Genomic DNA, 56416 nt, shown 5'->3' on the forward strand with positions numbered 1-56416 from the left:
CCTGGACCGGCGCGGCGGGCGCAGGGGCAGGGGCAGGCGTGGGCGCCGGGGCGGCCGGCGCCGCGGCGGCCTGGGCCGCGCGGGCGGCTTCGGCCTGGGCGCGGGCGGCCTGTTCGTCGCGGGCGCGGCGCTCGGCTTCGGCCTGGGCCTGCTGGGCGCGGGCGGCCTCGATCACCCGTTGGCGGGCGGCGCGCTCCTCGGCCGACAGGCCGTCGTTCGGCTGGGCGGCGGCGCGCTGGCCCGGCTGCGGCGCGGCGGGCCGCGGCGCGGGTTCGAACACGCGGTTCTCGCGAGCGGACGGCGCGGCGAGATTGCCGCCAGGCGTCCCGTGCGGCCGGGCGCGCTTGGTCTCGACGACCACCGTCTTCGTTCGGCCGTGGCTGAAGCTCTGCTTCACCGTGCCCGAGCTGACCGACCCGCCGGTGCGGGGTTTCAGGGTCAGGGGCTTACGGCCGTTGTTGTTCTCGTCGCTCATTCGCTCGCTTTACTCGTCGACCGGGCGGATCCCGGCCTTGATCCCTTAAACGTCGCCTGTCTCAAACAAGGACGGGCGGAAAGCCTTATGGCTCCCGCTTCGCCTCGACAGGCTCCTCGCGCCAATCCTCAGGAAGGAGCGGACTGAATCCCGCCAAGCGTCGGACATCTTCGGCCCAATGCCCGGCGGCTCGCCCCGCAAGGAAGGCGGTGTGTATCACATTCTCGGCGCCTAAGGCCAAACTCAATTCGGCGCCGTTGAAGAGGCCGATCAGACCGGGCGGCCGAGCCTGTTTCCGAGCCAGGGCCCATAATTTCCGGCGTCCATCGGCGGCGCCGTCGGACGCTTCGATCAGCCACGCGGCCTTGCCGGAGGCGATCGCGGCGTGAACCTTCTCGAACCCCGAAGTAAGATCGCCGCCGCGCCGCGCAAGCCCCAGGGCCGACAAAAGCCGCGACTTCAGCAGGGCTTCCACCTGGTCGGCCAGATCCGCCGGGGCGCCGACCTTGGCCTTGGCGGAGCGGGCGAACAGGCCCTTCTTCGCCGCTGCGGTCACCGAGGCGCGGTCGGCCGCGACCCACATGCCGCGGCCCGGCAGCTTGCGCGCCAGGTCGGGGACCGCCTGGCCGTCGGGCCCCGTCACGAAGCGGATCAGCCGCGCCTCCTCCATCACCTCGCCGGACACGATGTCACGCCGTTCGCGCGACGCCTGGGCGAGGGTGGAATGGGGCCTAGCGGCGGATGTCTCCATGGCGGGTCACCTCACCCTGCCTTAAGCGTCTTGAGCTTCGCCGGCGGCTTCCGCCTCGGCGACATGCTCTTCGGAGGGCTCCGCGTCGGCGTCCGCGAACGCCTCCTCGCCAGCCTCTTCCTCGACGACCTCGGGCTCCGGCGGGGCTTCGACCCAGCCCATGACCACGCGGGCGCGCATGATCAGCAGCTCGGCGTCGGCCGGCTCCAGGTTGTAGGCCTCGAGGATGCCCGGCTCGCGCACGCGCTCGCCGTTCTTGTTCTCGAACCAGCCGCGCAGGTCGTCCGGCACCAGGCCGGCCAGGTCCTCGACCGTCTTCACGTCGCCCTGGCCCAGGGCCACGGCCATGGGAAGGGTGACGCCCTCGATCTCCAGCAGGCCATCCTCGACGCCCAGCTCCTTGCGCTTGGCGTCCAGCTCGGCGGCTTCCTTGTCCAGGTACTCCTGGGCGCGGGCCTGGATCTCGGCGCCGGTGTCCTCGTCGAAGCCTTCGATCGAGGCCACTTCCGAGACGTCGACGTAGGCCACGTCCTCGACGGTGGCGAAGCCTTCGGTGACCAGCAGCTGGGCGATGACCTCGTCCACGTCCAGGGCTTCCTGGAACAGGGCCGTGCGCTCGGCGAACTCGCGCTGGCGGCGCTCGCTCTCCTGGCTCTCGGTCATGATGTCGATCTGCCAGCCGGTGAGCTGGCTGGCGAGGCGCACGTTCTGGCCGCGACGGCCGATCGCCAGGGAAAGTTGCTCGTCAGGGACGACCACTTCGACGCGCTCGTCCTCTTCGTCCATCACCACCTTCGAGACTTCGGCCGGGGCCAGACCGTTCACGATGAAGGTCGCCTCGTCCGGGCTCCACTGGATGATGTCGATCTTCTCGCCCTGCAGCTCGGCCACCACCGCCTGCACGCGCGAGCCGCGCATGCCGACGCAGGCGCCCACGGGATCGATGGAGCTATCGTTGGAGATCACCGCCATCTTGGCGCGGCTGCCCGGGTCGCGGGCCACGGCGCGGATCTCGATGACCCCGTCGTAGACCTCCGGCACTTCCTGGGCGAACAGCTTGGCCATGAAGCCGCCGTGCGCACGGCTGAGCAGGATCTGCGGGCCCTTGGTCTCGCGGCGGACGTCGTAGATGTAGCAGCGGATCCGGTCGCCGATGTTGAAGTTCTCGCGCGGGATCGACTGGTCGCGGCGCATGATGCCCTCGCCGCGGCCCAGGTCGACGACGACGTTGCCGTACTCGACCCGCTTGACCGTGCCGTTGACGATCTCGCCCACGCGGTCCTTGTACTCTTCGAACTGGCGCTCGCGCTCGGCGTCGCGGACCTTCCCCATCACCACCTGGCGGGCCATCTGGGTCTGGACGCGGCCGAACTCGAAGGGCGGCAGCAGCTCCTCGTAGGTGTCGCCGACCTTGGCGTCCTTGTTGCGGCGCTTGGCGTCGGCCAGCCGCATGATGCCCGGGGGCTCCTCGACGGGCAGCTCGGCGCCCTCCTCGTCGAACCCGCCGCCGAAGACGGCGTCGTCGGCCACGACGGTGATCACGCGCTTGATCGTGGTCTCACCGGTCTTGGGATCGATGTGGACCCGGATGTCGTGCTCGGCGCCGTAGCGCGAGCGCGCGCCCTTCTGGATCGCTTCCTCGATCGCCTCGATGACGATCTCCTTGTCGATCGACTTCTCGCGGGCGACAGCCTCGGCGATCTGCAGGAGTTCAAGCCGGTTGGCCGAGATGCCGGTCAGGCTCATGGGATCTTCCCTCTACTCAGTCGTATGTTGTTCGCCGGTTTCGGCGGCGAGGCGGGCGGCGCGGCTTTCGGCGCCCCGCTTCATGAGTTCGTCGTTCAGCACCAGCTTGGCCTCGATGACCCAGGCGAAGGGGATCATGGCGGTCGCCTCCTCCCCCTCCAGGTCGATGCCGATCTGGTCGCCCTCCACGCCGGCCAGCACGCCGCGGAAGCGCTTGCGCCCCTCGGCGAGGCGGTCCAGCTCGAGCTTCACCTCGAAGCCCTCGTGGGCCTCGAAGTCGGCCAGGCGGGTCAGCGGCCGGTCGATCCCCGGCGAGGAGACCTCCAGCAGATATTCCCCGCTGATCGGGTCGGCGGCGTCCATGACCTCGGAGACGGCGCGCGACAGGCGGGCGCAGTCCTCGACGTTCATGTCCCCGTCCGAGGGCCGCTCCGCCATGATCTGCAGCTTGCGGCGCTCGTTCCCGCCCATGAGGCGCAGGCGCACGATGGCGTACCCGGCGGCCTCGGCCACAGGGTCGAGCAGCTCCAAAAGCTTCAGGTCTTCAGCGGTCTTCCCACGCAAGGGAACCCAGGCCTCCGGCAAAGAAAAAAGCGGTCGGGCCGGAGCCCGCCGCTCGTAGGCGCCATACAGCGCTAACGGACGATGTTGAGGCATATATAGCGACGGATCAGGGGCTTGTCAGCCCCGGATGAATCCACACTCGGCCTTTGGCTGGGCCAAAACCGGAATGACACATTGCGTGTGGCCCGCCGGGCGTAAGGGCTTCCCTCGCGCCGCCGGATGGGCCAGAGAGCGCGCCTTCCTCTTGTGTGTCTTCGAAAGACCCTCTCCATGGACCTCTCCAAGATCCCCGTCGGCAAGAACCCGCCGTACGACGTCAACGCCATCATCGAGATCCCCCAGGGCGGCGAGCCGGTGAAGTACGAGCTGGACAAGGACTCGGGCGCGATCTTCGTCGACCGCTTCCTGCACACCGCGATGTTCTATCCGGGCAACTACGGCTTCATCCCGCACACCCTGGCCGACGACGGCGACCCGATGGACATCATCGTGGTGGGCCCGACCCCGGTGGTGCCCGGCGCGGTGATCCGCTGCCGGCCGGTGGGCGCGCTGATCATGCGCGACGAGGCCGGCGGCGACGAGAAGATCCTGGCGGTGCCGGTGGACGCCCTGCATCCGTTCTATGCGGGCGTGGACAGCTGGCGCTCGCTGCCGGCGATCCTGACCGAGCAGATCGCCCACTTCTTCAAGCACTACAAGGACCTGGAGAAGGGCAAGAGCGTCGACATCATCCGCTGGGCCGACCCGGAAGAGGCCGGCGAGCTGATCCGCCAGTCGATCGAGGCCTACAACAAGACCGCCGGCTAGAGGCGGTCGAAGTCGAGGAAGACGGGCGCGCAATCGCCCAGGCGCTTTTCCTCGTAGCGGGTGGTGATGTGGTCGGCCGGCGGGACACGCCAGTCGTCCGCGCGCCCGGCGGTCCATGCGAACGCGGGGTTGGCGGTGATCCGCTCCAGGGCCGAATCCACATAGCTGGCCACGTCGCTGGCGAAGCGCAGGCGGCCGCCGGGCTTCAGCGTGCGCGCCAGCTCGGCGACCAGCTCGGGCTGCACCAGGCGGCGCTTCTGCTGGCGGGCCTTGGGCCAGGGATCAGGGAACAGGATGAAGACGCGGGCCAGGCTCGCGTCGGGCAGGCGGGCGATCAGCTCGCGCACGTCGCCGTCGTGCAGGCGCACATTGCTAAGCGCCTGCTCGTCGATATGCCGCACGGCGCTGGCCACCCCGTTGGTGAAGGGCTCGGCCCCCAGGATCAGGACGTCCGGCGCGCGGGCCGCCTGGGCGGCCATGTGCTCGCCGCCGCCGAAGCCGATCTCCAGCCAGGTCTCACGGGCGCCGGGCATGAGCGCGGCCGGCGACACCGGGCCGGCGGGGATGCGCAGCCCGGGCAGGCGCGCCTCCATCAGCGCGGCCTGCCGCGGCTTGATCGGCCGCGCCTTCAGCCGGCCGAAGGAGCGCAGCGGGGGGTGGGGGTCGGACATGTCGGTTCACTACACCGAAACGCAGACGGCGCCGCTCGCGCGGCGCCGTCGTCGTTTCACGGAATGCGGCGTGGCGGCCTACGCCAGCTTCTTCAGCTCTTCGGCCAGGTCGGTGCGCTCCCACGAGAAGCCGCCCTCGTTGTCGGGCTGGCGGCCGAAGTGGCCGTAGGCGGCGGTGCGGGCGTAGATCGGGCGGTTGAGCTGCAGGTGCTCGCGGATGGCCCGCGGCGTGGCGCCGCCGATCATCTCGGGCAGGACCAGCTCCAGCTTGGCCGGATCGACTTCGCCGGTGCCGTGCAGATCGACGTAGAAGCTGAGCGGATTGGCCACGCCGATGGCGTAGCTGATCTGGATCGTGCACTTCCGCGCCAGGCCCGAGGCCACGACGTTCTTGGCCAGATAGCGGCAGGCGTAGGCGGCCGAGCGGTCCACCTTGGTGGGGTCCTTGCCCGAGAACGCGCCGCCGCCGTGCGGCGAGGCGCCGCCGTAGGTGTCGACGATGATCTTGCGGCCGGTCAGGCCGGCGTCGCCGTCCGGGCCGCCGATCTCGAAGCGGCCGGTCGGGTTGATGTGCCACTTGGTCTTCTTGGTGATCAGGCCCGTCGGGATCACGCCCTCGACGTACGGCTTGATGACGCCTTCCAGGCGCTTCGGCGTGGCGATGTGCAGGCCGATCCGCTTCTTGTGCTGGGTGGAGACGACGATCTGCAGGATCTCGACCGGGCGGCCGTCCTCGTAGCGGACCGTCACCTGGCTCTTGGCGTCGGGCTCCAGCACCGGGCATTCGCCCGAGTGGCGGACCTCGGCCAGGCGCTTCAGGATGTCGTGGCTGTACTGCAGCGTCGCCGGCATCAGCGCCGGGGTCTCGTCGCAGGCGTAGCCGAACATGATGCCCTGGTCGCCGGCGCCTTCGTCCTTCTTGTCGGAGGCGTCGACGCCCTGGGCGATGTGGGCGGACTGTTCGTGCAGGTAGCAGGCGTACTTCGCCTTGTTCCAGTGGAAGCCCTTCTGCTCGTAGCCGATGTCCTTGATCGCGGCGCGGACCTTGGGCTCCAGCGACTTGACGATCTCCTTGGTCATGGCCTTGTTCTCGGCCTTAGACGCGCCCGGCTTGCCGGCGCGGACTTCGCCGGCCAGCACGATCCGGTTGGTGGTCACCAGGGTCTCGCACGCGACCCGAGCCTGCGGCTCGACGCTGAGGAACGCGTCGACGACGGTGTCCGAGATGCGGTCGGCGACCTTGTCGGGGTGGCCTTCGGACACGCTTTCGCTGGTGAAGATGTAGCTGGAACGGCTCAAGGGATAGCTCCGGGACGAATGGGTCGGCTTGCGGTCCGGCCTGCAAGTCGGGCGCCAGCCTATAAAGAAATCCTTATGTGATGCCAAGCCGCCGAACGCTACTCGGCCGCCGGACGGGGCCGGCGACGGCGGCCCGCCAGCCATGCGAGCGCCGAAACCGCCAGAAGCCCGAGGAACGACCAGTCGCCGAACCGGCTGTAGAACGTGGTCGGCGCCGGTGACGGCAGGCGCGCATCGATCACCCCGAACTGGTCCAGGACGAGCTTCTTTCCGGGCAGGATCCGGCCCTGGGCGTCGATCACCGCGGACACGCCCGTGGGCGTCGAGCGGATGATCGGCAGGCCCTGCTCGATGGCGCGGTAGCTGGCGATGTTGAGGTGCTGCCACGGCCCGCTGGTGCGGCCGAACCAGGCGTCGTTGGAGATGTTGAGGATCCAGGCGGGGCGCCGCCCCCCCGCCGCGAGGCCGGGGAACAGGGCCTCATAGCAGATCAGCGGCTGCACGGCGGGCATGCCCGGAACCACCAGCGGCCGCGGCGTCGGGCCGGCGGTGAAGTCGTCCGGCATGTGGACCAGGGCGCGGATCCCGAGCCGCCCCGCGAGGTCGCCCAGGGGCATGAACTCGCCGAACGGCACCAGCCGGTGCTTGTCGTAATAGCCGCCGACCCGCAGCGCGGACTGGTCGCGGCGGAAGGCCACCAGGGTGTTGAAGTAGCGGTAGCCACCCTTGCCGTCCGGCTCCGCGCGGTTGGCGCCCATCAGCAGGGTCTGGCCGGGCTGGATCGCGTCGCGCAGGCGCGGCGCATAGGGCGAGCCCGCCGCGATCACGTCGTCGATCACCGCCGGCAGGGCGCCCTCCGGCCAGATCACGATGTCGGGACGCTCCGCCGCCGGGCGCGCGGTCAGGCCTTCGTAGGCGGAGAAGACCAGCCCGAGGTTCTCCGGCTTCCACTTGTCCTTCTGGTCGATGTTGGCCTGGACCACGCGGATGATCGGGGCGTCCGCCGCGTAGCTTTCGCGCGCCGCCGCGGCCAGCCGGCCCGCGCCGCCGGCGTAGAGGGCGGTGAGCGCGATGCCGGCGGCCACCATCATCCCCGCCTGCGCCAGGCGGCGGACCGGCAGCAGCAGCACGGCCGGGGCCGCGGCGACGGCCAAGGTGATCCAGGTCAGGCCATAGGCCCCCACCAGGGCCGCGGCCTGGGACGGCGCGCCGCCCGCCCGCCAGCTCTCGCCCACTAGGTTCCAGGGGAAGCCGGTGAGGATGTGCCCGCGCAGCCATTCGGCGGCGGCGAACACGCCGGCGAAGACCAGCACCTTCCACGCGCTGCGCGGCCGGAGCGCCCGATAGGCCGCCGCGGCGGCGCCCCAGAACAGCGCCAGGCCGCCGCCCATCAGGACGACGGCGAAGGGGGCCATCCAGCCGTAGATCGCCGCGTCCACCAGGAACGGCTCGCCGATCCACCAGGTCGAGACCCCGAAGTAGCCGAGGCCGGCCAGCCAGCCGAGGAAGAAGGCCTGTCGCAAAGGCCGCGGACCCTGGGCCGTCTCGAGCCGGAGCAGGAGCAGGCTGAACCCCAGCAGGCCCGGCAGCAGGCCGAACGGCGGGTGGGCCAGCCCGGCGGCGAGCCCGGCGGCCAGGGCCGTCAGCGGCGCATACCAGCGCGGCCGCGTCACTCAGGCCTCGGCGGAGGTTTCGGCGGCGGACGTCCGGCGCACGCGCACGCGCTTCACGCGCCGGGGATCGGCGGCCAGCACTTCGAGCAGGAAGCCGTCGGGATGATAGATCCGCTCGCGCCTCTGCGGCACCCGGCCGGCCAGGGCGTTCACCAGCCCCGCCACGGTGTCGATCTCCTCGTCCAGGTCCTCGGGCGCCAGGTCGGTTCCGTCGCCGATGGCGTGCTCCAGCTCCTCGAGAGGGGCGCGACCGTCGACGATCCAGCCCTCGTCGTCGGCGACGATGGGCAGGTAGGCCTGGTCGCCTTCCTCGTCGTGCTCGTCGTCGATGGCGCCCACCAGGGTTTCCAGCAGGTCCTCCAGCGTGACGAGGCCGTCCACGCCGCCGAACTCGTCGATCACCAGGGCCATGTGGATGCGCTTGGCGCGCATGTTGGTCAGGAGCTGGGCCGCGGCCATCGACGGCGGCACGTACAGAACCTCGCGGACCAGATGGTGGCGACCGCTGAGGATGTGGTCGTCGGGCTTGGGCTGGCGGGTCTTGCGGGCCAGCAGCTTGAAGACGTCCTTCACGTGGACGACCCCCACCGGCTCGTCCAGCGTCTCCTTGTAGACCGGCATTCGCGAATGCTCGGCCTCCACGAAGCGGGCGACGATCTCGGCGAAGGTCGAGCTGCGCTCGACGCCGACGATGTCGGCGCGCGGCTTCATGACGTCCTCGACGCGCAGGTTCTGGAAGGCGCGCGCCTGGTTCACCAGTTCGCCGCCGCCTTCGCTCAGCGGTTCGGGGGACTCGTCGGCGGCGGCCTCGGCCGTTCGCCTGAAGAAATCGAGGAGGCCGAGGAGCCCGCGCCTGTGCCGGCGCGAGCTCTGTCGACTAGAAGGGTCGGGGTCGTTCATGCTCTCCCTCGCCGGCCGCATAGGGGTCTGGAACACCCAGCCCGGCCAGCACCGCACGCTCGAGGCCTTCCATGGCCTCGGCCTCATCATCGCCGATGTGATCGTATCCGAGAAGATGCAGAACGCCGTGGACGGTCAGGTGCTGCAAATGATGGCCGAGCGGCTTGCCCTGCTCGGCCGCTTCCCGGGCGCAGACGCCATAGGCCAGGGCCACGTCGCCCAGGTGGTCCTCGGGGTTCGGGGGCGCGGGGAAGGACAGAACGTTGGTGGCGCTGTCCTTGCCGCGGAACCGGTCGTTCAGCTCGCGCACCGAGGCGTCGTCGGTGAGCAGGATCGTGACGCCGCCGCCGGCGTCCTCGCGCGCCAGCGCCGCTTCCGCCGCGAGGCGGACCAGCTCTTCGGCTTCCGGCAGGGCGTCCGTCCAGGCGGCGACCTCGACCTCGATGTCGATCAAACGGTCCGCCCGCGCTTGGCCGCGTCGGCGTCGTAGGCGCGGACGATCCGCTCCACCAGCGGGTGGCGCACCACGTCCTCCGCCGAGAAGCGGGTGACGCCGATGCCCTTGACCCCCTCCAGCAGGCCCACGGCATGGGCCAGGCCGGAATCGTTCGGGTTCGGCAGGTCGATCTGGGTCGGGTCGCCGGTGACGGCCATGCGCGCGCCCTCGCCCAGGCGGGTCAGCACCATCTTCATCTGGGCGCGGCTGGCGTTCTGGGCCTCGTCGACGATGACGAAGGCGTGGCTCAGCGTGCGGCCGCGCAGGAAGGCGATCGGCGCGACCTCGATCTCGCCCTTCTCGCGCCGCCGCCGGAGCTGTTCGGCGCCCAGGATGTCGGTCAGCGCCTCCCAGACGGGCGCCATGTAGGGGTCGACCTTCTCGTTCATGTCGCCCGGCAGGAAGCCCAGGCGTTCCCCGGCCTCCACCGCGGGCCGGGCGACGATCAGCCGGTCCACCGCGCCGCGCAGCAGCATGCCCGCGCCGTGCGCCACCGCCAGGAAGGTCTTGCCAGTGCCAGCCGGACCCAGGCCGAACACCAGATCACATTGGGCGAGGGCCCCCAGGTATTTCGCCTGGGTCGGGGTCTTGGGCGCCACCTGGCCGCGCTTGCCCACCGGTAGGGGAGAGCCGGCCACGCCGGGGGAGCCGACGGCCCCGCCGGTGCGAGCCTGGCCTATGGCCACACGCACGTCGGCCTCACCGATCTCCAGCCCCTGGTCGGCGCGATCGGCGATGGCCTGGACGGCCTTCTTCGCCGCGCCGCGCGCCTTGGCGTCGCCCGAGACCGAGACGCCGCCGCCGGGGGTTTCCACCAGGACGCCGAACGCGTCCTCGATCAGCGCGGCGTGACGGCTGTTGGCGCCGGCCACCGCGCGGACCGCGGCGTCGGACAGGGCGATGAATTCCGGGGCGCGGCTCACGCGGTCTCCAGCTCCAGCACGCCGCCCAGGCTGTTCTGGGCCGTGGTTTCCACCTTCACCGGAACGATCTGGCCCAGCATCCGATCCGGCGCGGTCACGAACACCGCCTGGAGATAGGGGCTCTTGCCGATGAGCTGGCCGGCATGGCGGCCCGCCTTCTCGAACAGCACCGGCAGGGTGCGGCCCGCCTGGGCGCGGTTGAAGGCCATCCGCTGGGCGTCGAGCAGGGCGTTCAGACGCGCCAGCCGCTCGTCCTTGACCTCTTCGGCGATCTGGCCGGGCATGGCCGCGGCCGGCGTGCCCGGGCGGCGGGAATATTTGAACGAGAAGCAGCTCGCGTAATCGACCTCGCGGACCAGCTGCAGGGTCGCCTCGAAATCGGCGTCGCGTTCGCCGGGGAAGCCAACGATGAAGTCGCCAGAGATGGCGATGTCGGGCCGCGCGGCGCGAACCTTCTCGATCACCCGCAGGTAGCTCTCCGCGGTGTGCGCGCGGTTCATGGCCTTGAGGATCTTGTCCGACCCCGCCTGCACCGGCAGGTGAAGGTAGGGCATCAGGGCTTCGACCTCCGCATGGGCGGCGATCAGGGCGTCGTCCATGTCGCGCGGATGGCTGGTGGTATAGCGGATGCGGTCCAGGCCGGGGATCTTCGCCAGGCGCCGGACCAGGCCGGCCAGGCCCGCCCCCTGGCCGTTCTCGCCGTCATAGGCGTTGACGTTCTGGCCCAGCAGGGTGACTTCGCGCACGCCCTTGGCCGCCAGGCTGCGCGCCTCGGCCTCGATGTCGGCGGCCGGCCGCGACCACTCGCCGCCGCGCGTATAGGGCACCACGCAGAAGGTGCAGAACTTGTCGCAACCCTCCTGCACGGTCAGGAAGGCCGAGACGCCGGTCGGGCGGCGCTCGGCCGTGAGCGCGTCGAACTTCTCGTCGGGGGCGAAGTCGGCCGACAGACGCTCGCCGCGCGCCCGGTGGGTGCGGGCGATCAGTTCGGGAAGCTGGTGATAGGCCTGAGGCCCGACGACCAGGTCCACGGCCGGCTGGCGGCGCATGATCTCCTCGCCCTCGGCCTGGGCGACGCAGCCGGCCACGGCGATGGTCATCCGCGAGCCGCCCTCGGCGAGGCGGTCGTCCCGCATATCGCGCAGCTTGCCGAGCTCGGAATAGACCTTCTCGGTGGCCTTCTCGCGGATATGGCAGGTGTTCAGCACCACCAGGTCCGCATCGTCCGGCGTGAGGGTCATGCCATAGCCCAGCGGCGCAAGGACGTCGGCCATGCGCTCGCTGTCGTAGACGTTCATCTGACAGCCGTAGGTCTTGATGTAGAGGCGCTTCTTGGGCGCGGTCTCGGACATGGCCGGGGTTATGGGGTTGCGGCGAGGGCGGCGCAAGTTCTGGCCTCCTCTCCCCTCGCGCTTCGCGTCGGGGGAGAGGGGTCGTCGTCGGCCTCGCCGGTTATTCCTCCAACGGCATCCCGTACAACTCGAGCCGATGGTCCACCAGCCGGTAGCCGAGCTTCTTGGCGATCGCGACCTGCAGGGCCTCGATCTCCTCGTCGACGAACTCCACCACCTTGCCGGTCTTCATGTCGATCAGGTGGTCGTGGTGGTCGTCCGAGTGCTCCTCGTACCGCGAGCGGCCGTCCCGGAAGTCCAGGCGGTCGATGATCCCGGCCTCTTCGAACAGGCGCACGGTGCGGTACACGGTGGCGATGGAGATATGCGGATCGACGGCGTGCGCGCGGCGATGCAGCTCCTCCACGTCGGGGTGGTCGGTAGCCGAGGACAGAACCCGGGCGATGACCCGCCGCTGCTCGGTCATGCGCATGTTCTTCTCGAGGCAAAGTTTCTCGATGCGATCCGACACGTAGGCCTCTCTCCGTTCACCTAAGGATAGGTCTAGTCAGGTCCGGACGTAAGGTCGAGACGCATGACGAGCGCGTCCGCCCGTCCCTTGGCGCCGCGATCGTAGTAGGCCCGGCGCAATCCCGCCCGCTCGAACCCCAGCCGCCGGTAGAGCGCGACCGCGCCGTCGTTCGCCACGTCCACCTCCAGGAACATCGCCTGGGCCCCCGCCTCGCGCGCCACGCCGATGGCGGCCGTCATCAGGGCCTGGCCGATCCCCCTGCGCCGCGCCCACGGCGCCACGCCGACTGTGAGGATCTCGGCCTCCCCGGCGATGGTGCGGCAGATCAGGACGCCCGCCGGATCCTCGGCGCGGACCACGAAGCCGAACACCCCCGTCGAGTCCAGCAGGTCCTCGAAATCGGCCTCGTCCCAGGGGCTGTCGAAGGCCTGGGCGTGGGCCGAGGCCATGGCCGGCGCGTCCGCGGCGGTCGCCGCCGTCAGATTCACAGGCTGATCCCGCCGGGCAGCTTGGCGTCCGGGGCGCGCAGATAGAGCGGCCGGATCGGCGTCTGGGCCTTCGCCGCGGCGAGGCGGGCCACGGCGCGGGCGTCGCAACCCTCAGGGGTCAGCACGTCGGCGCCCGGCGCGGCGTCCGCCAGCAGCGGCGCGCCCGATCCGACCAGGGTCAACGCCCGGCCCATGACCAGTTCGGCGAGCCGTGCGGCGGCGGTCCCCACCGGCAGGACGTCGGGCGCCATCAACGGCTGGCCGTCCTCGAAGACCTGCAGGTAGACTTGGTCGCGCCGCGCATCGACGGCGGCGGCGACCAGGCCGCGCCCCTCGGAGGCCAGCGCTTCCAGGACGCCCACGCCCACCACCGGGATCCCCAGCGCCGAGCCCAGGCCCTTGGCGAAGGCCACGCCGACGCGCAGGCCGGTGAACGAGCCCGGGCCGACGGTCGCGCCGACCCGCTGCAGTTTCGAGAAGGGTATGCCGGCCTCCGCCATCACGGCCTTGGCCATCGGGGCCAGCCGTTCCTGATGGCCGCGCGCCATCGCCTCGGAGGCGTGGGCCAGTACGGTCGAGCCATCGAGCACGGCGACCGAGCAGGCGTTGAGGCAGGTGTCGAGCCCGAGGACGATCATCGGTCTTCGGGTAGCCGGTTCGCGCTCGAGCTTAAAGGGCCTGTTCGACCGCGGTCACTTCCGGAACGTAGTGCTTGAGCATGTTCTCGACCCCGGCCTTGAGCGTCGCCGAGGAGGACGGGCAGCCCGAGCACGCGCCGCGCATGTTCAGCCACACGACGCCGGTCTCGACGTCGAAGCGGTTGAACAGGATGTCGCCGCCGTCCTGGGCCACCGCCGGGCGGATGCGGGTGTCCAGCAGGTCCTTGATCTCGGCGACGATCTGGGCGGTCTCGCCCTCGTAGACGCCCTCGTCATGGCCGCCGGCCTCGCTGTCGCCGGCGTCGGCGAACAGGGGCTGGCCCGAGGTGAAGTGGTCCATGATGGCGGCCAGGATCGGCGCCTTCAGCAGCGGCCAGTCCACCGACTCGTGCTTGCCCACGGTGATGAAGTCCGGGCCATAGAAAACCCGGTTGACGCCGGTGATCTCGAACAGCTCCGCGGCCAGCGCCGAGGCGGCGGCTTCCTCCGGGCTGCGGAAATCCCGCGTGCCCTCGCCCAGCACGGCCTTGCCGGGCAGGAACTTCAGGACCTCGGGGTTCGGCGTGGCTTCGGTCTGGATGAACATGGGCGAGATGTGGCGCTGCGGCCTTCCGGAAGCAATAGCGACATAGTTTTCGGCGGCGTCTGAGGCATGATCCCGGACAGGGACGCCAACTCATGTTGGAGCATCCCATGGCGCCCATCCGCTGCGTTCTCGCCGGGACCCTCGCGCTATTGACCGGCCACGGCGCCCAGGCGGGGTCCACCCCCAGTAGCGCTATCGTCGAGGCCTTCCGGACGATCTGCGCCACCGACGACCCGACCCCCGAAGCCACGCTCGCCCGCGCCGAAAGCCTGGGATGGCGCAGGGCCGGGCCGGACGCGCCGCCGGGGTTCGACCCCAGGAGCCAGCGTCTGGCGCCGGCCGGCGCGGGCGGCTTGGTCCTCGGCGCGCAGGCCGAGACGACGACGACCGTGCGGGTCGACAGTTGCGGCGTCTCCGCCCCGATCCCGGTCGGAGGCCTCACGGAGGCGACCGAGGCCTGGCTGGGAATCACGCCGACGTTCGCCATGGCCAACTCGGCGACCTTCTCGGCGGTGTGGGTCGACGGCGCGCTGCGACCGGCCGCCGGGCTGGATCGCACCCAGATCCAGCAGGCCCATCGCGAGGGCCGCCTCTACAGCGTCATGGTGCTGGACGATGAAACCGGCGCCAGCGGCAAGGGACGCGCCACCCTGGCGCTGCTTCGACTGGAGCCCGAGCCCGGACCCTAGGCGAGGTCGGCGACTTCGTCCTCGGTGAGGTCCCCCGGGACGATGGTGATCGGCACCTTGCGGCTGCCGAATTTCACGCCGTCCTTGGCGATGGCGGCGACGAGAGGCCCGGGACCACGCCCGCCGACCGCCGCGGCCAGGACCATGATCTTGATCTCCGGGTCGTCGCTCAGCACCTGTTTGAGGGCGGCGCGAGTGGAGTCGGCCTCCTTGATCAGGAACTCCGGCGGCAGGCCGGTCTCGGCCTGGACGTATTCGGCGCTGGCCTGCAGCGAGGCCTCGGCCTCCTGGCGCTGCTGGCGGGCGATCTCGTCGCGGACGCCCGACCAGTGCTCGAACACCGCCGGCTCGATCACCTTGAGCAGGGCCACGTAGCCGCCGGTTGAGCGGGCGCGGCGGCAGGCGAAGCGCAGCGCCACCTGGAACTCCGGCGTGTCGTCGGCCACCACAAGGAACTTGCGCCGGGTGCTCATGGGCGGAGCGTGGCCCGGCGCAACATCATCCGCAAGTCAGCCCGCCCAGTACCCGACGAGCTTCTTCACCTCGGCCATCGTCGGCGCGGCCAGTTCGCGGGCCCGCAGGGCGCCGTCCGCCAGCACGCGGTCGATCTCGGCGGGGTCGGACAGCAGCCGGCGCATCTCGCCGCCGATCGGGCCCATGACCGAGACGGCCAGGTCCGCGAGCTTCGGCTTGAACGCCCCGAAACCCTGCCCCGCGTACTCGGTCAGCACGGCGGCCTCGGTCGTCCCGGCCAGGGCGGCATAGATGGCCACCAGGTTCTTGGCCTCGGCGCGGCCCTCCAGCCCCTCGACCGTCTCCGGCAGGGGGTCGGGGTCGGTGCGCGCCTTGCGGACCTTCTGGGCGATGGCGTCGGCGTCGTCGGTCAGGTTGATGCGCGAATTGTCCGAGGGGTCGGACTTCGACATCTTGGCCGTCCCGTCCCTGAGGCTCATCACCCGCGCGCCCGGCCCCTGGGTGAGGGGCTCCGGCAGCGGGAAGAAGCCCGGCGCGTCGAAGTCGTTGTTGAACTTCTGGGCGATGTCGCGGGTGAGCTCCAGGTGCTGCCGCTGATCGTCCCCCACGGGCACCTTGGTCGCCTTGTAGGCCAGGATGTCGGCCGCCTGGAGCACGGGGTAGGTGTAGAGCCCGACGCTTTCGCGCTCCTTGTGCTTGCCGGCCTTGTCCTTGAACTGGGTCATCCGGTCCAGCCAGCCGAGGCGGGCGACGCAGTTGAGCACCCAGGCCAGCTCGGCGTGCTCGGGCACGGCCGACTGGGCGAAGATGGTGGCGACCTTGGGGTCGAGGCCGGTGGCCAGGTAGGCCGCGGCGATCTCGCGGACCTGGTTCTTCAGCTTCGACGGCTCCTGCCAGACGGTGATGGCGTGCAGGTCGGCGACGAAGATGTAGGTCGGGATCTCATGCTGCACGCGCGCGAACTTCACCAGGGCGCCCAGGTAGTTGCCCAGGTGCAGGTCGCCGCTCGGCTGGACGCCGGAAAGCACGCGTTCGGGGCCCGCATAGAGGGCTGGAGCTTGGTCGGTCATGATGGTGGCTTCTCTAGGGAACGGACAGGCGGGCGCAAGGCCCGTGTGAGGGGTTCAGGCGTTCAGCGCCATCGCCAGCTATTGTGTCCGGTCGGTGCCATGCCCGAGCCGATACCGCCGGACGGGCTTCAGGGCAAGTCGGCGGATGGGGCGGCCACGTCGCCCTTGCGGCGGCGGAAGGCCGCCTTGGCCTCGGCCGGGGTGACGCCGCCGAACGCGAACAGCAGCAGCGGATAGAGCGCCGCGCCGGCGATGCAGACCAGGATGACGGTGACCTCCTTCGCCCCGCCGCCGCCGGTCAGGGCCGCCACCGGCGCCTCCAGCGCCTCGCGGAAGTGCGAGGCCAGCGCCACGGCGACGCCCAGGCCCGCGCTGGCCAGGGTGACGCGGATCACCTTGCCCGTGGCTCGCGCCGAGGGCGTCCAGATCGACCTGGCGCGCAGGTAGACCAGCATCTGGATCACCGTGATCCACGACGCCGCGGCGGTGGCGAAGGCGATGCCCTGGAAGCCCAGGGTGAAGAACAGCGCCACGCCGAGTACGATGTTCACCGCCACCGAGATCAGGGAATAGACCATCGGCGTCCGGGTATCGCCGCGGGCGAAGAAGGCGGGCTGCAGGATCTTGATCAGCACGAAGGCCGGTACGCCCCAGCCGTAGTGGAACAGCAGCCTGGCCGAATCCATCGCGTCGTGGCTGGTGAAGGCGCCCCGGGCGAAGAAGCCGTCGGTCAGGTAGAAGGGCATGCCCATCAGCGCCGCCGCCGCCGGCAGGCTGAGCGCCAGGCCGAACACCACCGCCTGGTCCATGGCGGCCTGGGCGTCGTCCCGGTCCTCGACTTGCAGCGCGGTGGAGAGCCGGGGCAGCAGGGCTACGCCGATGGCCACGCCCACCAGGCTGAGCGGCAGCTGGTAGAACCGCTCGGCCACGTTCAGCCACACCCGCATCCCCGCGACCTGGCTGGCCAGCATGGCGGAGATGAAGAGATTGATCTGCGTGGCGCTGGACGCGATCACGCCGGGGATCATGCGGCGGATCAGCGTCCGGATCTCGGGCGTCAGCTTCAGGTGACGCGGGTGGATCCGCGCGCCGCTGCGGTGGGCGCCCCACCAGCACAGCGCCGCCTGGCTGACGCCGGCGACCAGCACGCCCCAGGACGCGGCGTAGGCGGCCTCGGTCGGATCGTGCTGCGGCAGCACCACCGCCAGCATCACCACGTTGAGCACGGTCGGATAGAAGCCGTAGATGATGAAGCGGCCCCGCGCCTGCAGCGTGCCGGCGAACAGGGCCGCGATCACCATGCAGGGCAGGTAGGGCATGGTGATCTGGGTCAGGATCACCGCCAGCTTGAACTTCGCCGGGTCCTCCAGGAATCCGTAGCTGTAGACCGTCATGATCCACGGCATGGCCAGCTGGCAGGCGATGGTGATGGCGACGGTGGCGGCGGCCATGGTGGCGAGCGCGTCGGCGGCGAAGCGGTCGGCCGCCTCCTTGCCCTCGGCGACCAGGCGCTTGGAATAGTCCGGCACGAACGCCGCGGCGAAGGCGCCCTCGGCGAACATCCGCCGGAACAGGTTCGGGAAGGTCAGGGCCGTATAGTAGGCGTCGGCCGCGATGGTCTGGCTGGCGCCCAGCCTGGCGGTGATCACCAGGTCCCGCGCCAGCCCCAGGAACCGGCTGACCAGGGTCAGGCCCGAAAAGATCGCCGACGACCGGATCAGCCCGCCCTGCTTGGCGGGAGGCTTGGGGTCGCGGGCGGTGTCGGTCACGGGGCCTTAGGGAGGCTGTGTCGGGAAGCGCGTCAACCTAGCGGCTCGCCGCGGGCGCGGCGTGTGGAATCTTGGTGCAGGATCGCCGCTGTCCGTTAGGGTTCGAAGAATTGCGGTTGGGAGGGTGTCATGGCGTTGAAGGTGATCGGGTCCGGCCTGGGCCGCACGGGCACCTTGTCGACCAAGCTGGCGCTGGAGGCGCTCGGCTTCGGGCCGACGCACCACATGGTCGAGGTGTTCATGCACCCTGAGAGCGTGCCGCTGTGGATCGAGGCCGGACGCGGCCGCCCCGACTGGGACGCGATTTTCGACGGCTACGGCTCGATGGTCGACCACCCGGGCTGCTGCTACTGGCGCGAGCTGATGGCGCACTATCCGGACGCCAAAGTGCTCCACACCGTGCGCGACCCGGACAGGTGGTTCGACTCCACCCAGGCCACCATCTTCAACCCGGACCGGCCCGCGCCGCCCGAGGGAACCCCGATCCGGCCGTTCTTCGACCAGCTCAACGCCTGGTACGGCGGCGACATGCACGACCGCGCCTTCATGACCGACTTCTTCCGCCGTCATACCGAGGCCGTGGTCGCCGGCGTGCCCAAGGACCGCCTGCTGGTGTTCCAGGTCTCGGACGGCTGGGCGCCGCTGTGCGAGTTCCTGGGCGTGCCCACGCCCGACGCGCCGTTCCCGAGGGAAAACAGCACCGAGCAGTTCAAGACCAACCTCGCCGGCCCGCGCGAGCCTGACGCCATGCGAGAGATGCTGGAGAAGGCGAAGGTTTAGTTGGGCTTGCGCTTGCCCTTGGGCGGACCCTTGCGCGGCGGACCGTCGCTCCGGGGACCGCCCGGCTTGTAGGGCGGCCGCGGCCCACGCGGGGCGTCCGGGCGAGGCCCGCTCGGACGCGGACCTCCCGGTCCGCCGGGAGGCCGGGGCCCCAGACCGCGGTCGGCGCGGGACGGCGGCGCGGCGCCGGGCGAGCTGGCCGGATTGATGCGGATCTCGCCGGCGTCGGATGCGGACTTGATCGACTCCAGGAAACGCGGCTCGGCCTCGCGGGTGATCTCGAACTTGGTCTCGTGATCGAAGATCCGGATGACGCCGATGTCCTTCTTGGTCACGTGACCCAGGCGGCAGATCAGCGGCACCAGCCACTTCGGGTCGGCGTTCTTCGAGCGGCCCACCGGCAGGCGGAACCAGGCGGCGTCGCTCCCGGCGCCGGGCAGGTCCGGGCGGGGGCCACGGTCCAGGCGCGGCGCGCGCGGGGCGCGGTCCTGGCCTCGATCCTGGCCGCGGTCGGACGGACCGCGGTGGTCCGGCACATCGCCGAACATCTCTTCCGGCGCGGGCAGGCGCGAACGGTGCAGGCGGATCAGGGCGGCGGCCACGGCCTGGGGCGTGCGGTCGGCCAGCAGGCGCTCGGCCAGCTCCAGCTCCTCGGGCGAGGGCGCCTCGTTCAGCAGCGGGTCCTCCAGCATCCGCGCCTGGTCCTTGGCGCGGATCTCCTCGGCCAGGGGAGGGCCGGACCATTCCACGTCGAGGTTGGCGGTGGCGAACAGGCGCTCGGCGGGCCGGCGCTTGGTGTAGGGCACGATGACGACGGAGGTGCCCTTGCGCCCCGCGCGGCCCGTCCGGCCGCTGCGGTGGAGCAGGCCGGCCGTGTTGGTCGGCAGGTCCGCGTGGATCACCAGGCCCAGCTCGGGCAGGTCGAGGCCGCGGGCGGCGACGTCGGTGGCGATACAGGCCCGGGCGTGGCCGTCGCGCAGCGACTGCAACGCGTCGGACCGCTCCTTCTGGGACAGCTCGCCGGAGAGCTGCACCACGGAAAAACCGCGCTCGCGCAGGCTGCCGTACAGGTGGCGGACCCGTTCGCGGGTGGCGCAGAAGATCAGCGAGCCGGGGCTCTCGAAGTAGCGCAGCAGGTTGACCACCGCGTTCTCGATCTCGTTCGGGGCCACGCGGACCGCGCGGTACTCGATGTCGCCGTGCGCCTCGTCGCGCCGGATCGTGTCGATCCGCACCGCGTCCTTCTGATAGCGCTTGGCCAGGGCCGCGATGTCCTTGGCGATGGTGGCCGAGAACAGGAACGTCCGGCGTTCCTTGGGCGTCGAATCGAGGATCTCCTCGAGATCCTCGCGGAAGCCCATGTCGAGCATCTCGTCAGCCTCGTCGAGCACCACGACCTTGAGGGCCGTGAGGTCGAGGTTGCCGCGCTCGATGTGGTCGCGCAGGCGGCCGGGGGTGCCGACCACGATGTGCGCGCCGGCCGACAGGGCCCGCTGTTCCTGTCGCGCGTCCATGCCGCCGACACAGGTGACGATCCTCGCGCCGGCCGGAGCGTAGAGCCAGGTCAGTTCGCGGCTGACCTGCATGGCCAGTTCACGGGTGGGGGCGATGGCGAGGAACAGCGGCGCCTGGGCGCGCTCGAACCGCTCGGCCTCGCCCAACAACGGCCCGGCGGCCGCCAGACCGAACGCCACCGTCTTGCCCGAGCCGGTTTGCGCCGAGACCAGCAGGTCGCGGTCGGGCTCTGCGGCCAGCACGGCCTCCTGGACGGGGGTCGGTTCGAGATAGCCTTGGGCGCCGAGCGCCTTGGCGAGCGCCGGATGGGTGGGCGGGAATGGCATGAAGACGTCCTTGGTCGCGCTTCAGGCGCGAAACGGCGGCTCTTGGACGCCTCATCCGGCGCAAACGCAAGCGCAATCGTCAGCGTGCGACGCTGGCCCGCGCCCTTGAAAGGTTGCCGCGACGGCCCTGGCCGGCCTCGGCCTCGCTGTCGTTGAGCGCCGAAAGCAGGGCCGCCTTCAGGGTGTTGCCCTTCCGCGCGTCGGTGATCTTGCCGCCGTCCTTGTCCACCACATAGAAGGCGTCGACGGCGCGTTCGCCGTAGCCGTCGATGTGCGCCGAGGTGATCTCCAGCCCGGCGTCCGACAGGGTGCGGGCCAAGGCCGCCAGCAGGCCGGGGCGGTCGCGACCCGAGGCCTCCACCACCGTCGAGCTCTCCGAGGCGTCGTTGTCCAGCATGACCGAGGTGGTGATCGCGAAGGCGGCGGCGCGGCCCAGGTCTTGGCGGCGCGGCTCGCGGCCATGCGGCTCGCCACGCGCGGCTCCGGCCAGGCTGGCGGCCAGGCGGGTCAGCACCCGCTCGTCCGTCGCGCCGAACGGCTGGCCCGTCACGTCCTGGACGTAGAAGACGTCCAGCGCCTGACCCTTGTTGGAGGTGAAGACCCGCGCCCCGACGATATTGGCCCCGGCCGCGGTGATCGCCTCGGCCAGGTCCACGAACAGGCGCGGCCGGTCGTTGGCCGCGACCACCACCTCGGAGGCGTTGAGATCGTTGCGGATCCGGCATTCCGCCGCACCGCCCGCGCCGTCCGCCGCCAGCTTGGCCAACCGGGCGTGGGTGCAGACCTCGTCGTCGACGAAGGCGGTGAAATAGGCGTCTTCCATGGCGTCGCCCCAGGTCTCGGCGCCGGGCTGGGCCTTGGCGAGGCGGACGCGCGCGTCGTAGGCGGCGTTCTCCTGGTAGCGGCGGAGCGCGGCGGCGGCGTCCGAGCCCCGGCCGCCGCGGAACACCGCCTCGGTGGCGGAATAGAGCTCGCGCATGAGTTGGCCCTTCCAGCCGTTCCACACGCCGGGGCCCACGGCGCGGATGTCGGCGACGGTCAGCACCAGCAGCAGGCGCAGCCGTTCCGGCGTCTGCACGATGCGGGCGAAGTCGGAGACGGTGCGGGGGTCGGAGACGTCGCGCTTCTGGGCGTAGTCGCTCATCACGAGATGATGCTCGACCAGCCACGCGACCAGCTCGATCTTCGAGCGTTCCAGGCCCAGGCGCTCGCAGGCCTGCCGCGCGGCCCGGGCGCCCGCCACCTCCTGGCCGCCGGCTCCACCCTTGCCTGTGTCGTGCAGCAGCATGGCCAGGAACAGCGCCTCGCGGTCGGCGATCAGCGGCATGACCTGGGTGGCCAGCGGGTGGTCGTCCTGCAGGCGTCCGGCGGCGATGTCGGCGATGACGCCGACGGCCCGCAGAGTGTGCTCATCTACCGTGTACGAGTGGTACATGTTGAACTGCATCTGGGCGACGATCCGCCCGTACTCGGGCAGGTAGCGCCCCAGCACGCCCGCCTCGGTCATGAGCGTCAGCGTCGTGCGCGGGTCGCGACCGCGGGCGAGGATGTCCAGGAAGACCTTGGCCGCATGCCGGTCGCGCCGCACCGCCGAGGTGATCAGCGAGATCGACCGTGAGGCCGCCGTGAAGGCGTCGGGGTGCAGGTCCAGGTTCCGCTGGTCGGCGATGCGGAACAGCCGCAGCAGGTTGATTGGGTCGTGCTCGAAGATGTCGGGGTCGACGTCCAGCCGCCCGCCGATCTCATGGAAGCCGGGCTCGGCCAGCGGCTTGCGCTTCACGCTGCGGCCCGGGATGAAGCGGCTGATGCCCTTGGGCGCCAGCTTCACCTGGTCGGCTTCCAGCTTGGCGGCGAAGACTCGGGTCAGCGCGCCGACGTCCTTGGCGATCAGGAAATAACGGCGCATGAACCGCTCGACCGCCGGCGCGTCGCCCCGGTCGCCGTAGCCCATCCGCCGCGCGATCTCGGGCTGCAGGTCGAAGGTCAGCCGTTCTTCCGGCCGTCCGGTGGTGAAGTGCAGGTGGGCGCGCACCGCCCACAGGAAGTCGGTGGCCTGGATGAAGGCGCGGACTTCGCGGCGCGCGAACATCTCGAGCTGCAACACCTTCTCGATCGACTGGCCGGGATGCAGGTACTGGGCGATCCAGAAGAGGGTGTTCAGGTCGCGAAGCCCGCCCTTCCCCTCCTTGATGTTGGGTTCGACCATGTAGCGGCTGGCCCCGGCGCGGGCGTGGCGCTCGTCGCGCTCCTTGAGCTTGGCGGCCACGAACTCCGCCCCGGTGCCCTTGACCACGTCGGTCTGGAAGCGCCGCACCAGCTCGTCGGCCAGCTGCTCGTCGCCGGTCAGGCGCCGCGCCTCCAGGATGGAGGTGCGGATGGTGAAGTCCTCGCGGGAGAGCTTGATGCACTCCTCGATGGTCCGGGACGCGTGGCCGACTTTGAAGCCCAGGTCCCAGAGGGCGTAGAGCATGAACTCGATCACGCTCTCAGTGTGGGCCGTCTGTTTGTAGGGCCGCACGAACAGGAGATCGATGTCGGAATAGGGCGCCAGCGTGCCGCGCCCGTATCCGCCCACCGCCATCAGGGCCAGGCGCTCCCCCTCGGTGGGGTTGCGGGCCCGGAACACGTGGACGGTGGTGAAGTCCCAGAGCGCGGTGATGACCTCGTCGGTGACGCCCGACAGCAGGCGCGCGGTCTCGATGCCGCCCGCGCCGTTCTCCAGCCGCTCCTTGGCGATCATCCGGCCGCGGAACAGGGCCGCCTTCAGGACATCCAGCGCCCCCTTCCGCTGGGCCGCCTGGTCGCCCAGGTTCTCCAGCGCAGCAGCCGAGAGCTGCGCGCGCAGCCGCACGCCGTCGACGACGTATTCCAGGCGAGTAGGTTTGAGGCGCGTGACCATGGCGGGCTAGAGCGCATCCCGCCAAAGTGGGAACCGGCTTGGCGACAAGGATGCGCTCCACTTTCAGTCTAAGGAACGGGCTCACCCGAACGGGTGAGCCCTGGGGCATATAGGACGCTTCGTTAACGGGCGCAGGAGGTTCCCGCTTTTCCCTGCGCGAACGGGCCGCTATCCCCACGCCCCGCGTGCGAGAGTTGGCGTAACCCATGGGCAGAGGATCGTATCGCGGCGGCTCCACCCCGGTGGGCTGGAACGCCAACAGCTATGTCGCCCCAAGGCTCACCGGCCGGACCCGCAAGGGCAAGGCCCTGATCAAGGACCTCACCGCCCGGACGGCCCAGAGCCGCGCCGAACAGGCCGGCCAGGACGAACGGGCCCGCAAACGCCATGGCCTGGCGCCCGCGAAGGCCAAGCCGGCTTCCAGTCAGCCGCTGGCCGTCAGCTCCGGCAAGTCGGGGATCGCGGACGCAGCGCGCAAGCGGCTGAAGGCCAAGGCCGGGTCGGCGTTCACGGTGACGGTGGTGAAGCGGAGGCGGGTGAGGCGGTGAGCAATACCCGCCCCCTTCATGGGCAGGGAGAGCTCACCCCAGCAACCCCTTGAGCCGGTAGAGCGCGTCCATCGCCTCGCGCGGGCTCATGCCGTCGACGTCGAGGACCTGCAGAGCCTCCTCGACCTTGCTGGGGCCGAACCTGGTCTCGGGCTCGGCGACGGCGGCGAACAGGGGCAGGTCGTCGAGGTTGGCGGGGCCGGCGGCCTCGCGTTCCAGCCGCTCCAGCACCTGGCGGGCGCGGCTGACCACCGGGCCGGGCACGCCCGCCAGCTTGGCGACCTGGACGCCGTAGCTGCGGTCGGCGGGACCCGGGCCCGCCTCATGCAGGAAGATCAGGTCGCCGTTCCACTCCTTGGCCTTGAGGCTGAGGTTGGAGACGTGGGCCAGCCGCCCCTCCAGCACCGCCAGCTCGTGATAGTGCGTCGCGAACAGCGCGCGGCAGCGGTTGGTCTCGTGCAGGGCCTCGGCGCAGGCCCAGGCGATGGCCAGGCCGTCGTAGGTGGCGGTGCCGCGGCCGATCTCGTCCAGGATCACCAGGCTGCGCGGGGTCGCCTGGCTGAGGATGGCGGCGGTCTCCACCATCTCCATCATGAAGGTCGAGCGGCCGCGGGCCAGGTCGTCGCCGGCGCCCACGCGGCTGAACAGCCGGTCCACGACGCCGAGGCGCAGGCGCCTGGCGGGGACGAAGCAGCCGGCCTGGGCCAGCACGGCCAGGAGCGCGTTCTGGCGCAGGAAGGTCGACTTGCCCGCCATGTTCGGCCCGGTGACCAGCGACAGGCGCGCGCCGCCCACGCCGGCCCCGTCCAGCCGGCAATCGTTGGGGGTGAAGGCGTCGCCGGCCCGGCGCACGGCGGCCTCGACCACGGGGTGGCGGGCGGCCTCGGCCTCGAAGGCGGTGGAGCGGTCCACCACCGGACGGGTGGCGCCCACGTCGTCGGCCCATTCGGCCAGGGCGGACGCCACATCCAGGGTCGCGGCGGCCATGGCGGCGGCCTGGATCGCCTGGGCCACGCCGATGGCCGCGCCGCGCCAGGCTTCGAAGGTCTCCAGCTCGATGGCCAGGGTCCGCTCGGCCGCCTGGGCGATCCGCGCGTCCAGTTCGGCCAGCTCGACCGTCGTGAACCGGACCTGGTTGGCGAGGGTCTGGCGGTGGATGAAGGTCGCGTTCAGCGGCGCCGTCATCAGCGGCTCGGCCGCCTTGGCGGTGGTCTCGACGAAGTAGCCCAGCACGGCGTTGTGGCGGACCTTGAGCGACACGCCGCTCTCGCCGGCCAACCGCGCCTCCAGCGCCAGGATCACGCGCCGGCTGTCGTCGCGCAGGGCGCGGGCCTGATCCAGCTCGGGCCGCACGCCATCGGCCACGAAGCCGCCGTCGCGGGTGAGCGCCGGCAAGTCGGGGCCCAGCCCCTGGATCAGCAGGTCGCGGAAGGCCGCCAGGTCGGGCGAATTCGCCAGGTGCAGGGCCGACAGCGCCTGGGCCGTTTCCGCCGGCAGGGTCAGGAGCGGGTCCCTGGTGTCGGTGAAAAGCTGGCAGACCGCCTGGCCGGTGTTCAGGCCGTCTCGCAAGGCGCCGAGATCGCGCGGACCGCCCCGGCCCAGGGCCAGGCGGCTGAGCGCGCGGGCCATGTCGGGCAGGCCCTTCAGCGCCTCGCGCAGCTTCTGGCGCTGCGGGCGGCGCTCGCAGAACCAGGCCACCGCGTCCAGGCGGGCGTCGATGGCGGCCGGGTCCAGCAGGGGCCGCGCCAGCCGCGAGGCCAGCATCCGCGCGCCGGGCGCGGTCACCGTGCGGTCGATGGCGGAGAGCAGCGAGCCGTCGCGGGCCCCGGAGGTGGATTTCTCGATCTCCAGGCTGTTCCGCGTCGCCGGGTCGATGACCATGACGTCGGCCTCGCCCGCCCGGCGGGGGGCGGAGAGCGCGGGCATCCGGCCGGCCTGGGTCGTCTCCAGGTGCGCGGCGATCAGGCCCAGGGCCGAGATTTCCGCGCCGGAGAGCTGGCCGAAGCCGTCCAGGGTGTCGACACCGTACAGGCGCTTCAGCCGGGTCTCGGACGCGCCGGGTTCGGCCAGCGCGCTGGGCATCGGCTGGACGAAGCCGCCGGCCTGTTTCAGCGCCTGCGACACCGCCTCGTCGGCGAACAGCCGGTCGGGGACCAGGATCTCGGACGGCCCCAGCGCCGCCAGGGTCGAGGCCAGGCCGGAGACGGTGATCGACAGGCACTCGACCTCGCCGGTGGAGAGCTCCACGCAGGCCACCGCCGCGGCGCCGGCGCGCACGGACACGGCCGCCAGCCGGTTCGCGCCGCGCGCGTCCAGCAGGCCGTCCTCGGTCAGGGTGCCCGGCGTGACGACCCGCACCACGTCGCGGCGCACGACGGCCTTGTGGCCGCCGCGCCGCTTGGCCTCGGCGGCGTCCTCCAGCTGGTCGCAGAGCGCCACCTTGAACCCGGCCCGCACCAGCTTGGCGAGATAGGCCTCCATGGCGTGGGCCGGCACGCCGGCCATCGGGATCGGGGCGCCGCCGTGCTGGCCTCGGGCGGTCAGGGTGATGCCGAGGATCGCGGCGGCCTTCTGCGCGTCCTCGAAGAACAGCTCGTAGAAGTCGCCCATCCGGAAGAACACCAGGGCGTCGGGCTGGCGGGCCTTGGCCTCGAAATACTGCGCCATCACCGGCGTGGCGCCGGCGGCGGGATCGGGGGTTGCGGCGGAGACCTGGGCGTTCATTGGCTGCGGGACGCTAGAGGATGCGTTCGAGTCCCGCACCCCCTTGAACCGGGTCGCGCGAACGCCAAGCTGTGGATAGATGGCCCACGGCAGCGTCGACACGCAGTTTGTGCTCTTCCCCGCCGGCCCCGCGGACGCGGAGGCGCTGGGCCGCGTGCATGTCGCCTCCTGGCGCGAGACGTATCGCGGCCTCCTGCCCGACGCCTATCTGGCCCGAATGTCGGCCGAGGCGCACACCCGACGTTTCGCCCGCGCCCTCCTGCATCCCGGCCCGGACGACGTCACCCTGGCCGCGGCCGACCGCGGGGGGATCGTGGGCTATGCCCAGGGCGGACCGTCGCGGCGCCAGGTCGCCGGGGAAGCCGAGATCGCCACGCTCTACCTGCTGAAGAGCGCCCAGAACCGGGGCGTGGGCGCGCGCCTGCTGGTCGAGACCGCCCGGGCCCTGGCGGCCCACGGCGCCGTCTCGCTGGTGGTCTCGGTGCTGCGCGACAACGTCGCGGCCCGCGGCTTCTACGAGCACCTCGGCGGCGCGGCCGAGCCGGCGCGGCTGGAACCCGGGCCCGGCGGCGCCATGCTGCACGAGGTCGCCTACGTGTGGGCGGATATCCGGACGCTGATCGGCGAGCCTCCGCGCTGAAAGCCAGAGGGGTAAGGGCCCCCGCGGCTCAGCGACCGAGCAAGAACCATCTCACCCGCCGATCACCTCCACCGCCGCCCATCTCAGGGGGGCGCATGGAGGGGAGGGAAAACTCAGGCCGCGACGCCCGCCTCGGCCAGCCACTCCAGGATCTTCTGCTTGGGCATGGCGCCGACCTTCATCGAGGCCATCTGGCCGCCCTTGAACAGCATCATGGTGGGGATGCCGCGCACGCCGTAGCGCGAGGGGGTGGTCGGGCTCTGCTCGATGTCGAGCTTGGCGATCGTCACCTTGCCGGCCAGCTCTTCCGAGAGCTGCTCCAGCGCCGGGGCGATCTGCTTGCACGGGCCGCACCATTCCGCCCAGAAGTCGACCAGGACGGGGGTTTCGGACCCCAGGACGTCGGCTTGGAAGCTGTCGTCGGTGACCTTCACGGTGCTCATTCGAAAACTCCTATGGCGCGTCGGAATGCCCGACGCCGCCTCTCAGGTCCGCGATGTAGGCGGCCCCCGACCCTGTATCAACCGTCACGGCGGAGCTCGGCAAGGGTTTGGGCGACGAGGTTTTCTGGAACCGGCATCAGCTTCGGGCCATCGGTCCAGACGATGGCGGCCTCCACGCGGCGGCTGGGGAAGATGTCGGCCAGCACCGCGCAGTAGAGCGCCATTTGCCGCAGATAGGCCGGGTCGGCCGCCTCGATGCGGTCCGGCGAGGGCCGGTTGGTCTTGAAATCCACCACCAGCACCCGGTCGGGCAGCACCACCAGCCGGTCGATCCGGCCAGAAATCCTTAGGCCCGGCGGCAGGGCGGCGGCGGTCCCGGCCACGGCGATCTCGCCCCGCGAACCGGCCCCGAACACCTCGGCGAAACGGGCGTCGTTCAGCACCGACAGGGCCGCCTCGGCCATTTCCGCGCGTTGGGGCCCGGTCAGGTCGGCCTCGCGGGCCAGCAGGGCCGCGGCGCCCGCCGGCCGCTCGCCGGCCGGCAGGTCGGGCAGCAGTTGCAGCAGCCGGTGGATCAGGTCCCCGCGGCGGAACCGGCCCAGTCCCTGCGCGGCCGCCAGCGGCGAAGGGGCCGGCACGGCGGCGCCTTCCCCCAGGTCCGAGGGCGAGGCGTAGCGGGCGTAGGCCTCCGGCGGCGCCACGGCGCCGGTCCAGGCGGGCAGGGCGGCCGTCGTGACCTCCACGCCGGCCCGGGCGCCCAGGGCCTTCGGGTCCGGCCCGAAGCGGTCGAACGACAGCTCGCCGCTCTGCACCGTCCGCACGCCCTCGGCGATGTCGGCGTGGGCCAGGGCGTCGCGGATCGCACCCCACCAGCCGCGCAGCTTGGCCTGGTCGGTCCGCTCCGCCACCCGGCCGCACAGCACCAGCCGGTCGCGGGCCCGGGTCAGGGCCACGTAGAGCAGGCGGTAGGCCTCTGCCTCCTCGCGGACCGCGCGGTCCTCCCGCGCCTTCGCCGTCGCCTCGCAGTCGCGCGCCGAGGACGAGCACCACAGGAAGCCGTCGCCGCCGTCGTGGCGCACCCGCATCAGCGGCGAGCCCCGCGCCGTCTGGGTGAGCGTGGTCTCCGGCAGGAAGACGATCGGCGCCTCCAGGCCCTTGGCGCCGTGGGCGGTCATCACCCGCACCTCGCGCCGCTCGGCCTCCATCTCCCGCTTCACGGTGATGTCCAGGCCGGCCAGTTCGGCGGCCAGGGCCTCCAGGTCGTGGACCCCGCGGGCCTCGGCGGCCAGCACCTGGTTCAGGAACTCGTCCAGGGCGTCTTCGGCCTCCGACCCCAGCCGGCGCAGCAGGCGCTGGCGCATGGAGCGGCCCTCGGCGTCGATGACGCCCAGCAGGCGCGAATAGAGCTCGAACGGCTGGCGCACCTTCGCCTCGGCCAGGGCGTGGGCCAGGAAGCCGCAGGCCTCCGCCCAGTCGGCCCGCTCGGTCGCTCGCCGCTGCAGCCGTGTCCACAACGGCTCCTTCCCCCGGCCGTGGGCGAGGTCGTACAGGCTGTCGTCGGTCAGGCCGCAGAACGGGCTCTTCAGCAGCGCCGCCAGGGTCAGCTCGTCGCCGGGGAACAGCAGGAACCTGGCCAGGGCCACCAGGTCGTCGAAGACGATGTGCTCGGAAAGGGCCAGCCGGTCGGCGCCGGCCACCGGAATGCCCGCATGCTTCAGCGCCCGCAGGATCTCCTCGAACAGGGCGCGCCGGCGGCGCACCAGGATCAGGACGTCGCCCGCATGGGCCGGACGCTCGGCCTTCAGGTCCTTGTCGTAGACCGCGTCGCCGCGGGCGATCAGCGCCGCGATCTCGCCCGCGATCCGGCGGGCCAGCCTGCGGTTGGCGCTGTCCTCGGGCTCGGCGTCCAGCGGCGCGTCCCAGGCCTCGCGCTCCTCGCCCTTCTTCTCGACTTCCAGCGGCCAGACGTCGACGCACCCCAGATGGGCCTTTCGATACGCGGCGGGCTCGTGGCGGACGGGCTCCGGGTCGGGCTCGTCGCGGGGGCGGACCGCCTGCCCCAGGTCCGGCGGCGAGAAGACGGCGTCGACGAAGGAAAGCACCTGCGGCGTCGAGCGCCATGAGGTCAGGAGGTCCACCCGCTCGAAACGGTAGCCGGCGCCCACTGCGCGGTCCCGGTGGAACTCGAACTGGCGCATCAGCATCTCCGGCTGCGCGCCCTGGAACGAATAGATCGACTGCTTCTCGTCGCCCACCACGAACAGCCGCCGCTGGCGGGCCTCGCCCTGCACGCCGGCCCCGGCGAAGAACTCCTCGCTCAGCGCGTTGACGATGGTCCACTGGTCCGGCGCCGTGTCCTGCGCCTCGTCCAGCAGGATGTGGTCGATGCCGCCGTCCAGCTTGTAGAGCACCCACGAGGCCGCCGGCCGGTCGCGCAGCAGGTGGCAGGCCTTCTCGATCAGGTCGGCGAAGTCGAGCGCGCCCGCCGCCGTCTTCTCGATGCGGTAGGCCTCGAGATAGGCGTTGGCCAGGGTCAGGGCATAGACCGTGTCCTGGGCGACCTGGGCGGCGCGCACCCGCAGGCGGGCGTCATGCAGGCGGGTCTGCTCGGCCAGGAGCTGGATCCGCAGACCTTCGTGCGCCTTCAGGCCGCTGGTCTTGCCGACCCATTTGACCCCGTCGCCCTCGCCCTTCTCGGTGAAGAGCACGGCCAGCGCCTGTTCGAAGGTCGCGCCCGGATCGTCGGCGACGACCGCCATCTGGGCGGCGCACTTCTGGTCGGTGACCCCGCCCAGGCGGAGCACGTCGGCGGCCCCGCGCCACAGCTCACGGTCCAGCCGCGCCATGGCCTCGGCGGCGAGGCTCTCGGGGTCGGCGCCGCGCGGCACGTCCACCGCCCGCCAGACCCAGCCTGTCGCACCCTCCAGCCCGCCCTCGCGCGCCAGGAAGGCCGACAGGGCGCCGCGGCGGGCCTCGAAGTCGGCGAACATCGCCTGGAAGCTCTGGAAGTCCAGCGCCACCGAGAACCGGGCATAGGCCTCGGCGACCGCATCGGCCGCCGCGATCGCATGGCGCGCCACCAGCCGGCGCGCCGCCTGGGCCACGGCGGCCGAGGCCGCGTCGTCCATGACCCGGAAGCTCGGCGAGACGCCCGCCTCCAGCGGGAAACGCCGCAGCAGCTTCTCGCAGAAGGCGTGGATGGTCTGGATCTTCAGGCCGCCCGGCGTCTCCAGCGCCTGGGCGAACAGGCTGCGGGCCTCGGAAAGCTGGCCGGCGTCATAGCTCTCGGGCGCGCGGTCCTGCAGGTCGGCCAGGGTCTTCCGCAGCTTGGCGTCGTCGTCCACGGACCACGAGCCCAGCACCTGGAACAGCCGGCGCTGCATCTCCGAGGCGGCGGCCTTGGTGTAGGTGACGCAAAGGATCGTCTCCGGCCTGGCCTTCGCCAGCAGCAGCCGCGCCACCCGGTCGATCAGGGTCTTGGTCTTGCCGGAGCCCGCGTTGGCGGTGACGAACGCCGACAGGCCCGGATCGGCGGCGAGCCGCTGCGGGTCGATCAGGCGGTCGATCAGGTCGAGGCTCATTCCTCGCCCTCCTCGCCGCTGGTGGACCATTCGAACACCCGGGCGAGGTGATCGTAGTCGCTCATCCGCGCCTTCACGAACTGCGGCGCGACGCGGGACAGGTAGGGTTGGGCCGGGTCGTCGAAGCGGGCGACCAGCTTGTGCAGGCCCTCCAGGGCGCGGGCGGCGGCCTCGGCGCTCTCGTCGCCCGCGGCGGCGCGGGTCTCGACCTTGCCGGCGGGCTTGCGGCCGGTGATCTCCAGATAGGTCAGGTCGCCGGGCTTTAGCGGCCCGAGCTCGGGGAACCCGCCGGCCTCCAGGATCGCGGCGGTCAAGGTGAGCTGCGGCGAGAAGCCGGTGGCCACCTCCTTCTTCGAGGGCGCCTTGCCGGTCTTGTAGTCCAGGATATGGCCGTGGCCGTCGGCGGTGACTTCGATGCGGTCGGCGCGGGCGGTGACGGTGAAGGGTCCGGCCGGCGCCTGAATGGTCCGGGTCCCCTTCAGCTCGACGGTGATCTTCCGCCCGTCGCGCCGCTCGCGCTCCAGGTCGGCGACCCATTCGGCGGCCTCCTTGGCCAGCGCCTGCTCGCGCGCCAGCGCCTCGTGCGGCAGGCCGGCTTTCACCAGTTCCTCGAGGTAGAAATTCGCGAAGGTGGTCGCTGCATCGTCGGGCAGGTCGCCGGGATAGGTCTCGGCGAAGCGCTCGAACGCCGCGTGGATGGCGGTGCCGCGGGCGCGGGCGTCGGCCTGCTCGTCGGGCCGGTCCATGGGATAGAACCGCAGGATGTCCCGCGCCCAGACGGCGTAGGGGTCGCGGGTCAGGCTCTCGATGCGGGTCACCGCCAGCTCGCGGGGGCGATGCGCCACGGGGGGGAGCGGCGCGGGGCGGCCGATCGGGGTGTAGGCGTCGGGGGCGTCCAGGCTGCGCGCCCAGTCCAGCACCTCGGTCCGACCGGGTATGGCCAGCCCAGCGCCCTTGGCCAGGGTCTCCAGCCGCCAGAGCCAGCGCGACTTCACCGACGGCGCGCCTTCCCGGCGTTCGGTGTGCAACAGGATCACCTCGGGCGCGCAGGCGGCCTGGGCGAAGTCGTGGGCGGCCAGACCGATGCGGCGCTCGGGCGAGGGCAGGCCCAGCATCTCGCGCATGGGCCGCGACAGGAACGGATCCAGCGGCGCGCCGCCGGGCCACACGCCCTCCTCCAGCCCCGCCACCACCAGCCGGTCGGCGCGCACCAGCCGGGCCTCGATGGCGCCCAGGATGCGCAGGCGCGGATGGGTGGCCCCACCCGAGCGCACCGTCTCGCCATCCATCAGCCGCTGCAGCAGGTCGGCGAACTGGCGCGGCGTGACCAGGGGCAGGGCGTCGCCCTCGCGCACCAGGGCGCCCAGCAGCCGCGCCATGGCCTCGCCGCCGTGTCCAACCCAGAGGTCGCCGGTGCGGCCGTCCTCGTCCGCCGCCAGGGCCTCCATGGCCGTGGCCGTGCGGCGCGCGGCGAGCGCCGGGCTCTCGGCCTCGTCGGCCCAGGCGAGGCCGGCGACGATGACCTCCAGGCGCTCTGCGAGCGGCAGGCTGTCCTTGGCCTTGGCCTTCAACTCGTCCCAGGTCCGGGCCCGGGGGCCACGCAGGGCGGCGGTCTCCAACTCCGCGGAGCCGCCCAGGCGGGTGAAGGGGTGCTTCAGCAGCCCCAGCAGGGTCACCGGATCGACGGAATCCACGGCCGAGCGGGCGACGAGGGCCGCCAGCACGCCGCACCGCGACCCGGCCAGGCTCTCGCCGGCCGAGGAATCGGGGACCACGCCCCAGCGGGCCAGCTTGGCGGTCACCCGGCGGGCCAGCACCTGGTCGGGGGTCACCAGCGCCGCGGTCCGCTCCGGCGTCTCCAAGGCCTCGCGCAGCAGGAGCGCGGTGGCGGTGGCGGCCTCCTCCTCGGTGCGGGCGGTGACCAGCGACAGGCCCTTCAGGCCGTCGACGATGGCGTTGGGGTCCTCGGCCTTCAGGCTCTCGATCACCTGCAGCCAGTCGGCGGTCTCTTCGGCCGGCCGCAGGGCTTCGTTGACGATCCTGCGGCGCCAGCGACCCGCGCTCTCGGCGCGGATCGAGGCCGGCCACAGCGACACCTCGCGCTTGGCGACCCGCGCCTCGTCCAGCAGCCGCTTCAGCGCACCCTGCGGGTGCTGCACGTCCACCTTGGCCCAGGCCTTGTCCGCCAGGTCCTGGTCCAGGCCGGGCAGCACCACGGCGCCCTTGGGCGCGGCCGCCACGGCGATCAGCAGGGCGCGCGTGGCCGGAGCCGTGCCGGTGGAGCCGGCGGCCACCAGAACGCCCTTGGGCGGTGCGTCGGTCCAGTGCTCGGCCAGGCGGCGCAGCAGGCGCACGCGGCGCTCGCTGACGTCGGCCACGCCCAGGCCCTTCAGCCGCTCCGGCCACAGCGCCAGGGCCTTCTCCAGGAAGGTGCGGGAGACCTCCCAGTGCTCGGCCAGCTCCGCGCCGACCAGGCTGGCCAGCCGGTCGCCGACATCGACCTCCTCGATCTGCAGGCCGTCCAGGAAACCGCCCAGCGCGTCCGCCAGCTCCAGCGCCGCCCCGGCGCTGACAAGGCCGCCCGGGACATGCGCCTCCAGCTCCGCCACCAGCCGTGTGAGCTCGAACCGGCGGCGCAGCGGGTCGATGGCCGCGGGCAGGTCCAAGGCCAGGTCACCCGGCTCGAACGGCGGCTCGCCGGCCTCCAGGTCGCCCAGCGGTCGCATCTGCGGCGGCAGGACGGCCTTGCCGCCCGAGGCCTTGATGAAGGCGTCGGCCAGGGCGCGGGCGCCGCGGCGAGTGGGTGTGAGCACGACAGCGTCGGCCAGGGCCTCCGGCCCCAGGTGCGCCAGCGCGTCGTAGAGGCCCTGCGCCAGGTCTTCCGCGAACGGCCGGTGCGCCGGGATGTTGAACCAGCGCGAGCCCGGCCGCTCGAAGAAGGCGGCGGTCATGAGAGCCGGGCTTCCACCGCCGCGAGCGCGCGGGGATCGCCGACCTGCATCCACAGGCCCTCGGCCCGATGGCCGAAGAGCCGGCCAAGGTCGGACGAGCGGAACCAGATGTCCCGCAGGCTGAACTTCGACCGTGGCTCGGCGTAGACCGGGCGTGGGTCGAGGATCTCGATGCCGATGGCGTACAGCGGGGCGTCGGCGCGATCGCCGCGATGGGCCAGCCGGCCGGCCTCGTCCTGGAAGAAGTCGCCGGGGACGTCCTCGAAGCCCACCGTGCGCGCCTTCGGCACGACCGTCACCAGCGAGTCCATGCGGCTCGGATCCCAGGCCGCGATCAGCTCGGCCAGGATCGGCGTCCCGTCCTTCCGCCAGACGTAGTCGCTGTTGCAGCGGAAGATGGGCGCCTCGCCCAGCAGCGCCTGGGCATGCTTCACGCCGCCGCCGGTTTCCAGCAGGGCCTCGCGCTCATCGGAGATCAGGAACTCCGCGTCGCGCCGGGCGCGAAGGTAGGCCTCGAGCTGGTCCGCATGGGCATGGACGTTGACGACGATCCGCTCGACCCCCGCCTCGACCAGCGGGTCGAGGACGTAGGCGATCAGCGGCTTGCCGGCCACCGGGACCAGGGCCTTGGGCATGGTGTTGGTGAGCGGGCGCATGCGCGTGCCGAGGCCCGCGGCCATCACCATCGCGGTCTTTGGGCCGGCGCTCACGCCCGCGCCTCGGCCGGGACGTGGCGGTCGAACCAGGCCTTGAGGCCGGCCATGTCCGGGTCGTGCAGGTTCCGCTCCAGGTAGCGCCAGGTGCGCGGCATGTACTGCCTGTATTGCTCGCGGCCCAGCAGCGCCTGGCGAGCGAACACCCGGCCCAGGATGCGGGCGGCGTTGGACGCGGCCAGAGCGCGGTACTCCGCCAGGAACGCCTCGCGGTCCAGGCGCGGGCTCGCCGCCAGGAACCGGTCCAGCATCGCGGCCTCCAGCTCGGGCGAAACGTCGCGGCGGGCGTCCTGCAGCAGGTGCAGCAGGTCCCAACCCGGGTGCGCCTTCAGCGCGTCCTGGAAGTCGACCATGCCCACGCGCGCCACGCCCGTCCGCTCCGGCAGCCAGAGCAGGTTTTGCGCATGGTAGTCGCGATGTGTGAAGACCGACGCGCCGGCCTCGCCAGCCACCCACACGGGAGCCCAGAGCGCGTCCCACTCGGCCGTGGCGGCCTCGCCGAAGGGCGCCAGGCCCGCGAACCTCGGCCAGAACTCCAGGAAGGTGTCGGTGGCGATCTTCAGGGCCAGGGTGTCGTAGCTGAGCAGCGGCCAGGCCACGTCGCCGGCGCGCAGCACGTCGGGCGGGGCCTCGGCCTGCATCACCACCTGGGCGTCCACGGCGGCCTCGTAGAGCGGCGTCTCGGGCGCGCCCTGCTCGATCAGGGTGGCGTAGAGCCCGTCGCCCAAGTCCTCCAGCACGGCCAGGCCCGCGTCGATGTCGTGGGCCAGGATCTGCGGCGCCGAGAGCCCGTGGTCGCGCAGCCAGCCGGCGGTGGCGACGAAGGCGGCGACGGAGCCGGCCGCCAGCCGGGCGGCGGCGTTGTAGCCCAGGGCCACGCGTTCGGCCTCGGTCGCGCCGGGCGGGCAGACGACGCTCTCCACGGCCGGCGGCTGGTCCATGAAGATGAACCGCGCCCCGTCGCCCCGATGCAGCCGCTCGTACTGCCGCGTGGAGGCGTCGCCGGACAGCCGCTCGCGCCGGGCGTCGGCGAAGCCTGCGTCGCGGAGGAAGCGCGCCTTGAGGGCCTCACGCTCAGAACTCAAGTCCACGTCCTTCCCAGGCGCCATGCGGGGTGAGCCGTGCGCGCCGCGCCCCCGCGTCGTTTCCGGCCAGTTCGATCTCTACATCGAGTCGGTCCGGCGGCAGGTTTCCCTCCAGTCGCTCCGGCCATTCGATCACGGCCGCCCCGGTGTCCAGCGCCTCGTCCAGGCCGATCTCATAGGCCTCGTTTGGGTCGGAGAGGCGATAGAGGTCGAAATGGGCCACCGATAGGCGCGGGCCTTCGTAGAACTGGACCAGGGTGAAGGTGGGCGAGGGCGCCTCCTCGTCCGGCGTGGTCAGGGCGCGCACCAGCGCCCGCGCCAGCGTCGATTTGCCCGCCCCCAGCGGACCGGAAAGGCAGACCGCCTCGCCCGGCCGCAGGGCCGCGGCGATCGCCCGCCCCAACCGCGCCGTGGCGGCCTCGTCGGGCAGGTCGATCATGCGAAGGTCCGATCGGGGTCCGTCGCCAGGCCGTGCTCCACATGGGCCTTCAGCCGCGCCGTCACCTCGGCCGGATCGCCCTCCAGCGCCGCGGCCGGGATCGGGTGGCCGACGGTCAGCCGGAACGCGCGGCCCTGCTTGTTCAACAGCTCGTGGAAGAGGGTGATGTCGCGCAGCTCGCCCGAGAAGCCGTGGAAGAAGTGGAACAGCGTCGACCAGGGGCCGTCCACATGGATCGGCAGGACCGGCGCCTCGTACTTCCGCGCGATGGAGACGGCCGAGGGCATCCAGTCGGACTCCGCCAGCCGGCCGTCCGCTTGCCGCCGCGCCAGCCGGCCGGCGGGGAAGATCACCAGGCACCGCTCGGCCTCCAGCGCCTCGCGCGTCAGGGTCAGGGTGGCGCGGGTCTTCTCCCGCGTGCGCTTGGCCTCGACCCATTCCACCGGGATCAGCACCTCGCCGAAGCCCGGCGAGACCCGGTGGGCGTCGGCGTTGGCGTAGAAGCAGATGTCCGGGCGAACGGACTTCAGGACGTCGAACGCCGCGATGCCGTCGGCGATGCCCGTGGGGTGGTTGCAGATCACGACGAGGCGGCCCGCGACCGGGACCCGATCGACGTCCGTTGCCGACACCTTCAGCGACAACAGGTCCGAGATGTGGTCCAGGGCCGCACGGCCGGGCAGGGGCGCGATGGCGTCGGCCATGCGCACCGCCTTGCGATAGTCCAGCAGGGCGTAGAGCAACGGCCGCAGGACTGGCCACAGCGGCCCCGACGCCAGCCGTGGCGCCCGCTCGGCGATCAGCAAGTCGACGATGTGGTCGTGGCGGCCCGGTCTCGCGACCGCGCCGGCCGGGGTGGCGAGCGTCATGACGGAAAGATGACCTGCGCTGCGAGGGCGGGGCAAGCCGCGCGTCAGGCCCGCAACCGCGCGATCAGGGCCGCCGTGGACGGGTCGTGCGCGCCGGCCGGTCCGCCCTCCAGCTCGCCCAGCACCCGCGTCGCCAGGGTCTTGCCCAACTCCACGCCCCACTGGTCGAAACTGTTTATTCCCCAGAGCACCCCTTCGACGAAGGTCTTGTGCTCGTAGAGGGCGACCAGGGCGCCCAGGCGTTCCGGGTCCAGCCGGTCCAGCAGGATGAAGCTGGACGGCCGGTCGCCCGGGAAGGTGCGCTGCGGCGCCAGGGCCTCGATCTCGGCGGCCGACTTGCCGGCGGCGGTCAGCTCGGCGCGGACGTCGGCCTCGCTGCGGCCCACCATCAGCGCCTCGGCCTGGGCCACGGCGTTGGCCAGCAGCTTGGTCTGGGCGGCTGGATCGCCTTCGGAGCCCTCGACCACCGCCAGGATGTCGACGGGGACGACATCGACGCCCTGGTGCAGGAGCTGGAAGAACGCGTGCTGGCCATTGGTGCCGGCGTCCCCGAACACGCTGGCGGCGGTGGGATGCGGCACGGGCAGGCCCTGGGCCGTCACTCGCTTGCCGTTCGACTCCATCTCCAGCTGCTGCAGGAAGGCCGCGAACAGGCGCAGGCGCTGGGCGTAGGGCACGACGGCGCGGATCGACCGCCCCAGGCCGTTGCGATTGAACACGTGGGCCAGGGCCAGCAGCACCGGGGCGTTGGCGGCCAGCGGCGCCGTCTGGAAGTGATCGTCCATCGCCCGCGCGCCGGCCAGCACCCGGGCGAAGGCGTCGTAGCCCAGGGCCACCGCGCAGGAGAGGCCGACCGACGACCAGATTGAGTAGCGGCCGCCCACCCAGTCCCAGAAGCCGAACACCTGGTCGGCGGGCACGCCGAACGCCTGGGCCTTGTCCGGAGCGGCGGAGACGGCGACGAGGTGCGCATCCGAGGCCTGCCCCAGGCTGGCGCGCAGCCACGACCGGGCCGCTTCGGCGTTGGTCAGGGTCTCGAGCGTGGTGAAGGTCTTGGAGACGGTGACGACCATCGTCTCGGCCGGATCCAGGCCGGTGAGGGCCTGGGCCAGCTCGGCCGGATCGACGTTGGCCACGAACCGCAGCTCGATCTGCGGGTCCAGCGGCTTCAGAGCCTCCCAGACCAGCCGGGGGCCAAGGTCGGAGCCGCCGATGCCGATGTGGACGATGGCCCGGAACGGCTTGCCCGTGGCGCCCTTCTTCGCGCCCGAGCGGACGGCGTCGGCGAAGGCGGCCATGGCGGCGCGGGTGGCGTCCACCTCGGCCGAGACCGGTTCGCCGTCGGCGCGGAAGTCGGCGCCCTGCGGCGCCCGCAGCGCCATGTGCAGGGCCGGGCGGCCCTCCGAGGCGTTGACGATCTCGCCGGCGAACAGCCGGCCGCGCGCCGCCTCGACGCCGGACGCCGCCGCCAGCTCCAGCATGGCGGCGAGATCGGCCAGCGACCAGGGGTGCTTGGAGAGGTCCAGGTCGAGCCCGGCAGCCGACAGCGTCAGGCGCTCCAGCCGCTCCGGCTCGGCGGTGAACAGGGCGTCGATACGCCGGCCGCGCGCAGCCTCCGCGGCCTTGGAAAGGGCCGCCCAGGCGGCGTCGGACTTGGACAAGGGAACCTCTTTAGTCGGCGGAACCGTACTTCACGCTGCAGCCGTAGGGCCGGGTGGCGGCCTGGGCCACGGGGCGGCCGGCCTTCACGTCGGCCAGGGCGGCCACGACATAGTTCTTGGCGCCCTTCAGGCTCTCGGGATCGGACGACGCCTTGTCGTCGATGCCGCCCATGTAGACCAGCTTGCCGGCCTTATCGACGATGTACATGTGCGGCGTGGTCTTGGCCTCGTAGGCGCGGCCGACCGTTCCCTGGGGATCCAGCAGCACGTCGGTGGAGGCGGCCTTCGTCTCGGCCTTCCACTGCCGGGCCTGGGGTCCGGTCAGGTAGCCCTGCATGCCCGGCGCCGACGAGATCACCGTCAGCCAGACCACGCCATCCTTGGTCGCCTGGCCCTGCAGGCCCTGCATGGCGCCCGAGTTGTAGTGCTTCTGGACGTAGGGGCAGCCGTTGTTGGTCCACTCCAGCACCACGGTCTTGCCCTTGAACTCGGAGAGCGAGCGGGTCTTGCCCGAGGCGTCCACGGCCTGGAAGGCGGGCGCGGCCTGGCCGAGAACCGGCGCGGCGAACGCCGGCGAAGCGATCGCGGCGGCGGCGGTGAAGGCGACGAGGAAGCGGGTCATCGGTGCGGCTCCTTCGAAGGGGGAATGGGTCAGCTCGTCCGGCCGGCGGCGTCCAGGGCCTTGACCACGACGCCTTCGGTCAGGATCGACGGCAGGATAGCCGGATCGCCCCCCTTTGCGCCATACACGAGGTAGAGCGGCACGCCGGCCCGGCCGAACCGGGCCAGTTCCGCAGCGATCTCGCCGTCGCGCCTGGTCCAGTCGGCCTTGAGGTAGACGGCGTTGTTGCGCTTCAGCGCCTCGGACACGGCGTTGGTGGAGAGCGCCACCCGGTCGTTGACCTGGCAGCTGACACACCAGGCGGCGGTATAGTTGACCAGCACCGGCCGGCCTTCGGCCTGCAGGGAGGCCAGCCGCTGCGGCGTATAGGCCTCGTCGTCCAGCTTGGCCTCGCCGGAGGATTCCGCGGCGCTGGCGGTGGAATAGGCCGGCCAGATGGCCCCGCCGCCGATGGCGATGGCGCCCAGGACGGTCGCGGCCGCGGCCAGGCCCACGTGATGGCGGCCGATCGCGTGCTGGCGCTGGGCGGCGCCGGCGATCCAGGCGGCCAGGGCCAGCAGCACGGCGGCGCCCAGGATGCGCGGCACCGCGTCCGACCCCACCTGCACAGTCAGCACCCAGACCAGCCAGGCCACGGCGGCGTACATCGGGAAGGCCAGGGCCTTCTTGAAGATGTCCATCCACGGGCCCGGACGCGGCAGGCGCGCCAGCAGCCCGGGCACGAAGGCGACGGCCACGAAAGGCAGGGCGAACCCGATGGCGAGCGCCAGGAACACCACCAGGGCGGCGACCGGCGGCTGGGTCAGGGCCCAGCCCAGGGCGGGACCCATGAAGGGCGCCGTGCAGGGCGCCGCCACCACCACGGCCAGGGCGCCGGTGAAGAAGCTGCCGGCCAGGCCGCCGCGGGTGGCGAGACCCGTGCCCACGCCTTGCAGCGAGGTCCCCATCTCGAAGACGCCGGAGAGGTTCAGGGCCACCAGCAGCATCAGCAGCGCCAGCCCCGCCACCACCGGCGGATCCTGGAGCTGGAAGCCCCAGCCGACCGCGGACCCCGCCGCCCGCAAGGCGATCAGCAGGCCGGCCAGCGCCAGGAACGTGACCAGCACGCCGGCCCCGAACGCCAGGCCCTGGCGGCGCGCCTCGGCGTGTTCTCCGCCGTGGCCGGCCAGGGAGGCGGCCTTCATGGCCAGCACCGGGAAGACGCAGGGCATCAGGTTCAGGATCAGCCCGCCGACGAGCGCGAAGAAGGCCGCCGAGGCCAGGCCCAGGTTCGCGGCGCCGGCCGGCGCCGCCAGCTTCACGGGCGGCGGGCCCAGGCCCGCGGCGGCGGCCGGCAGCGGACCGGGCGTCGCGCTCACCTCGTAGGCCTTGCCGCCGACGCTCAGCACTCCGGCCAGGTCCTTGGGCGGGGTCGGCGACTGGAAGTCGTAGCCGGGGGCGATCGACAGCGTCAGTCCGTCCGGTCCGCGCTCGATCGCCTGGGGCTTGGCATGGTCGATGACCGTGCCGGAGAACGGGAAGAAATAGGCCCCGGCCATGTCGGCGCCCTTCAGCACCGCGCCGGTGATGGCCAGTTTCACGACCTGGCCCTGCTTCTCGAAGGCGCCGGTCAGGCCCGCGGGCTTGGGCGCCTCGGCCAGGGTCTTGGCGATCGCCGCGCCCCACTTGGGATCGGCGGGCGCCGGGCCGTCCGTCACCGGCAGCGCCAGCGTCAGGACGGCGTCCTCGGGAATGCAGATGTCGGCGCACACCAGGAAGGCGGCCGCCCCCTTGAGCGTCACCGTCTCGCCCGGCCGGGCGTTGGCGGGGGCGGTGAGCGCCACCGGCAGCAGCACCTCGTCCTCGTAGCCGTAGTTGGTCAGGGGACCGATCGGCAGGCGGTGCGGCGTGGGCCAGGTGAAGCCCGAGGCGCTCCAGCCGGGGGGCAAGGTCCACACCAGCTTGGTGGCCTCGCCACTGTCGCCGGCGTTCCGCCAATAGGTGTGCCAGCCCTTCTGGATCTTCTGCCGCAGCGCCACGTGGATCGTCTGGCCGGGCGCGATCCCCTGTGTCGCCGAAACCAGCTCGGCGGTCAGGTGGCCGGTGTTGACCGGCTGGGCGAGCGCCACGCTTGAGAAGAGGAGGGCGCAAATCGCGCCCAGCAGAAACCGCATCATGACCCCAAGCTGCGCCGGCCTTGTGGGCGCTATATGGCGTGCCTGTGTCCATAGCGCAAAGCGGGCTCGACTCGGGCCCCTCGCGGGCCATGATCGACGAATCGCGTCTTCCGCCGAGCAGGAGTTCCGCCGGGTGCCCGCTTCCTTCGACGACATCGACATCGGCCAGGTGGTTTCGCTGGGGGCGGCGGGGGTGGATCCCGCGGCCCTGGAGGCGTTCGTGACGGCCTTCGCGCCCGGCTGGGCTGTGGAACGCGGGGCGCCGGACGCCATGGTCTATGCGATCTGGGCCAGGCTGGATGCGGTGGCCGCCACCGACTGGCCGCAGACCAAGCGCCTGGGGGTCGATGCGCTGCGCTGGATGCGCAACCCACCGGCCGGCGAACTGCTGCGAGGGCGGATGACGGTGATGGCCAAGGACCCGGTCGGCGACGGCAAGGGCATCGTCATCGCCCAGCACGACCTGCTCGACGAGGCAGGCAGGCTGGTGTTCAGCTGCCTGACCCGGAGCGTGTTCCAGAGGTAGTTTCCCTCCCCATCAAGGGGAGGGAGGAAAGGTCTTAGGCGTTCGCGGCTTGCGGCTGCTGCGCGGCGGCCTTGGTGAGCGCCAGCGCGATCATGCGGTCCCAGCCGACCAGCGAGTGCATGTGGGCGTAGATCTGGCCGAGCGCGCCGTTGTCGCGCAGCTCGACGAACTTCGCGGCGGGCAGGGCGTTCAGCTTCTCTTCCGAGACGCCGAAGTACTCGGCGATCTTCTGGGTCTCGCCCTGGGTGCCGTCCGGGTTGGCCGGGGTGAAGGTGGCTTCCTTGGTCTCGAACAGGTCCAGGTCCTTGAGGATCTGCACGAAGCTGACCGTCCGCTGACGCTCGACCTCGAAGTTGTTGCAGAACTCGATGCAGTTCTTCGTGTACTCGGTCGGTTCGCCGTTGGCCTCGAAGAAGGCCATGTCATAGCCCTTGTCGACGATGAACTCGGCGTTGCGGTCGATGCACAGGACCATCTGGTTGTTCTGCTCGTCGTTGGCGAACACGAACGGATAGCGGCGCACATAGGCCGGGATGTAGATGCCGCTCTCGAACGTGCCGTCGTCCTTGACGAACATGTTCTCGCCGGCGTTCAGGCCCATCACCGCGATCGGCAGCTTCTCGTCGCCCACGAAGATGATCGGGCCGGTCACGGCGGCCAGCGGGAACTCGCCCACGGTCAGCGGGATGGCGTGGCCGACCTTGGCGAACTTGAAGGGTCCGTCCATCCGCTTCACGCCGATCTTGGAGTGCAGCTCCTTCGCCAGCGGCTCGGGCTTGGAATAGAACAGCACGTTCCCGGACAGCTGGCCGGCGGGCATTTGGGTCTCGGACATAACAAGCCTTCGAAATCGTGGAGCGGGGACGCCGGCGGCCGGGTCTCGCGCGCGAGGTCGCCTCCTCTAGCCGATCCGGATACCGGCGGCAAATGCGGCGCGCCGCTTGCGCCCGCGGCCATCCGCCCCTTCAATCGGCGGAGCAAGAACAGAGACGAAAAAGCGGGGAGCGCGATGCCCATCTACTATCCCGACATCCTGGACCAGGGGACCAGGCCCAAGACCTTCAGCTACGGCGACAAGGACGTGATGCTCTACGCCCTTGGGATCGGCCTGGGCGCCGACCCCATGAACGAGACCGAGCTGGCCTTCGTCTACGAGAAGGGGCTGAAGGTCGTGCCCACCGCCGCCACGGTGCTGGCCTCGGGCCGCGGCGAGCCGCTGCCGACCAAGGAAGGCCACCGCCCCAGCGCGCCCAACTACCTGATGCTGGTCCACGGCGAGCAGAAGGTGGAACTGCACCGGCCGCTGCCGAGCGCGGGCACGTTCACCGCCGAGAGCCGCACCATCGGCGCTTTCGACAAGGGCAAGGACAAGGGCGCGGTGTTGGTCAGCGAGACCATCTGGCGCGACGAGGCCGGCGAAAAGGTCGTGACCCTGACCGGCTCCAGCTTCTGCCGCGCGGACGGCGGCTTCGGCGGGCCGTCGGAAGGCGCGCCCGAGCCGCATCCCGTGCCGGCCCGCAAGCCGGACATCTCCGTGGACATCGCCACCCGCGAGGACCAGGCGCTGCTCTACCGCCTGAACGGCGACCGCAACCCCCTGCATTCCGACCCGGAGAGCGCCCGGCGCTCGGGCTTTCCGCGCCCGATCCTCCACGGCCTCTGCACCTACGGGATCACCTGCCGCGCCGTGCTGCAGGAGATCGTGGACTGGAACCCCGAACGCATCGCCAGCCACCAGGTGCGCTTCTCGGCGCCGGTCTTCCCGGGCGAGACCATCACGGTCGACCTGTGGCGCGACGGGAACGTGATCTCGTTCGAGGCTCGGGTTAAGGAGCGTGGCGTGACCGTCATCAAGAACGGCAAGACCGTCCTTAGAAGCTGAGTGGGACCCAAGCTTTGATCCGACATCTCCTGACCGCCGCGGCGGTCTGCGCCCTGTCCGCCTGCGCCTCGGCCTCGGCGCCGAGCCGGGCCGACGACCCGTCCATGGGCTCGCCGCCCGCCAAGGTCGCCGGCTACTTCGCCACCAACCCGCTGGACGGCAGGGCGATCCTGGGCCCGCCGCCCGCGCCGGACTCGGCCCACGGCAAGGCCGACCGGGCGACGTTCGAGGACACGCGCAAGCTGGAGGGCTCGCCACGCTGGAAGACGGCGATCCAGGACAACGACCTGTGGGGCGGCGGGGCGCTGAAACGCTTCTCCTGCGCGATGGATGTCGACCTGAACGACAGGCAGACGCCGGCGACCTGGAGGATCCTGCACAAGATCGAGCTGGACGCCCGCACGGTCGGCACGCCGGCCAAGGACTTCTACGACCGCAAGCGCCCGCTGATCGGCAACGACGCCCCGCTGTGCGTGCCGCGCGAGGACTGGATGAAGACCAACGCGTCCTATCCGTCCGGCCACGCCATGGTCGCCTGGTCGTGGGGCCTGGTCCTGGCCGAGCTCAAGCCCGCGAAGGCCGATCCGCTGCTGACCCTCGGCCGCGAGTCCGGCGAGAGCCGTGTGATCTGCGGCGTCCACTTCCCCTCGGACGTCGAGGCGGGCCGCAGCCTGGGCGCCGCCATGGTCGCGCGCCTGCATTCCGAGCCGGCCTTCCAGGCCGACATGGCGGCGGCGAGGCGCGAGATCGCCGCGGCGAAGGTGAAGCCGGCGGGGTGTTCCGGCTAGAGCGCTTTCCGGCGAAGTGGATACCGGTTCGCCGCCAGAAAGCGCGACAAGGCAAAGGCCTGGAGCGCAGATCCGATTCAATCGGAGCGAATGGCGCTCCAGAGGGCAGGCCTCACGTCCATCCGAACGCCCACGCGACGGCCCAGATGATGCAACCCCACAGGCCGAGGGAGACCGCCACCGCCAGGAGCAGGCCGTAGCCCCTCGGGAGCGCGCGGCGGCGCGTCCGCGTACGTTTGCTGGCGCGGAAGCGGTGGAAGAGGACGTCGTGCATCAGGCGGGGCCCCGGATGACGAGTACAGCGTGGGAAGCTCTACTACTGGAGCAGCCAAGCTCTACCGACAGGTGAGTCGCTGCAATCAGGGGTTTTACGTAGTTGGGCGGCCAAGTGGCCTGGCCGAGCCGCTTGGGCGCCGCCGACGCGGCTTCGGCCATCAGGTCCCCGGCCGCTTCGCCACGAACACGACATGCCGCCGCAAGGGGTGATCCTCGGCCAGCACCGGGTGATCGAAATCCCTCGCCGGATCGTGGGCCATGCCGATGCGGCGCATGACGGCCTGGGAGCGGAAGTTGTTGTGGGCCGTGAAGGCGATCAGCTCATCGAGGCCGAGGTTCGCGAAACCCCAGGCCAGGACCGCGGCGGCCCCCTCGGTGGCCAGGCCGGTCCCTTGCGCTTCGGGCGTCAGCCGCCAGCCCAGCTCCACGCCGGGCGCGGGCGGCAACTCGTCGCGCACCCGCTGCAGGCCGATCATCCCGATCAGCTTGCCGTCGGCCCTCCGCTCGGCGGCGAAGAAGCCGTAGCCGTGCTGCGCGATCTGGGCGTTCACCCGCTCGATCGTGGCGTCGGTCTGGACGGCGCTGATCGGGCCGCCCAGCCATTCGTTGACGCGCGGATCGGCGTTGATCGCGGCCATCGGCGCGCGGTCGTCCTCGCGGAACGCCCGCAGGATCAGGCGCCCCGTTTCGATCACGCCGGCCGGGGCCCGGTCAGCGCGCCGTAGAGGTCGGTGCGGCGGTCGCGGAAGAAGCCCCAGGCGGCGCGGTGGGCGGTCAGGAAGTCCAGGTCGAAGGTCGCCTTCAGCACGCCCTCGTCCTCGCGGCCCAGCGCGGCCACGAGGTCGCCGCGGTGGTCGGCGATGAAGCTGGAGCCGTAGAACTGCTGGCCGCCGTTGGGATAGCCCTCCCACGGTTCGAAGCCCGTGCGGTTGGCGCCGACCACGGGGATCACGTTCGACACCGCGTGGCCCTGCATGGCGCGGCGCCAGGGCGCGGCGGTGTCCAGGGTGGGGTCGTGCGGCTCCGAGCCGATGGCTGTGGGGTACAGCAGCACCTCGGCGCCCATCAGGGTCATGGCGCGCGCGCACTCCGGGTACCACTGGTCCCAGCAGATGCCGACGCCGATCCGACCGAAGCGGGTGTCCCAGACCTTGAAGCCGGTGTCGCCGGGCCGGAAGTAGTACTTCTCCATATAGCCCGGACCGTCGGGGATGTGGCTCTTGCGGTAGACGCCCATCAGGCTGCCGTCCGCGTCCACCATCACCAGGCTGTTGAAATAGTGCGGCCCCTCGCGCTCGAAGATCGAGATCGGCAGGACCACGCCTAGTTCCCTGGCCAGCGGCGCCAGGGCCGTGACGCACGGGTGCTCGCGCCACGGATGGGCGGTGGCGAACCAGCGCTCCTCCTGGGCCACGCAGAAGTAGGGCCCTTGGAACAGCTCGGACGGCAGGATCACCTGGGCGCCGTCAGCGGCCGCCTCGCGGATCAGGGCCTCGGTCTTCCCGATGTTGGCCGCCAGGTCCTCGCCATACGAGGCCTGCAGGGCGGCGACGGTGATCGTTCGCGACATCAGGCCGGCTCCTGCTGGGTGATGCAGTGGAAGGACCCGCCGCCGGTCAGGATGGCGGTGGACGGCAGGCCGATCACCTCGCGATCGGGGAACACCTCCTTTAGCGCGCCCACGGCGAATTGGCCGGGCTGGTCGGCGTAGAGCGGCACGATCACCGCCTTGTTGGCGATCAGGAAGTTCATGTGGCTGGCCGGGACCGGCCGCTTGTCCTCGCCCTCGATCCAGCCGGGCGAGGGGATGCGCACCACTTTCAGCTTGCGTCCGTCCGCGTCCGTCATCTCGGCCAGCCGTCGGGCCGCATCGTCGAAGGCGGGCGCGTTCGGGTCGCCCTTGCCCCAGGCCACGGGGATCGCCACCGTCCCCGGGGCGACGAAGCGGGCCAGGTTGTCCACGTGGCCGTCGGTGTGGTCATTGACCAGGCCCTCGCCCAGCCACAGCACCTTCTTCGCGCCCAGGCTCCGGGCCAGCGCGGCCGTGGCGATCTCCTCGGTCCAGCCGGGGTTGCGGTTGCGGTTCAGCAGGCACTGGCCGGTGGTCAGCACCGTGCCCGCGCCGTCGTGGTCCACCGCGCCGCCCTCCAGGATGAAGTCGTGGGCGACCAGCTCCGCGTCCGCGGCCTGGGCGATCTGGGCGGCGACCGTGTCGTCGTGCTCCAGCTCGTACTTGCCGCCCCAGCCGTTGAAGCGGAAGCCGTGCGCGCGGCCTTCGGCGAAGATCGGGCCGGTGTCGCGCAGCCAGATGTCGCCGAAGGCGCCCGGCACGATCTCGATATTGGCCACCCCGCCCAGCAGTTCGCGGGCCGCGGCCTCGCCGTCCGGGTGGCCGGTCATCAGCTTGACCTGCTCGCCGCCGGGACCGGCCAGCGCTCGCGCCAGGGCCGCCACCTCGGCCTGGGCCGGCCCGAGGTTGTCCTCCCACAGCTCCGCATGGCTGGGGAAACCCACCCACATCGCCTTGTGGGGCGCCCATTCCGCGGGAACGACGAAGCTCATTCTGGGTCCGACCTCCAAAGCCGCGCGCATGTGGCCCCGGCGCTCACCTGCGTCAAGCGCCGCCCACAAACGAAAAAGGGCGGCCGCATCGCTGCGGCCGCCCCCTCGCGAAGTCCGGTCCCGGACCTGCCGGTCTTAGTACTCGACGTGCAGGGTCAGGACGAAGGTGCGGCGGTAGCCCGGCTGGGCCAGGGCCGTGCCCGGGCCCAGGTTCGTCGAGATGTCGCCGAGATAGCGCTCGTCGAACAGGTTGCGGATGTTGCCCTGGAGATAGGTGTTCTTCAGGCCGAACGTGTCCAGCTTCACCCGCGCATCCACGTCCCACAGCGTATAGCCGTTGAACTGCTCGGTATTGGTGAGGTTGGTGTAGCGGTCGCCGACGAACTTGCCCTGAACGCCCAGGCTCAATTGCTCCATCGGATCCCACTGGACCCGAACGCCGCCCTGCCACTTCGGCGTTTCGTACAGTTGATTGCCCTTGGTCTGCAGGATCTGGCCGGCGTTCTCGCCCGGGATGTTGTTCTGGATCTCGGAGTCGACGTAGGCGATCGAAGCGTAGAGCGACAGCTCGTCGGTGGGCTTGAAGCCGACCTGACCGTCGAAGCCCATCAGCTCCACGTCACCGACGTTGGCCGAGAAGGCGATGCCGGCGGCCTCGTCGAACACGCGCTCGATGCGGTTCGAGAAGTCGTTGCGCCACACCGCCAGCGAGGCCAGGAACGGGCCGCTCTGGTAGCGCATGCCCACGTCGTAGGCCTTGGCCTTTTCCGGACCGGGATCCACGTCCTTCTGGCCGTAGAGGTCGTCGGTGCGCGGCGCCGAGAGGGTCTCGGCATAGCTGGCGAAGACCGACAGGCTGTCGGTGACGTCGTAGCTGACGCCCACGTTCGGCAGGACGTCGTCATACTTGCGCGTGAATTTGCGCGGCTGGCCGTACTGGAACGCGGCGTTGGAGTTCAGCGCGGACGCCGGGAAGGTCACCAGCGGCCGGCCCTGGCCGTCGTCGGTGCCGGCAACCGGCGTGCCCACCTGGGTGGTGCAGTAGGCGTTGAACGTGTCGCGCTGGTAGCAGAAGTTGTTCAGGTCGCGCTTGAAGAACGGGGCCCGCACGCCGACGTTAACCAGCAGCTTGTCTTCCAGGAACTTGCCCCGGTACTCGGCGGCGACCTGGTGCAGCTGGGCTTCGGACAGACGGTCGCGGCGGCGCAGGTTGGTGCCGTCGGGGAGCTCGATCCGACGGCCTTCGCCGTCCTTGCCGCCGAACACGTTCTCGACCGTGCCGTCTTGACCCACGAAGCCGGCGTCGCCCGTCTGGCGGTGCTCAGCCTTGTCGAAGGTGTAGGCGACGCGGATGTTCTGGTTGTCGGCGAACTTCCAGATCAGCGACGAGGTCAGGTTGTAGCGACGGGTGTTCGTCGTGTTGGGACGGTACAGGTAGACCGAGTCCAGGATGTCGCCGTCGCCATTCAGGTCGACGCCGGCAGCCGTGGAGTTGCCGCGCAGCTGGCGGTCGGTTTCCGAGAACGCTTGCACGCCGCCGCCGTTGGCCAGGGTGTATTGGAACGCGGGGTCGACGGTCAGGGTGAGCTGGTCACTGAGGTTCCAGCTCGACAGGCCGCGGATGTTGCCGGTGTTCGACGGGTTGATGTTGAAATCGTAGTAGCCGGTCGGGCAGGGGAACGCGGCGGTGTTTTCGCTCTGCGCGCCCGCGCCCGGCGTCGGGCGGGAGCAGACGGTGGGCGAGACGAGGCTTTCCGGCTGGCCGTTGGCCAGGACGCCGTGACGATCGAACTGGGCCTTGCTGATGCGGTTGATGAAGTTGTTGCGGTTCTCGTTGTAGGTGGCCATCAGGCTGGCTTGGCCCACATCGCCGAAGTCCTGGTCGATGCGGAAGTTATACTGAACCTTGTCGATCTCGCCCTTGGGCTTGGTCGACGAGTCGTGCGGCTTGAACAGGTCGTTGCTGGTTTTCAGCACGGAGAACCAGGCACGGGTGCCCCAGGGACCGATCTCGCCCGTCTCGATGGTGCCGTAGTAGCGCTGGAAGTTGTCGCTGCCGAAGCCGACCTCGGCGCGGACGCCGAATTCCTTCGAAGCGCGCTTGGTGATGTAGTTGACCGTGCCGCCGGCCGCCGCGGCGGTGGGGCTGTCGACGTCGGTCGTGCCCAGGTTCACCGTCACCCGCGAGACCAGGTCGGATTCGAGCTGCTGGTTCGAATAGATCGCGTAGTTGCCGCTGTCGTTCAGCGGCAGGCCGTCCTGCAGCAGCGCGATGCGCTGGCCGTCGAAGCCGCGGATCGTGATGTCGCCGCCGGCCGAGCCGAAGGCGTCGTTGTTGGTGAAGTTCACGCCCGGGAGCAGGTTGATGGTGTCGAGCACCGACTGGCCCGGAGCCTGACGGCTGATGAACTCTTCGGTGATCGACGCGCGCGACTTGGGTTCACGCTCCGCCACGATGGCGCCGTCGAGGTTCTTCGGACCGGTCGAGCCGGTGACGACCAGCTCTTCGACGATCGCCGTACCGGTGGATTGCGCGAGCGCCTGGCTCGAGAGCAGCAGACCGGTGGCGAGCGCCGTGGTCGCGCAAAGCGCGCGGCTCAGTTTGATATTCATTCAGTAGCCCCTTCCACAGACCCAATCCCCGGGACGCCCCTCGGCGCCCCCTGAGTCTTCGTGGCCCCTATAGCGCCAAAAATCAGGTAGTTGGTGACTGTTTTACGACGGTCGGGCCGAGACTGTCACAGTGCGGCGAAAAGGCATCAGTATGCTTGCGATACGGGCAGCGCACTTTAGGTTTCGCGGCGTTCGAGGGTCGAAATGTCGCAAAACCTAAGGCCGCAAAGCTCCGCCGGCGACCTGCGTTCGGCGGCCCTGCTGACCGCGGCCCTGACTCTCGCGCGGCTGGTGGCGCTGTTCCGTACGCCGCTCGAACTCTATCCGGACGAGGCCCAGTACTGGCTTTGGTCGCGCACGCTCGACTTCGGTTACTATTCGAAACCTCCGGTGATCGCCTGGGCGATCTGGGCGACGACGGCCATCGGCGGCGACGCCGAGGCCTGGGTGCGGCTCTCGGCCTGCCTCTTCCAGGCCGGCGCGACCATGACGGTCTTCCTGATCGGACGCCGGCTGTACGGCGGGGCGGTCGGCCTGGCGGCCGCGGCGCTCTACGGCCTGATGCCGGGCATCCAGCTTTCGGCCCTGGTGGCCGCCACCGACGCGCCGCTGCTGTTCTTCCTGGGCCTGACCATCCTGGCCTATGTGACGCTGCTGGAGGCGCAGGGCCGCCGGCGCATCCTGCTGGCCGCGGGGCTCGGCGCGGCGCTGGGCCTGGCGTTCCTGTCGAAGTATGCGGCGATCTATTTCGTGGTCGGCCTGGGCGTCCATCTGGCCCTGTCGCCCCGCGCCCGGGCGGCCTGGAGCCTGCCGGCCGCCGCCGCCGCGTGCGCGGCCCTGGCGGCGGTCATGGCGCCGAACCTCGCCTGGAACGCCGCGCACGACTTCGCCACCTTCCAGCACACCGCCGCCAACGCCGCCTGGAGCGGGGTCCAGCTCTTCAACGTCGCCGAGATGGCTGCGTTCGTCGTCTCGCAGTTCGGGGTGTTCGGCCCGATCCCGCTGGGGGCGCTGATCGTGGGCCTGGTGCTGGCGGTGCGCCGCCGCACGCTCAGCGCCAACGACCTGACCCTGCTGTGCTTCACCCTGCCGCCGCTGGTGATCGTCACCGCCCAGGCCTTCATCAGCCGCGCCAACGCCAACTGGTCCGGCGCGGGCTACCTGGCCGGCGCCATCCTGGTGGCCGCCTGGCTGATGCGCTGGCGGGCGAAGCGGTGGCTGATCGCCGCCCTCGTCATCCAGGGCGCGGTGGCGACCTTCTTCCTGGCGGCGGTGATGTCGCCCGGCCTGGCGGACAAGGCGGGCCTGGCCAACGGCCTGAAGCGGGCCCGCGGCTGGTCGCAGACCACCGACCTGATCCTGGAGCGCGCCCGGCGCGAACCGGGCCTCACCGCCATCGCGGTCAACAACCGCTTCTTGTTCTACGCGATCAGCTACTACGGCCGCGACCGGCTCGCGTTCCGGCCGCCCTTGGCGAGCTGGCTGCTGATGGAGGGGCCGCGCAACCAGGCCGAGACGACGGCGCCGCTGACCCCGGCCATCGGCCGCCGCGTCCTGATGGTGTCCTACGAGGGCTGGCGCCGGGCCGAGATGGAGGCCGACTTCGCCAGGTCATCTGGCCTGGAGATCGGCAGTGTCTGGCTGGACCGCCGTCACAAGCGCCGCGTGGAGATGTTCGTGGGCGAGGGGTTCAACCCTCGCCCGCGCGACGGCGTCACCGGCCTCCCCAGATCACCTTGAGCACCCGGTCGCGGCCGCAGCCCTCCCGGTAGCGCTCATAGTGCGCCGGGTTCTTCTTGTAGAAGTCCTGGTGATAGCCCTCGGCGTTGTAGAACGGCGCGGCGTTGCGCGTCGTCACGGTGATCCGGGCGCCGAGCTGCTTCTCGTACTTCGCCTTCGCGGCGTCCGCGACGGCCTTCTCCTGGGCGTTCCCCGCGAAGATGGCGGTGCGGTAGGACGGACCCTTGTCGCAGACCTGGCCGGTCGGGTCGGTGGGGTCGATGTGGTGGTAGAACACGTCCACCAGCTGCGAATAGCTGACCTTGGCCGGGTCGTAGGTGACCTTCACGGCCTCCAGGTGGCCCGAGTGGTTCTCGTACGTGGGGCTGGACGACGTGCCGCCCGAATAGCCGGAGACGGCGGCCTTCACCCCCGGCGTCTCCTCGAAGAACTTCTCCACCGTCCAGAAACAGCCGCCGGCGAACACGGCGGTCTTGGTGGCGGCGGCCGGCGCGGCCGAGGCGAGCAGGCTCGCGGCCGCGGCGGTCGCGGCGAAGGTCAGGATCTTCATGGACTTCAACGTTCCTCAGGTCTTGCCCGCCCGGCAAGCGCCAACAGGACATTACGTGAGGATTGCCGTGGCGGCTTCAAGGCCTGCTGTCCCTCCCTTAATGGGGAGGGACAGCTCGCCGGAGGCGAGCAGGGTGGGGAATGCGGACGCAAGCTCTGAGCGTGGACGTGAGATCCCCACCCGTCTCGTCGCTTCGCTCGAGCCACCCTCCCCAGGAAGGGGAGGGAAAAATCAGGCCGCGACCTTCTCCGCCACCTGGAACGGGGCCTCGGTCTTGGCCCGGATCTCGTCCAGGGTGACGCCCGGAGCCATCTCCAGCAGGGTGAGCGGCTTCTTGCCCCGGGAGACGTCGAAGACGCCGAGGTCGGTGACCACCACGTCCACCACGCCCTGGCCGGTCAGCGGCAGGGTGCAGGCCTTGAGCAGCTTGGGCGCGCCGGTCTTCTCGGTGTGCTCCATGACCACCACGACGCGCTTGACGCCCGCCACCAGGTCCATGGCCCCGCCCATGCCCTTGACCATCTTTCCGGGCACCATCCAGTTGGCCAGGTCGCCGTTCTCGGCCACCTGCATGGCCCCCAGGATCGACAGGTCGATGTGGCCGCCGCGGATCATGGCGAAGCTGTCGGCGCTGGAGAAATAGGAGCTGGAGGGCAGGGCGGTGATCGTCTGCTTGCCGGCGTTGATCAGGTCGGCGTCCTCGTCGCCCTCATAGGGGAACGGGCCCATGCCCAGCATGCCGTTCTCGCTCTGCAGCGTCACATGCATGCCGGTCGGGATGTAGTTCGCCACCAGGGTCGGGATGCCGATCCCCAGGTTCACATAGAAGCCGTCGCGCAGTTCCTTGGCGGCGCGGGCGGCGATCTCGTCACGGGTCCAGGCCATTTAAGCGATCTCCCGCTTGCGGACGGTGCGCTGCTCGATGCGCTTCTCGTGGACGCCCTCGACGATGCGGTCGACGAAGATGCCCGGGGTATGGATGTTGTCCGGGTCCAGGGTCCCGGTCTCGACGATCTTCTCGACCTCGGCGATGCAGGTCTTGCCGGCGGTGGCCATCATCGGATTGAAGTTCCGCGCGGTCATCCGGTAGACGAGGTTGCCCTCGCGGTCGCCCTTGAAGGCCTTCACGATCGACAGGTCGGCGGTCAGGCCGCGCTCCATGACATAGAGCTCCCCGTCGAACTCGCGGACCTCCTTGCCTTCGGCCACCAGGGTGCCGACGCCGGTCTTGGTATAAAAAGCAGGGACGCCCGCCCCGCCGGCGCGGATGCGCTCGGCCAGGGTGCCCTGCGGGTTGAACTCCAGCTCCAGCTTGCCGGACAGGTAGAGCTCCGCGAACAGCTTGTTCTCGCCCACGTAGGACGAGATCATCTTGCGGATCTGGCCGCCGGCCAGCAGCACGCCCAGGCCGAAGCCGTCGACCCCGCAGTTGTTCGAGATGACCGTCAGGTCCTTCACGCCGGACTCGCGGATCGCCGCGATCAGGACCTCGGGGATGCCGCACAGCCCGAAGCCGCCCGCCATGATCGTCATGCCGTCGAACAGCCGCCCTTGCAGCGCCTCGACCGCGTCCTTGGAAACCTTGTCCGCCATGTTCGCCCAATACGCTGCAAACGCGCTGTTGAGAACTGGGCCGCGATAAAATTCATCGATTGATGATTTGCGCGCCACACCCACGTGTCATGGCTAGACTGGAGCCCCGATGCACGCCGACTCGTTCCTGATCCAGGCCCTCGTCTATCTCGCCGCGGGCGTGATCTCCGTCCCGATCGCCAAGCGGCTGGGGCTGGGCTCGGTGCTGGGCTACCTGATCGCCGGCGCGCTGGTGGGGCCGTTCGTCCTGGATCTGGTGGGCGAGCAGGGCGACGTGATGCGGTTCGGCGAGTTCGGCGTCGTCATCCTGCTGTTCCTGATCGGGCTTGAGGTTCGCCCCGCCCTGCTGTGGGAAATGCGCACGTCGATCTTCGGCCTGGGCATGGCGCAGATGCTGGCCAGCGCCGCTGTGATAGGCGCCGTCGCCCTCGGTTTAGGCGTCGACTGGCGGGTCGCGACGGCCGTGGGCCTGATCCTTGCCCTCTCCTCCACCGCCATCGTGCTGCAAAGCCTGGAAGAGAAGGGCCTCAGGCAGGGTCCCGTCGGCCAGGCCGCCTTCGGGGTGCTGCTGTTCCAGGACCTGGCGGTGATCCCTCTGTTCGCCTTCCTGCCGTTGCTGGCCATCGGCCACCAGGCGGGCGCCGTCGAGGCCGCGGGCCATGGCGCCAGCGTGCTGGCTGGCCAGCCGGAATGGGTGCGGATCCTGGCCACCTTCGGCGCCGTGGTCGGCGTGGTCGTCGGCGGCCGTTACCTGACCCGGCCGATGTTCCGCTTCATCGCCGCCGCCCGCCTGCGCGAGATCTTCACGGCCTCGGCCCTGCTGCTGGTGGTGGGCGTGGCGGCGCTGATGGAGCTGGTGGGCCTGTCGCCGGCCCTGGGCGCCTTCCTGGCCGGAGTGGTGCTGGCCGAGAGCGAATTCCGCCGCGAGCTGGAGACCGACATCGAGCCGTTCCGCGGCCTTCTGCTGGGCCTGTTCTTCATCACCGTCGGCGCGGGCCTGAACTTCGGCCTGATCGCGGCGCGGCCGGTGCTGGTGATCTCGCTGACCGTCGGCCTGATGGCGGTGAAGTTCCTGGCCATGTGGGGCGTCGGCCTGGCGTTCCGCCGTGGCCGCAGGGACGCCGCGACCGTCGCCGTGTCCCTGGCCCAGGGCGGCGAGTTCGCCTTCGTCCTGATCGCCTTCGTGGTGACCGCCAACGTCCTGCCCGCCGAACAGGCCGCGCTGGCCACCGCCGTGGTGGCCCTTTCCATGGCGCTGACTCCCATCGCCTTCGCGCTCTACGAGAGGTTCGTCCTGAACCGCGCGGGCGTGCTGGCCGAGCCCGAGCAGCTGCCCTTCGACGACGGCGCCCCCGACGCGATCGTCGCCGGCTTCGGCCGCTTCGGCCAGATCGCCACCCGCCTGCTGACCGCGGCCGACTTCAAGGTGACGATGCTGGAATCGTCCATCGAGCAGATCGACACCATCCGCCGCTTCGGCTGGCGGGTTCACTACGGCGACGCCACGCGCCTGGACCTGCTGCGCGCCGCCGGCGCCGACAAGGCCAAACTTCTGCTCGTCGCCATCGACGACAAGGACAAGGCGGTCGAGCTGGTGAAGGCCGCCACCGAATACTTCCCGAACCTGACGATCATCGCCCGCGCCTTCGACCGCCGGCACGCCTACGAGCTGGTCCGCGTGGGCGGCGACGAGGTGGTGCGCGAGACCTTCGAGAGCGCGCTGGTGTTCGGCAAGAAGGCGCTCCTGCGCCTGGGGTTCTCCGACCGCCGGGCGGCCAAGGCGGTCAGCCTGTTCCGGGAACACGACCTCGCGCTCTTCAACAAGCTGGCGCCGGTCTACGGCGAGGAGGAGCGCTACGCCATGGCGGTCCGCGACAGCCGCGCGACCATGGAGAACCTGCTCTCGGCGGAGATGCGCCGCCTGAAAAAGGAGGAGGCCGAGGAGGCCGACAACGACGGCAAGGCCAAAGCTCTGCGCGAGGCCAGCTGACGCGGGCGAATTGGCGAGGCTGCGGCTCTGGGTGTATTGAG

At 70.9% G+C, this 56416-nt stretch carries 50 protein-coding genes; 10 read left to right on the top strand and 40 right to left on the bottom strand.

Annotated elements, in window-relative coordinates; all coding sequences use genetic code 11:
- The 4 genes from EPO51_RS06820 to rimP form a co-directional block, all read right to left on the bottom strand.
- Positions 1–475 (bottom strand): translation initiation factor IF-2 associated domain-containing protein (locus EPO51_RS06820; RefSeq protein WP_293347756.1); only part of this gene is annotated, 475 nt, incomplete at its 3' end.
- 85 nt (positions 476–560) lie between these two features.
- Positions 561–1226 (bottom strand): RNA-binding protein, encoded by a 666-nt coding sequence (locus EPO51_RS06825; RefSeq protein WP_293347759.1) that lies wholly within the window; start codon positions 1224–1226, stop codon positions 561–563.
- Positions 1227–1247: 21 nt separating this feature from the next.
- Positions 1248–2972 (bottom strand): transcription termination factor NusA, encoded by a 1725-nt coding sequence (gene nusA, locus EPO51_RS06830; RefSeq protein ID WP_293347762.1) that lies wholly within the window; start codon positions 2970–2972, stop codon positions 1248–1250.
- A gap of 12 nt (positions 2973–2984) precedes the next feature.
- Positions 2985–3536: a ribosome maturation factor RimP gene (gene rimP, locus EPO51_RS06835; RefSeq protein WP_293347765.1), complete on the bottom strand. Its 552-nt coding sequence runs from the start codon at positions 3534–3536 to the stop codon at positions 2985–2987.
- 270 nt (positions 3537–3806) lie between these two features.
- On the opposite strand from rimP, the gene ppa reads away from it, so the two are divergent.
- The gene (gene ppa / locus EPO51_RS06840) at positions 3807–4343 is read left to right on the top strand and encodes an inorganic diphosphatase (protein ID WP_293347768.1); all 537 of its coding nucleotides are present in this window, start codon (positions 3807–3809) and stop codon (positions 4341–4343) included.
- Here the strand turns inward: ppa and trmB are convergent.
- From trmB to EPO51_RS06895, 11 genes are all read right to left on the bottom strand, one after another.
- Positions 4340–5014, bottom strand: a complete 675-nt coding sequence (trmB, locus tag EPO51_RS06845) for a tRNA (guanosine(46)-N7)-methyltransferase TrmB (RefSeq protein ID WP_293347771.1) — start codon at positions 5012–5014, stop codon at positions 4340–4342. The two genes, ppa and trmB, sit on opposite strands and share 4 nt — an antisense overlap.
- A gap of 78 nt (positions 5015–5092) precedes the next feature.
- Positions 5093–6313: a methionine adenosyltransferase gene (gene metK, locus EPO51_RS06850; protein ID WP_293347774.1), complete on the bottom strand. Its 1221-nt coding sequence runs from the start codon at positions 6311–6313 to the stop codon at positions 5093–5095.
- A 98-nt stretch (positions 6314–6411) separates the two neighbouring features.
- A complete protein-coding gene (gene lnt / locus EPO51_RS06855; protein WP_293347777.1) occupies positions 6412–7986 on the bottom strand; it encodes an apolipoprotein N-acyltransferase in 1575 nt (524 codons plus the stop codon).
- Positions 7987–8886, bottom strand: coding sequence for a CBS domain-containing protein (locus EPO51_RS06860; RefSeq protein ID WP_293347780.1), 900 nt, complete (start codon positions 8884–8886; stop codon positions 7987–7989). It abuts the gene before it with no gap.
- A complete protein-coding gene (ybeY, locus tag EPO51_RS06865; protein ID WP_293347783.1) occupies positions 8864–9340 on the bottom strand; it encodes an rRNA maturation RNase YbeY in 477 nt (158 codons plus the stop codon). The genes EPO51_RS06860 and ybeY overlap by 23 nt, the downstream gene beginning before the upstream one ends.
- The gene (locus EPO51_RS06870) at positions 9337–10305 is read right to left on the bottom strand and encodes a PhoH family protein (protein WP_293347786.1); all 969 of its coding nucleotides are present in this window, start codon (positions 10303–10305) and stop codon (positions 9337–9339) included. Before EPO51_RS06870 ends, ybeY begins: the two co-directional genes overlap by 4 nt.
- The gene (miaB, locus tag EPO51_RS06875) at positions 10302–11657 is read right to left on the bottom strand and encodes a tRNA (N6-isopentenyl adenosine(37)-C2)-methylthiotransferase MiaB (RefSeq protein ID WP_293348130.1); all 1356 of its coding nucleotides are present in this window, start codon (positions 11655–11657) and stop codon (positions 10302–10304) included. Before miaB ends, EPO51_RS06870 begins: the two co-directional genes overlap by 4 nt.
- Positions 11658–11757: 100 nt before the next feature.
- Positions 11758–12129 (bottom strand): Fur family transcriptional regulator, encoded by a 372-nt coding sequence (locus tag EPO51_RS06880; RefSeq protein WP_293348133.1) that lies wholly within the window; start codon positions 12127–12129, stop codon positions 11758–11760.
- Positions 12130–12200: 71 nt separating this feature from the next.
- Positions 12201–12656 (bottom strand): ribosomal protein S18-alanine N-acetyltransferase, encoded by a 456-nt coding sequence (gene rimI / locus EPO51_RS06885; protein WP_293347789.1) that lies wholly within the window; start codon positions 12654–12656, stop codon positions 12201–12203.
- On the bottom strand, positions 12653–13291 hold the full coding sequence (gene tsaB, locus EPO51_RS06890) for a tRNA (adenosine(37)-N6)-threonylcarbamoyltransferase complex dimerization subunit type 1 TsaB (protein WP_293348136.1): 639 nt from the start codon (positions 13289–13291) through the stop codon (positions 12653–12655). The genes rimI and tsaB overlap by 4 nt, the downstream gene beginning before the upstream one ends.
- Positions 13292–13325: 34 nt before the next feature.
- The gene (locus EPO51_RS06895) at positions 13326–13901 is read right to left on the bottom strand and encodes a NifU family protein (RefSeq protein ID WP_293347792.1); all 576 of its coding nucleotides are present in this window, start codon (positions 13899–13901) and stop codon (positions 13326–13328) included.
- A gap of 107 nt (positions 13902–14008) precedes the next feature.
- Between EPO51_RS06895 and EPO51_RS06900 the strand changes: the two genes are divergently transcribed.
- Positions 14009–14590 (top strand): hypothetical protein, encoded by a 582-nt coding sequence (locus tag EPO51_RS06900; protein WP_293347795.1) that lies wholly within the window; start codon positions 14009–14011, stop codon positions 14588–14590.
- Here EPO51_RS06900 and EPO51_RS06905 read toward each other — a convergent pair.
- The 3 genes from EPO51_RS06905 to murJ all read right to left on the bottom strand — a co-directional run bounded on the left by EPO51_RS06905 (position 14587) and on the right by murJ (position 17903).
- Positions 14587–15063: a universal stress protein gene (locus tag EPO51_RS06905; RefSeq protein ID WP_293347798.1), complete on the bottom strand. Its 477-nt coding sequence runs from the start codon at positions 15061–15063 to the stop codon at positions 14587–14589. The genes EPO51_RS06900 and EPO51_RS06905 overlap by 4 nt on opposite strands.
- A 36-nt stretch (positions 15064–15099) precedes the next feature.
- Positions 15100–16134, bottom strand: coding sequence for a tryptophan--tRNA ligase (gene trpS, locus EPO51_RS06910; RefSeq protein WP_293347802.1), 1035 nt, complete (start codon positions 16132–16134; stop codon positions 15100–15102).
- Between the two features lie 128 nt (positions 16135–16262).
- Entirely contained in the window at positions 16263–17903 is a 1641-nt protein-coding gene (gene murJ, locus EPO51_RS06915; protein WP_293347805.1) for a murein biosynthesis integral membrane protein MurJ, read from the bottom strand.
- Positions 17904–18032: 129 nt separating this feature from the next.
- Here murJ and EPO51_RS06920 point away from each other — a divergent pair, with 129 nt between their 5' ends.
- On the top strand, positions 18033–18683 hold the full coding sequence (locus EPO51_RS06920; protein ID WP_293347808.1) for a sulfotransferase family protein: 651 nt from the start codon (positions 18033–18035) through the stop codon (positions 18681–18683).
- Here the strand turns inward: EPO51_RS06920 and EPO51_RS06925 are convergent.
- The gene (locus tag EPO51_RS06925) at positions 18680–20524 is read right to left on the bottom strand and encodes a DEAD/DEAH box helicase (protein ID WP_363200252.1); all 1845 of its coding nucleotides are present in this window, start codon (positions 20522–20524) and stop codon (positions 18680–18682) included. The genes EPO51_RS06920 and EPO51_RS06925 overlap by 4 nt on opposite strands.
- 79 nt (positions 20525–20603) lie before the next feature.
- Positions 20604–23423 (bottom strand): [protein-PII] uridylyltransferase, encoded by a 2820-nt coding sequence (locus EPO51_RS06930; RefSeq protein WP_293347811.1) that lies wholly within the window; start codon positions 23421–23423, stop codon positions 20604–20606.
- A gap of 206 nt (positions 23424–23629) precedes the next feature.
- Between EPO51_RS06930 and EPO51_RS06935 the strand changes: the two genes are divergently transcribed.
- Positions 23630–23971 (top strand): hypothetical protein, encoded by a 342-nt coding sequence (locus EPO51_RS06935; protein WP_293347814.1) that lies wholly within the window; start codon positions 23630–23632, stop codon positions 23969–23971.
- A 33-nt stretch (positions 23972–24004) separates the two neighbouring features.
- Here EPO51_RS06935 and mutS read toward each other — a convergent pair whose 3' ends face one another.
- On the bottom strand, positions 24005–26695 hold the full coding sequence (gene mutS, locus EPO51_RS06940; RefSeq protein WP_293347817.1) for a DNA mismatch repair protein MutS: 2691 nt from the start codon (positions 26693–26695) through the stop codon (positions 24005–24007).
- Between the two features lie 79 nt (positions 26696–26774).
- On the opposite strand from mutS, the gene EPO51_RS06945 reads away from it, so the two are divergent.
- Positions 26775–27335: a GNAT family N-acetyltransferase gene (locus EPO51_RS06945; protein ID WP_293347820.1), complete on the top strand. Its 561-nt coding sequence runs from the start codon at positions 26775–26777 to the stop codon at positions 27333–27335.
- A 113-nt stretch (positions 27336–27448) separates the two neighbouring features.
- On the opposite strand, the gene trxA is transcribed toward EPO51_RS06945, so the two are convergent.
- From trxA to EPO51_RS06995, 10 genes are all read right to left on the bottom strand, one after another.
- A complete protein-coding gene (trxA, locus tag EPO51_RS06950) occupies positions 27449–27778 on the bottom strand; it encodes a thioredoxin (RefSeq protein WP_293347823.1) in 330 nt (109 codons plus the stop codon).
- A 77-nt stretch (positions 27779–27855) separates the two neighbouring features.
- Positions 27856–31359 (bottom strand): double-strand break repair helicase AddA, encoded by a 3504-nt coding sequence (gene addA / locus EPO51_RS06955; RefSeq protein ID WP_293347826.1) that lies wholly within the window; start codon positions 31357–31359, stop codon positions 27856–27858.
- Positions 31356–34310, bottom strand: coding sequence for a double-strand break repair protein AddB (gene addB, locus EPO51_RS06960; RefSeq protein ID WP_293347829.1), 2955 nt, complete (start codon positions 34308–34310; stop codon positions 31356–31358). Before addB ends, addA begins: the two co-directional genes overlap by 4 nt.
- Positions 34307–35020 carry a nucleotidyltransferase family protein gene (locus EPO51_RS06965; RefSeq protein ID WP_293347832.1) on the bottom strand — a complete coding sequence of 238 codons (714 nt, stop codon included), beginning with the start codon at positions 35018–35020 and terminating at the stop codon, positions 34307–34309. Before EPO51_RS06965 ends, addB begins: the two co-directional genes overlap by 4 nt.
- Entirely contained in the window at positions 35017–36108 is a 1092-nt protein-coding gene (gene amgK, locus EPO51_RS06970; RefSeq protein ID WP_465246593.1) for an N-acetylmuramate/N-acetylglucosamine kinase AmgK, read from the bottom strand. The genes EPO51_RS06965 and amgK overlap by 4 nt, the downstream gene beginning before the upstream one ends.
- Positions 36098–36547, bottom strand: coding sequence for a tRNA (adenosine(37)-N6)-threonylcarbamoyltransferase complex ATPase subunit type 1 TsaE (gene tsaE / locus EPO51_RS06975; protein WP_293347838.1), 450 nt, complete (start codon positions 36545–36547; stop codon positions 36098–36100). Before tsaE ends, amgK begins: the two co-directional genes overlap by 11 nt.
- Complete coding sequence (locus tag EPO51_RS06980; protein ID WP_293347841.1) at positions 36544–37416, bottom strand: GNAT family N-acetyltransferase; 873 nt, start codon at positions 37414–37416, stop codon at positions 36544–36546. Before EPO51_RS06980 ends, tsaE begins: the two co-directional genes overlap by 4 nt.
- 44 nt (positions 37417–37460) lie before the next feature.
- Positions 37461–39077: a glucose-6-phosphate isomerase gene (gene pgi, locus EPO51_RS06985; protein WP_293347844.1), complete on the bottom strand. Its 1617-nt coding sequence runs from the start codon at positions 39075–39077 to the stop codon at positions 37461–37463.
- Positions 39078–39087: 10 nt separating this feature from the next.
- Complete coding sequence (locus EPO51_RS06990) at positions 39088–39699, bottom strand: thioredoxin family protein (RefSeq protein ID WP_293347847.1); 612 nt, start codon at positions 39697–39699, stop codon at positions 39088–39090.
- A 29-nt stretch (positions 39700–39728) separates the two neighbouring features.
- Complete coding sequence (locus EPO51_RS06995; RefSeq protein WP_293347850.1) at positions 39729–41855, bottom strand: protein-disulfide reductase DsbD family protein; 2127 nt, start codon at positions 41853–41855, stop codon at positions 39729–39731.
- 133 nt (positions 41856–41988) lie between these two features.
- Here EPO51_RS06995 and EPO51_RS07000 point away from each other — a divergent pair, with 133 nt between their 5' ends.
- Positions 41989–42381 (top strand): hotdog family protein, encoded by a 393-nt coding sequence (locus EPO51_RS07000; protein WP_293347853.1) that lies wholly within the window; start codon positions 41989–41991, stop codon positions 42379–42381.
- Positions 42382–42415: 34 nt separating this feature from the next.
- On the opposite strand, the gene EPO51_RS07005 is transcribed toward EPO51_RS07000, so the two are convergent.
- Positions 42416–43216 (bottom strand): SapC family protein, encoded by an 801-nt coding sequence (locus EPO51_RS07005; RefSeq protein WP_293347856.1) that lies wholly within the window; start codon positions 43214–43216, stop codon positions 42416–42418.
- 174 nt (positions 43217–43390) lie between these two features.
- Between EPO51_RS07005 and EPO51_RS07010 the strand changes: the two genes are divergently transcribed.
- Positions 43391–44263, top strand: a complete 873-nt coding sequence (locus tag EPO51_RS07010; protein ID WP_293347859.1) for a MaoC/PaaZ C-terminal domain-containing protein — start codon at positions 43391–43393, stop codon at positions 44261–44263.
- A gap of 14 nt (positions 44264–44277) precedes the next feature.
- Positions 44278–45051: an acid phosphatase gene (locus EPO51_RS07015; protein WP_293347862.1), complete on the top strand. Its 774-nt coding sequence runs from the start codon at positions 44278–44280 to the stop codon at positions 45049–45051.
- Between the two features lie 112 nt (positions 45052–45163).
- On the opposite strand, the gene EPO51_RS07020 is transcribed toward EPO51_RS07015, so the two are convergent.
- The 5 genes from EPO51_RS07020 to EPO51_RS07040 all read right to left on the bottom strand — a co-directional run bounded on the left by EPO51_RS07020 (position 45164) and on the right by EPO51_RS07040 (position 50502).
- Positions 45164–45325 (bottom strand): hypothetical protein, encoded by a 162-nt coding sequence (locus tag EPO51_RS07020; RefSeq protein WP_293347865.1) that lies wholly within the window; start codon positions 45323–45325, stop codon positions 45164–45166.
- Between the two features lie 160 nt (positions 45326–45485).
- Positions 45486–46022, bottom strand: a complete 537-nt coding sequence (locus EPO51_RS07025) for a GNAT family N-acetyltransferase (RefSeq protein ID WP_293347868.1) — start codon at positions 46020–46022, stop codon at positions 45486–45488.
- A complete protein-coding gene (aguB, locus tag EPO51_RS07030; RefSeq protein WP_293347871.1) occupies positions 46019–46897 on the bottom strand; it encodes an N-carbamoylputrescine amidase in 879 nt (292 codons plus the stop codon). The genes EPO51_RS07025 and aguB overlap by 4 nt, the downstream gene beginning before the upstream one ends.
- The gene (locus EPO51_RS07035; RefSeq protein ID WP_293347874.1) at positions 46897–47889 is read right to left on the bottom strand and encodes an agmatine deiminase family protein; all 993 of its coding nucleotides are present in this window, start codon (positions 47887–47889) and stop codon (positions 46897–46899) included. Before EPO51_RS07035 ends, aguB begins: the two co-directional genes overlap by 1 nt.
- Positions 47890–48024: 135 nt before the next feature.
- Entirely contained in the window at positions 48025–50502 is a 2478-nt protein-coding gene (locus EPO51_RS07040; protein ID WP_293347877.1) for a TonB-dependent receptor, read from the bottom strand.
- Between the two features lie 204 nt (positions 50503–50706).
- Between EPO51_RS07040 and EPO51_RS07045 the strand changes: the two genes are divergently transcribed.
- The gene (locus EPO51_RS07045) at positions 50707–52242 is read left to right on the top strand and encodes an ArnT family glycosyltransferase (protein WP_293347880.1); all 1536 of its coding nucleotides are present in this window, start codon (positions 50707–50709) and stop codon (positions 52240–52242) included.
- On the opposite strand, the gene msrA is transcribed toward EPO51_RS07045, so the two are convergent.
- The 3 genes from msrA to EPO51_RS07060 all read right to left on the bottom strand — a co-directional run bounded on the left by msrA (position 52217) and on the right by EPO51_RS07060 (position 54385).
- Positions 52217–52792, bottom strand: a complete 576-nt coding sequence (gene msrA / locus EPO51_RS07050; protein WP_293347883.1) for a peptide-methionine (S)-S-oxide reductase MsrA — start codon at positions 52790–52792, stop codon at positions 52217–52219. The genes EPO51_RS07045 and msrA overlap by 26 nt on opposite strands.
- A gap of 231 nt (positions 52793–53023) precedes the next feature.
- Positions 53024–53677: a 3-oxoacid CoA-transferase subunit B gene (locus tag EPO51_RS07055; RefSeq protein WP_293347886.1), complete on the bottom strand. Its 654-nt coding sequence runs from the start codon at positions 53675–53677 to the stop codon at positions 53024–53026.
- Positions 53678–54385, bottom strand: a complete 708-nt coding sequence (locus EPO51_RS07060) for a CoA transferase subunit A (protein ID WP_293347889.1) — start codon at positions 54383–54385, stop codon at positions 53678–53680.
- A gap of 109 nt (positions 54386–54494) precedes the next feature.
- On the opposite strand from EPO51_RS07060, the gene EPO51_RS07065 reads away from it, so the two are divergent.
- Positions 54495–56375 (top strand): monovalent cation:proton antiporter-2 (CPA2) family protein, encoded by a 1881-nt coding sequence (locus EPO51_RS07065; protein ID WP_293347892.1) that lies wholly within the window; start codon positions 54495–54497, stop codon positions 56373–56375.
- Positions 56376–56416 lie beyond the last annotated feature (41 nt).

Source organism: Phenylobacterium sp. (genome assembly GCF_004297125.1).
Classification (GTDB): Bacteria; Pseudomonadota; Alphaproteobacteria; order Caulobacterales; family Caulobacteraceae; genus Phenylobacterium.

Bases quoted from the DNA above. Each gene is read 5' to 3' on its own strand.
- EPO51_RS06980 (WP_293347841.1), bottom strand. From the start codon at position 37,416: ATGACGCTCGCCACCCCGGCCGGCGCGGTCGCGAGACCGGGCCGCCAC.
- addB (WP_293347829.1), bottom strand. From the start codon at position 34,310: ATGACCGCCGCCTTCTTCGAGCGGCCGGGCTCGCGCTGGTTCAACATC.
- EPO51_RS06880 (WP_293348133.1), bottom strand. From the start codon at position 12,129: ATGCGCATGACCGAGCAGCGGCGGGTCATCGCCCGGGTTCTGTCCTCG.
- EPO51_RS06895 (WP_293347792.1), bottom strand. From the start codon at position 13,901: ATGTTCATCCAGACCGAAGCCACGCCGAACCCCGAGGTCCTGAAGTTC.
- tsaE (WP_293347838.1), bottom strand. From the start codon at position 36,547: ATGATCGACCTGCCCGACGAGGCCGCCACGGCGCGGTTGGGGCGGGCG.
- EPO51_RS06825 (WP_293347759.1), bottom strand. From the start codon at position 1,226: ATGGAGACATCCGCCGCTAGGCCCCATTCCACCCTCGCCCAGGCGTCG.
- EPO51_RS07020 (WP_293347865.1), bottom strand. From the start codon at position 45,325: ATGCACGACGTCCTCTTCCACCGCTTCCGCGCCAGCAAACGTACGCGG.
- EPO51_RS06900 (WP_293347795.1), top strand. From the start codon at position 14,009: ATGGCGCCCATCCGCTGCGTTCTCGCCGGGACCCTCGCGCTATTGACC.
- trmB (WP_293347771.1), bottom strand. From the start codon at position 5,014: ATGTCCGACCCCCACCCCCCGCTGCGCTCCTTCGGCCGGCTGAAGGCG.
- EPO51_RS07060 (WP_293347889.1), bottom strand. From the start codon at position 54,385: ATGGCGGACAAGGTTTCCAAGGACGCGGTCGAGGCGCTGCAAGGGCGG.
- EPO51_RS07005 (WP_293347856.1), bottom strand. From the start codon at position 43,216: ATGTCCGAGACCCAAATGCCCGCCGGCCAGCTGTCCGGGAACGTGCTG.
- EPO51_RS07045 (WP_293347880.1), top strand. From the start codon at position 50,707: ATGTCGCAAAACCTAAGGCCGCAAAGCTCCGCCGGCGACCTGCGTTCG.
- aguB (WP_293347871.1), bottom strand. From the start codon at position 46,897: ATGTCGCGAACGATCACCGTCGCCGCCCTGCAGGCCTCGTATGGCGAG.
- msrA (WP_293347883.1), bottom strand. From the start codon at position 52,792: ATGAAGATCCTGACCTTCGCCGCGACCGCCGCGGCCGCGAGCCTGCTC.
- mutS (WP_293347817.1), bottom strand. From the start codon at position 26,695: ATGAACGCCCAGGTCTCCGCCGCAACCCCCGATCCCGCCGCCGGCGCC.
- EPO51_RS07065 (WP_293347892.1), top strand. From the start codon at position 54,495: ATGCACGCCGACTCGTTCCTGATCCAGGCCCTCGTCTATCTCGCCGCG.
- trpS (WP_293347802.1), bottom strand. From the start codon at position 16,134: ATGACCGACCAAGCTCCAGCCCTCTATGCGGGCCCCGAACGCGTGCTT.
- EPO51_RS06990 (WP_293347847.1), bottom strand. From the start codon at position 39,699: ATGACCCGCTTCCTCGTCGCCTTCACCGCCGCCGCCGCGATCGCTTCG.
- EPO51_RS06905 (WP_293347798.1), bottom strand. From the start codon at position 15,063: ATGAGCACCCGGCGCAAGTTCCTTGTGGTGGCCGACGACACGCCGGAG.
- EPO51_RS06930 (WP_293347811.1), bottom strand. From the start codon at position 23,423: ATGGTCACGCGCCTCAAACCTACTCGCCTGGAATACGTCGTCGACGGC.
- EPO51_RS06860 (WP_293347780.1), bottom strand. From the start codon at position 8,886: ATGAACGACCCCGACCCTTCTAGTCGACAGAGCTCGCGCCGGCACAGG.
- trxA (WP_293347823.1), bottom strand. From the start codon at position 27,778: ATGAGCACCGTGAAGGTCACCGACGACAGCTTCCAAGCCGACGTCCTG.
- EPO51_RS06935 (WP_293347814.1), top strand. From the start codon at position 23,630: ATGGGCAGAGGATCGTATCGCGGCGGCTCCACCCCGGTGGGCTGGAAC.
- miaB (WP_293348130.1), bottom strand. From the start codon at position 11,657: ATGTCCGAGACCGCGCCCAAGAAGCGCCTCTACATCAAGACCTACGGC.
- EPO51_RS06925 (WP_363200252.1), bottom strand. From the start codon at position 20,524: ATGCCATTCCCGCCCACCCATCCGGCGCTCGCCAAGGCGCTCGGCGCC.
- EPO51_RS07040 (WP_293347877.1), bottom strand. From the start codon at position 50,502: ATGAATATCAAACTGAGCCGCGCGCTTTGCGCGACCACGGCGCTCGCC.
- nusA (WP_293347762.1), bottom strand. From the start codon at position 2,972: ATGAGCCTGACCGGCATCTCGGCCAACCGGCTTGAACTCCTGCAGATC.
- EPO51_RS06920 (WP_293347808.1), top strand. From the start codon at position 18,033: ATGGCGTTGAAGGTGATCGGGTCCGGCCTGGGCCGCACGGGCACCTTG.
- addA (WP_293347826.1), bottom strand. From the start codon at position 31,359: ATGAGCCTCGACCTGATCGACCGCCTGATCGACCCGCAGCGGCTCGCC.
- EPO51_RS06995 (WP_293347850.1), bottom strand. From the start codon at position 41,855: ATGATGCGGTTTCTGCTGGGCGCGATTTGCGCCCTCCTCTTCTCAAGC.
- EPO51_RS07010 (WP_293347859.1), top strand. From the start codon at position 43,391: ATGCCCATCTACTATCCCGACATCCTGGACCAGGGGACCAGGCCCAAG.
- EPO51_RS07035 (WP_293347874.1), bottom strand. From the start codon at position 47,889: ATGAGCTTCGTCGTTCCCGCGGAATGGGCGCCCCACAAGGCGATGTGG.
- EPO51_RS07055 (WP_293347886.1), bottom strand. From the start codon at position 53,677: ATGGCCTGGACCCGTGACGAGATCGCCGCCCGCGCCGCCAAGGAACTG.
- ppa (WP_293347768.1), top strand. From the start codon at position 3,807: ATGGACCTCTCCAAGATCCCCGTCGGCAAGAACCCGCCGTACGACGTC.
- EPO51_RS06945 (WP_293347820.1), top strand. From the start codon at position 26,775: ATGGCCCACGGCAGCGTCGACACGCAGTTTGTGCTCTTCCCCGCCGGC.